Here is a 57,671-nt window from a genome sequence, read left to right on the forward strand (position 1 = left end):
ATATTGATCTGAAAGCGTCCGGCATTACGGGTTCGGGCCTCGATGTGGCGCAGCATCTGGTGCAGGATTGTGGCGTGGCCACCATACCTTTGCAGGTCTTCTGCCCGACGGGCCGCGACCTGGCTGTGCTGCGTCTGTGCTTCGCCAAGTCCTTGACCACGCTGGAAAAAGGCGTGGCTGGCTTGATGCGATACCGGGGTTAGGCGCGGCCGCTGAGCAGGCTTTGCAGGTTACGTAAAATTTCGGCGCGCAGGTGCGGATTGAGCGGCCCCAGACCGCCCTGATGGCCTTCAGGAATATGGGCCACCGGATCGCCGCCGGTCTGGAAGATATAGTGGTCGAACATGGCCTTCCAGTAGGTTTTCTCGTTGGGATTCGGGTCTTTCACGGACAAAAGAGCGGCCATAAAGGCACCCAGCGGGTTTTCCGAACCGCGCACCTGATGGCCCCACCAGTAATTGATCAGCACATTGAAAGGATCGAGCGACTGGACATGGTGCCACCAGTATTTAGGCACGTAAAGGGCGTCGCCCGGTTCCATTTCGGCGATTTGCGCATGTTTCAGGGCCTCGGCCAGACGCGGAAAGCGCTCGTAATCCGGTTCTTCCAGACTGGCCAGCGAAATGGCCCGGCCGGACGGCGTGTGCTCCATCGGGCCAATATAGAGATTGGCCAGTTGTTCGGGTGGGAACAGGGTGAAGCGGCGGTGACCGGCAGCCACGCAGGCCAGATTATCAGCCGTGTCATTGTGGATCTGGGCGCGGGTGGCATTGCTGATCCAGATGCGCGGCTGGATCGACGGTGGCAGGAGCGGGCAGGGGTTGTCCGCCAGGAAAGCTGGCAGAAACTGGTGAATCAGCGCCGACTGCACATAGATATAGGGCGCGTGTTCCTGATGGCGGGCTGCCAAAATGGCGTCAATGCCATCGGAAATCGTCTTGTTGCGCCGGATGAAGTTGAATTCATTCATGTCGGTGGCATAGGCGAAACGGCCAGAGGTTTTGTTATTGGCCTCCAGCACGGCGGTCAACTGGCCGTTATCCATGCCCTTCAGATAGGCCGACATGGCGTCGATGCCGGTTTCCGCCCTGGCGACCGCAGGCCACATCTTGACCAGTCCCTTGAACAGAACTGGACGCCCCGCCGGAAAAATCTCTTCGCCAAATGATCGGAGCGTCACATCGGTGACGATCCGCACGGGCGGGATGTCGGCAAAGACGGAGGATGATGGCATGAAGGCGGCAACTCATGGAAAATGCGCTGGCGGCGGCACAGGTGATGTACTCGTCAACGTGGTAGAATATGTTGCATGGCTTGACAAGGTGCGGGCGGGTCGGGAGCAAGACGTGACATTTATATCGAACCGGAACCGCCATAAAGGACGGCATAAAGGGTTAATAGCGTAAAAAAACTATAGGCGGCTGAGCGACTCAGTGACGCTTTCGGACGGAGAAGCGATTTCAATAAAAGCCGTAAATCGGACGCTTGAGTCTAAAATTTATGGAAAACACCTAAATATCAAGCAATTGTCTTACAAATGGCGCCGGTTCATTGTTGGTAGCGCTTTCACGCCTTTATTATAACCCTGTGGAAAATTCACTCCGCTTGCCAAGCCTTATGAAGCCTTGGTTTGGAGGGTCTGAACTGTGGCATTCATGCCATTGTTGGGCGGGATTGTGGCCGGTTTGTGATATTGCTTCTAGTCATTGTGGAACCGCTCCTATAACTAATAAAAATACGAAATAATAAATCAGGTCGAGAAGCGCACTACGTCACACAGCCCATTCACAATCCTTTGCCGTCGCTGCGTAAAATTGACCAAAGTGTCGAAACGTAGTGTCCCCAAGGGATGGGAGGTCGCGTGAAGTCCGGTTGTAATGGATTACAGGCTGATTTCCATGCTGCATGTCGGGTCGCTTTCTTTTTCGGATTGCTGTTTTGTAATGGGTCTCACCAGCGTCGACTCGGGCACGCTGTAAGGACAACTTAGGGAGAAGACATTATGAGAAGTATCAATGGCAAGGTTCGTTTCGGGCCGAACCTGCTGAAAGCCGGTGTTTCGGCTATGGCTCTGACGGCGATGGCCGCAGGTGCGGCTGTTCCGGCGTTCGCTCAGGACGGAGCGCCTGCCGCCGCCGCTCCGACCGGTGCCGCCACGGAAGTTGTGGTCGTCGGTGTCCGCCGTTCGCTGCAAAGCGCGCAGCAGATCAAGAAAAATGCCGACACCATCGTCGATTCGATCACTGCCACCGACATCGGCTCCTTCCCGGACAAGTCCGTGGCCGAAGCCTTGCAGCGCGTGGCCGGTATCACCGTGTCGCGCTTTGCCGCCACCACCGATACGGCCCACTTCTCGGCGGAACCGTCGGGCGTGCTGGTGCGTGGTCTGTCGCAGGTGCGTTCGGAATTCAATGGCCGCGACACCTTTTCGGCCAATTCGTCGCGCGGTCTTTCGTGGGGCGATGTTTCGCCTGAGCTGATGGCCGGCGTCGATGCCTACAAGAACGAAACCGCCGACATGATCGAAGGCGGCATTGCCGGCACGATCAATCTGCGCACGCGCCTGCCGTTCGACCAGAAGGGCCGCCTGCTCGCCTTCTCGGCCGACATGGCTTATAACGATCTGTCGAAAGCCACGACGCCGGACTTTTCCGGCATCTATGCCAATCGCTGGGATACCAGCATCGGCGAGTTCGGCGTGATGTTGAATGCTGCCTATTCAAAGGTCGAAACACGTTCGCAAGGTTCACAACTGTTCCGCGATGGCATCTTCTGCGCCCCCGGCGGCACAGCCACCATCGACCCCGCCAGCGGCAATGTTCCGGCCAATGCGGGCTGCAACACGCCTCTGTTCCCAGGCGCTTCGGGTTATGAATATATCCCGACCCGCGATACGCAGAACGATGCTACCTACAACCGGACGCGGCATGGTGTGGCGTTCGCAGCGCAATGGCAGAACCACTCGCACAGCCTGCTGGCCACCTTCCAGTATAATGACACGAATTACGACAATGAGATGACAGAGCATCGCCTGATGGCGCAGTTCTACAGCTCGTATAATTCGCCGGTCAGCACGGTCTTCGATAATACGACCGGCAATGCGCCGCTCCTCCTGCCTGCCACGGGGACGGATCCTTTCGTTTTCGACGACCAGGGTATCTTCCAGTCAGGCACGCCGAGCGGCCCTTACTACAACAGCTCGGGTAGCGGTCTGTTCTCTGACAATACCGGCAAGACTCTGCTGGCAGGCTGTTCCAACTGGAACGGTACCGGTTCGCCGACTCAGGCTGAATGCGGACGGATGGGCACGGTTCTGAACACCATCACGCGCTATTCTGACAATCAGGAAAAAACGCAGGACGCCTCGTTTAACCTGAAGTGGAATCCGAACGACAAGCTGCGCCTGAATTTCGATGTGCAGTACGTCAATTCGACCGTCAAAAACTACGACATGGAAGCCTCGTTGCAGACCTGGGCGAATACCACGCTTAATATGAACGGGCCTGGCGGCCATCCGACCATGTCTTTTGCATCGCCTGAAAACATCGCCTTTGCTGATGGTGGCGATCTGACGAACCCCGGTGATTACCATTATGACTATCTGATGGATCATTCGGAAGACAGCGCCGGGCATGAATTCGCCACGCGCCTGGACGCGGAATATCTCTTCGGTGGCGGATGGCTGAACAGCTTGCGCGTCGGGGTGCGTTACTCCGACCGTGAACAGGATATTCGCTGGTCAACCTATAACTGGAGCTCCATTTCCGATGGTATCTGGAGCAATGCTCCGACAGATCCGGTTCTTGACGGCAATGGTAATGTCCTGACGGCGGGTAGTGCGGGCAACAACCTGTACCATCAGTTGACGTCGAACTATGCTGTTACCAGCGCCATCTATCCGCAAAACATCTATAGTGTTCAAAGCTTCGGCACGAGCATTATGGGCAATAACCTGCTGAGTTCAAACAATTTTGTTTGGCTGAACACGAATATTGTCAAGAACCAGGCCGCTCTTGCCGCAGCCTTGGGGGCCCCAGCTCTCGGCTGGACGGATAAGGACTCACCGACCGGTTACGAAGGTTGGGTGCCGGTCTGCGAACGTATCAACGATCTTCCGGGCACCTGCTACACGCCGTCAGAAACTAACCATGTGGCTGAAAAGACGCAAGCGGTCTACGCCATGCTGAAATTCGGCGGCAATGACCAGACGATCGGCACTATGACGGTGGATGGCAATGTCGGTTTGCGCTGGGTTCAGACGGAAGACGATTCCCGGGGCTATCTGCAATTCCCCACCAGCCCCTCCATTGGCGCGTGTAAGGATCCGACAAACCCCGCCAACCCGCCAGCCTCCCAGCAGGTCGGTTGTCTGGCTGGTACGCCGGGTGCCACCAATATCAATGCGGCGGTGGCCTTCTCCAATAATGGCTATACGGCGACAAATACCGACAAGACCCACATCAACTTCCTGCCCAGCTTCAATCTGAGGCTTGGCCTGACGGATCAGTGGTTCCTGCGGTTTGCGGCGTCCAGGGCCATGTCGCGTCCCGATATGGGTTATCTGAAGAGCTATATTTCGCTCGGCAGCCCGTCCTGGGATCAGACCTGTAATGTGGCCGCCAACTGTATCAAAAACGGCAGTGGTCAGACGGTCGATATGATCCCGACCCTGACGGCAACAGGTGGCAATCCCAACCTGAAGCCGATCACGGCGGATCAGTTCGATATCTCGCTTGAAGATTACTTCGCTTCGGCGGGTTCGTTCACCTTCGACCTGTTCTACAAGAAGTTCTACGACTATATCCAGCTCGGCCAGCTCAACGAAACCTTCACCAATAATGGCGTGTCGGAAAATGTGAAGCTGCAAGCGCCGTTGAACTTCCCCGGTGCTACGGTCAAGGGCTTCGAAGTGGCTTACCAACGCTTCTTCGACTTCCTGCCGTCGCCCTGGAATGGTCTGGGCATTCAGGCGAACTACACGCACATCCATAATACGGGCGTGAACAACTCGACCCTGAACCCGACCAATGCCGGTTCTCCGATCCCGCAAAACAGCTCGAGCGGTGTGGGCAATTACGACTCGATCAATCCGCATTCGCTGGAAGGTCTGTCGGACGACGCCTACAACGTGATCGGCATGTATGAAAAGGGCCCCTGGGCTCTGCGTCTGGCCTACAACTGGCGCTCGAAGTACCTGGTCACCGCGCTTGATTGCTGCGTTGGCTTGCCGGTCTGGCAACGCGCTCAGGGCGTTCTCGACGGGTCGATCCGCTACAAGGTTAATGATAATATCGAAATCAACCTTGAAGGCAGCAACCTGACAAGCCCTGAAACGGTTATCCTGCAACAGGTGTCGGGTGACTTCACCGGTGATAATCCGAATGCGAAGCGTGTTTTCGCACCGGATGGCTGGTTCAAGTCGGACCGCCGCATCGAACTCGGCGTGCGCTTTAAGTACTAAAAGCGTCATGCCAAAAAGTGGATATCGCTTTTTGGAACAACATGATGCGTTAACAAAAGCGTAAACATCTGAATCGGGCGCGCCGTGATCCTTCGCGGCGCGCCTTTTTCATGTGAAGGCGGAATATTCAGGCGGGGCTTTGAAACGCTGACGATTATGTGATTTGTTGCGATGGCCCGGATGCGCAGACTATCCGGGCAACAGAGTAAGGCCATAAAGGGCGACCGGGGAAGATGCAGTCTCGTTTGAAAGTGGTAATTGTGGGTGGCGGCACATCGGGCTGGATGTGTGCGGCGGCCTTGAGCAAAACCCTGCGTTCCGATCCGGGGCGGGCCCTGTGCGATGTGTTACTGATCGAATCGGAAGAGATCGGCACGGTCGGGGTAGGTGAGGCCACCTTGCCGCAGATCAAGGATTTCAACAGCCATCTCGGCCTCAACGAGGCCGACTTCATGCGCCGCACGCGCGCCACCTTTAAGCTCGGCATCGAGTTCAGGGATTGGGGGCGCAAAGGCAATAGCTATGTCCATCCGTTCGGTGATTTTGGCCAGCCGGTGGCCGGGGCCGACTTCGTGCACGCCTGGAGCCGCGGGCAGGCACTGGGGGAAACGGCTCCGGTGGAGGCCTGGTCCTATGCGGTTCAGGCGGCGCGGCGCGGCCGCTTCGATTTCCCTTCGGAAGATGTAAAGTCGATCAAATCGACCTATAATTACGCCTATCATTTCGATGCCGGGCTCTATGCGGCTTATCTGCGTGAGTTCGCGGAAAAGCATGGCCTCAAACGCATTGAAGGCAGGGTGACAGATGTGCGTCGGGTGGCTGATAATGGCGATATTGCCGCCGTGGTGCTGGCGTCTGGCGAGGTGGTGGAGGGCGATCTGTTCATCGATTGCTCCGGCTTTCGCGGTCTGCTGATCGATCAGGTGATGCAGGCGCCGTGGCAGGACTGGTCGGGCTGGTTGCCGTGTGATCGCGCCGTGGCCATGCCGTGCGAAGCCTCAGGCTCGTCCCTGCCGTTGACGCAATCGGTAGCGCTGGAGGCCGGCTGGCGCTGGCGCATTCCCTTGCAGCACCGCACGGGAAATGGCTATGTTTTTTCCAGTCAGTATCTCAGCGATGACGAGGCCACGATGCGCCTGTCGGGTCTGCTGGAGGGTGCGCCGACCGCCGATGCTAAGATCCTGCGTTTTAAAACGGGCCGCCGTCTCGGTTCGTGGAGCGGCAACTGCATCGCCATCGGTCTGGCCTCCGGCTTTCTGGAGCCGCTCGAATCGACCAGCATCTATCTGAGCCAGATCGCTATCACCAGCCTGCTGCAACTGTTTCCGTCACCGGATCAGCCGTTCCGGGTCGATGCGCGGCTGCGCAATGAATTTAACCGCCGCGTCGATCTCGAATATGACCGGGTGCGCGATTTTCTGATCCTGCATTACCGCGCCAACAGCCGCGACGATGGCGAATTGTGGCGCTATGTCCGCCATATGCCGGTGCCGGACAGCCTCCATGACAAGATCGCGCAGTTCCGCCGCCGTGGCTATATCCACCATTATCGTGAGGGGCTGTTTTCACCGGCAAGCTGGCTAGCCGTCTTCACCGGTCAGGACATCGTGCCGCAGGGCCATGACCGCCTGATCGACGCCATGCCGGACGAAAAGCTGGTCGAGACGCTGCACGACCTCAAGCGGCGCATCGATCTCAATGTCGATGACATGCCCAGGCATGACGACTTTATCCGCAATTACTGCGCGGCTCCCGGCCTGGATACGCACAACCTGCAAGGAGCCTCGCTTTGAGCCCGGATATGCCTGTGAAAAAGCTGGTGATCGCGGGCTGCGATGCGGCGGCCTGGCTGTCGGCCTGCGCCCTGATGCGCGCCTTTGGCCCCAGCGGACTGAATATCGAGGTGGTGGAGTTACCCAGCCTGTTGCGCCCGCAGGATGTGGTAGCCAGCCTGCCGCCGCTCGAAGCCTTTCACCGGCTGCTCGGTATCGATGAGCATACTTTGCTGAAAGCGACGGGCGGCGCCTATAGTCTGGGGCAGGGTTTCGCCAATTTTTCCGGTACGGCGGCACCCTTTTTCCATCCTTATGGCGATCATGGCATAGGGTTTGAAAATATCTCTTTTGCGCAACTGTGGTTCCAGGCGCGCCGCGGCGGCTTGCCGGTCAGTTTCGAGGATTTTTCGCTGACGGCGGTGGCGGCAAAAAACGGTCGCTTCTTTATCGGCGACAGCCAGACTCAGGCCTTTGGCCGCAATGATTATGCCTATCATATGGTGGCGTCGGCCTATGTGCGTTTTCTGAAAAACCACGCGCTCGGCATGGGCGTCAGCGCCACAACGGCGCGCGGTTTCGATGTGGTGCTGGAAGAGGATGGCGCCATCAAGGCCCTGCATCTGGCCGATGGGCGCATGGTCGCGGGCGATCTGTTCATCGACGCGACCGGCGCGGACAGCCTGCTGCTCGGACAGGCGCTTGGGGTCGGGTTCGAAAGCTGGTCATCATGGCTGCCTTTTAACCGCATCCTGTCGGCGGGCGGCGAAGGCTTGCGCAGCCTGCCCCCCTGTTCGCAGGTGCGCGCGCTGGAAGCTGGCTGCCTGCACATGACGGCGGTGCAGGGCATGACGGGTGTGATGCACGCCTATGACGGACAGTGGCTGAGCGACGAACAGGCCGCCGAGGCGCTCAATGTGACGGCGGGCCTGCCGATCCGCAGCAGCCTGACCCTGAGCGAGCGCCATCCCGGCCAGCGCAGCGTGGCCTGGGCGCGCAACTGCATCGCCATCGGCGAAGCGGCCTGCGTGTTCGATCCGATTGATAATCCCGATCTCCACGCCCTGCAACTGGGACTGGCCCACCTGATCACCCTGTTTCCGCTGTCAACCGATTGCGCGGTGGAGGCGGCTGAATATAACCGCATCATCCGCAACGGCCATGAGCGAATCCGCGATTACCAGATTACGCACTACAGGCTGAACCGGTTGCATGATCGTCCGTTCTGGGATGGGCTGCGTGACATGGATGTGCCCGACACGCTCAGGGAAAAGCTGGCCCTGTTCGAGGCGCGCGGTCTGGTGGCGCTGGGCGAGGACGAAACCTTCACGAGCGACGACTGGCTATCGATCTTCATCGGCCACGGCCTGATGCCGAAAACCTATGATCCTGTTGTCGATCTGGTTTCGCAGGACGCGGCCATCCGCCATGTGCAGGGCTTGCTCGGCTTTATCCGCGAACGGGTGCAGGATATGGATTCGCACGATGCCTATCTCGAACTGTTCGTTGCGCACAATTTTGCCTGAAACCATGATCCGAAATCGATGGAACGGCTCTGACGGAAAGACGAAAATATGACGACCAGACCCTTGCGTAAAATTGTGATTGTTGGCGGCGGTACGGCGGGCTGGATGTCGGCGGCCCTGCTGTCGAAAACGCTCGGTACACAGAATTACGACATTACCCTGATCGAATCCGAGGAGATCGGCACGGTCGGGGTGGGCGAGGCTACCGTGCCGCCCATGACCTTCTTCAATGAGGTGCTGGGCGTCAATGAAGACGAATTCGTGCGCGAAACCAATGCCACCTTCAAGCTGGGCATCGAATTCGTGGACTGGCAACGGCCCGGCACACGTTATTTCCATCCGTTCGGCGTCTATGGCAGCGATATGGACGGTGTGAGCTTTAATGCCTTCTGGCTGCGCATGGCCAAGATGGGCGGCCATCCCGATTTCGGGCGTTTCAACGCCGAAACTGTGGCGGCGCGCGACATGCGTTTCGACCGTGTGGCCAAGGGGGGACGCCTGCCCGACATCCATTACGCCTATCATTTTGACGCCACACTCTATGCCGCCTTCCTGCGCAGATACAGCGAAAAGCGCGGTCTGGTGCGTGTCGAGGGCAAGGTGGTCAAGGTGCATCAGAATGCCGAAAACGGCTATGTCACCTCGGTTGAGCTGGAAGGCGGCCGGGTGATCGCGGGCGATCTGTTCCTTGATTGCACAGGCTTTCGCGGCCTGTTGATCGAACAGACTCTGAAGACCGGCTATGAAGACTGGACGCACTGGCTGCCGTGCGACCGGGCGGCGGCGGTGCCGTGCGAAACGCCGGCAGGCGGGCTCACCCCCTATGTTACCTGCACCTCGGTCGAGGCAGGCTGGCAGTGGCGTATTCCGCTGCAACATCGCACCGGCAATGGCTATGTCTATTGCAGCGACTATATCAGCGATGACGAGGCCTGCGCCAAACTCCTGTCGCGTCTGCCCGGCAAGGCGCTGAAAGATCCGAAAATCCTGCGCTTCGTCACCGGCTACCGCAAGAAGGGCTGGAACAAGAATGTTGTGGCGATTGGACTGGCTTCCGGCTTTCTTGAGCCGCTCGAATCGACCAGCATCCATTTCATCCAGACCAATCTGTCACGACTGGTATCGCTGATGCCGCGCACCGAGATCAATGAGGCGGTGATCGACGAATATAACCGCCTGACTCTCGGCATTTATGAAAACACCAAGGATTTCCTGGTAGCCCATTATAAGGTGACCGAGCGCGAGGACACGCCCTTCTGGAAGCATTGCAAATATATGGATATTCCCGACAGCCTGAAGGCGCGGCTTGAAATTTTCCGCAGTCAGGGCCATGCCAGCGTCGGCTTGCAGGAATTTTTCAAGGAGCCGAGCTGGTTTGCTGTTTTAATCGGCCAAGGATTGATTCCGCATGATTATAATCCGGTGGCCGACGCCATTTCCTCGGATGAGCTGAAGCTGCGGCTATCGCGAATCCGCACCAATATTCAGGATCGTGTCAAGGATATGCCGAAGCACGACGCCTTTATCGCCAGGCACTGCGCCGCCGCCATTACAGTTTAGATTGTAACAGAATCCGGGTGAAACTTCGTTTAGAGCGGTTTGCATGCCTTTGACCGATTCAATCAGAATGCAAACCGCTCTAAAGGCTGAGCGCGGTTTCGAGCTTCGCCATGCCCTCTTCGAGGATGGCGTCAGAAGCCGTCAGCGGGCACAGGATGCGGATGGTGTTGGCGTAAACCCCACACGACAGCAAGATCAGCCCATTCGCCTGCGCCTTGGCCGTGACGGCCTTGGTGGTGGCCGCATCGGGGGCGTGGCCGCCGTGTTCGCTGACAATATCGAAAGCGATCATGGCACCAAGACCGCGAATGGCGCTGATCGGCACCACATCATTGCGCCGTGACAGGGCTTCGAGCCTTGCCTTCAGCCTGTCGCCCTGCCTTTGCGCCGCTTCGCACAGGTTTTCTTCTTTGATCACGTCGAGTACGGCCAATGCGGCGGCGCAGGCCACCGGATTGCCGCCATAGGTACCGCCCAAACCGCCTACTACAGGCGCGTCCATCACCTCGGCGCGCCCCGTCACGCCCGACAGCGGATAACCGCCCGCCAGCGACTTGGCCATGGTCATCAGATCGGGTTTGACATCGTAATGTTCCATGGCGAACAGCTTGCCGGTGCGGGCAAAACCGGTCTGCACCTCGTCGGCGATCAGCAGGATGCCGTGTTCGTCGCAAATGCCGCGTAAGGCGTGCATCAGTTCAGGCGGGGTGATCAAAAAGCCGCCTTCGCCCTGCACCGGTTCGATGATGATGGCGGCCACCGAATCGGGCGCGACATCGGCCCTGAACAGATGGTCGAGCATTTTCAGCGTGTCGGCCACATCGTTGCCGGAGACGGGAAACGGCAGGTGGTAGATGCCCGCCAGAGCCGGGCCGAGATCCTTTTTGTAGGGCGACACCTTGCCGGTCAGGGCCGAGGTCAGGGCTGTGCGGCCATGAAAGCCGCCGGTAAAGGCGATGACATTGTCGCGCTTCGTATAGGCGCGGGCGATCTTGACGGCATTTTCGACCGCTTCGGCGCCGGTGGTCAGGAAGACGGTCTTGGCCGGTTTCGCCACCGGAGCCAGTGCGTTCAGGCGTTCGGCCAGGGCGATATAGCTCTCATAGGGCACCACCTGAAAGGCCGTGTGGGTGAAGGCGTTCATCTGGGCCAAAGCCGCAGCCTGCACCTTCGGATGGCGGTGGCCGGTATTGAGGACGGCAATGCCACCGGCGAAATCAATGAAGCGGTTGCCGTCAGCGTCCCACAACTCGGCATTTTCGGCATGACCGGCATAGAGGGTGGTGGCATGGCCAACCCCGCGTGGCACGGCGGCGGCGCGGCGGGCAGCGAGATCGGCATTGTGGCTCATTGATGGGCTCCTGATCGACACGCCTTAATAGCACATTGTGATCACAATATGCCAGATCGGGAGCAGGATGAAAGGATAGATTTTTAGCCACGAAAGACAGTTCGGCAAGGCTAAGGCTATGAAAAAATTTAAACCACGGAAAACACGGATCGCCGCTTCGCGGCGTCACGGATGAACAGTGCAAACTGGAATGACAGTCGAGGCGCAAGCCTCCTTATCCGTGTCATGGCCAAAGGCCATGATCCGTGTTTTCCGTGGTTAAATTTTCTTTCTCGTTTTGGCTTCGCCGTGTCTTTCGTGGTTTTAAAAAACCGCGTTCAGCAAGTAGGTGACAGCGCCAAAAAAAGAGGCGGCTCCGAGGGGGAAACGGAACCGCCTTAAAGCGCAATTATTCTAGATTTTCCGAACCGCTTGCGGTGAGGCAAGGGCAAGTGCCCGGCCGAGCTTTTGCGAGGAAAAGCCTCAGTGGCGTTTGAACGTAAAAGAGAAACTGATGACGCTTCGCGTCATCAGTGCACGCTCGACAGATCGACCGGCCCGCTGGGCTTGGGCAGGGTCCAGGCCAGGAAGGCGCAAAAGACGAAGACGATGGCCGCGCCCATGAATATCTGGTTGGTGGCGATCATCACCGACTGGGTTTGCAGCAACTGATCGACCGAGGCCAGGGCCGAGGCGCTGCCGTTTTGCAAGGCGGCGGGCAGGTTGGACAGGTCAATCAGCGGGGCCAGCTTGGTATGGGTGGCGTTGGAGGCGTTCGACCAGGCGGTGGTGACGAAGGAGGTGGCCACTGCGCCCGCCATGCTGCGGATGAAGTTTTGCAGACCCGATGCCGAGGCGGTTTCCTCAGGTTTGACCGCCCCCATCGAAATGGCGATCAAAGGCATGAAGAAGAAGGGCATACCGGCCCCGGCCAGGAAGATCCAGATGGCGATTTCGCTATAGGACATGCCGGTATCGGCATGGCTGCGCATGAAGGTGATGAGGGCCAGCCACATGACGCCGAAGAAGATCAGGCGGCGCGGATCGACCTTGGCCGTCAGTTGCGAGGCAATCGGCGCGGCGACGATGGCGAGAATACCGATCAGGCCGGTAGCATTGCCCGCCGAGGTGGCGGTCCAGCCGAGATTGGTCTGCATCCATAGCGGTGCAATCACATTGATGGCGAAGAAAGAACCGATCATCAGGGCCAGACACACCATCGCCAGGGTAAAGCCGCGATAGCGGAAGATGCGCAGATCGACGATCGGGTTGGAATCGGTCAATTCCCAGATGACGAAGGCAATGAAGCCCAAAAGCGCGGTGATGGCCAGACCGACGATCAGCGGCGAGGCGAACCAGTCGCGGTCCTTGCCGAGGTCGAGCATGATTTGCAGCGCGCCCACCCACAGGACGAGCAGGCCCAGACCCACCGTATCGACGCGCGCCTTGACGGTCTTGGTTTCCTGGCTGAACAGGACGCGCCAGACCAGAAAGCCCGCCCCGATGGCGATGGGCACATTGACAAGGAAGATCGACCCCCAGCCGAGATTATCGCACAGGGTGCCGCCCAGAACCGGCCCGGCGATGGGGCCGAGCAGGGTGGTGATGGCCCAGATGGCCATAGCGGCGGGCTGGAGCTTCTTCGGAAAGATGGTCAGCAGCAGGGTTTGCGACAAAGGCATCAGGGGCCCGCCGCAGAAGCCCTGAATGATACGGGCGAAGACCAGAATATGGAAGTTGGGCGACAGACCGCACATCAGCGAGGAAATGCCGAAGCCGATCAGGGCCACCGAAAAGGTGCGCACCGTGCCGAAACGCGCCGCCAGCCAGCCGGTGAGCGGCACGGCAATGGCCTCGGCCACGGCATAGGAGGTGATGACCCATGTGCCCTGTGAGGTCGAAACCCCCAGCGCCCCGGCGATATTGGGTACGGACACATTGGCGATGGAGGTATCGAGGATGGCGACAAAATTGGCGAGGGCCAGCAGGATTCCGCACATCCACAGGGTCAGGCCCTGTAACTGCACATTACCCGTTGAGGTCAAAGCCGGGGCGTCAGGGTTCGTAGCACCAGACATGGGTCCAGTCCTTCTGAAAAAAGCGGGCTGCAAATCGGAAAAGCGATAAACGAAACCGGAACGCCGCGCGGGCGACATTCCGGCAGGCAGGCTTACTTAACGCCGGAGACGTCGATCTTGGCGTTCATGCTCATGCCGACGCGCAAAGGATGCTGTTGCAGTTCCTTCGGATCGAGCGAGATGCGCACCGGCAGGCGTTGCACGACCTTGATCCAGTTGCCCGTGGCATTCTGAGCCGGAATGACCGAGAAGGCCGAACCGGTGCCGCCCGACAGGCCGATCACCTTGCCGTGGAACTTGACCGAGCCGCCATAGACATCGGCGGTCATGACCACGGGCTGGCCGATCTGCACCTTCTTGAGCTGCACTTCCTTGAAGTTGGCGTTGACATAGGCGTTCTGGATCGGCACCACCTCCATCAGGGGCGACCCGGCCTCGACGCGCTGGCCAACCTCGACCGTGTTCTTGGCGATCACGCCATCAATCGGCGCGCGGATGACGGTGCGGTCGAGATCGACCTGCGCCTGTTGCACCTTGACCTCGGCGGCCACGACCTGCGGGTTCTGGCCGACGCTGACATTGGAGATCAGGGCGTCATTGGAGGCGCGGCTGCCTTGCGCGGCGGCGGCCTGCGCCCTGGCACTGTTGAGCGCGGCGGTGGCCTGACCAAGCGCGGCCTTGGCCGAGGCCAGGTCTTCGCCGGTGACAGCGCCGATGGAGACGAGCGTCTTGCGGTCATCATAGGCCTTCTGCGCCTTGACGAGGGCCGCCTGGGCGGCGGCTACCTGCGCATTGGCGGCGTTGGCCTGGGCCTGCAAGGTGGCGTCATTGGCGTAATAGGTCGAAACCTGGCGCGTCACCTGATCGAGCTGGGCCTGCGCCTGGGCGAGGGCCAGCTTGGTGTCGGTATTGTCAAGCACCACCAGCACATCGCCCTTTTTCACCGGCTTGGTGTCGTAGATATTGGCGGTGATGACAGGGGCGGTGATCTGGGCCGTAACATTGGCCGACGAGGCATTGACATAGGCATTGTCGGTGGACACCGTCTTGCCGCCGAAGAGCAGCTCATAGCCGCCCCACAGCAGAACCGCCACGACGATGATGGCGCCGAAGATCATGAACAGCGGGCCGCGCGATTTGGAGGCGGCGGCAGGCGCAGGGGCGGGGGCGGGAGACGAATCGGGGGAGGTTTGATCGGTCATGTGCTTGAACTTTGTGTGTAAACTTGGCTTATAAACGGGGCGTATAAACGAAACGTGTCAATTATTCAGGCTGGAAACCGCCGCCAAGCGCGGCGATGAAGCGGATGCGGTCATTATAGGCCTGGGCCTGAAGATCGGCATAGGCGCTGTCGGCGGAAGCCAGATTGATGCGGGCGGTATCCAGATCCATCTTCGTGGCCAGACCGTGCTGGAAGCGCGCCTGCACCAGATCGAGGGTCTGGCGGGCTCCGTCACGGCGGATTTGCGCGGCGGCAATCTGGTCGCGCGTCGAATCGGTGGATGAAGCGGCGTCGGCCACCTGCTGGAAGGCCTTGGTCAGGGTCTGGTCGTAAGACGCTACAGCCGCATCGTAATCGGCCTCATAGCCCCGGTATTCGGCCTTGAGGCGGCTTTGATGGAACAGGGGCAGGCTGAAGGCCGGCCCAATGCCGCCGATGTCGGAGCCATCCTGGAACAACTGGTCGAAACCGCCGCGCGACAGGGCCTGCACACCCCAGTAGGCCGACAGTTTGACATTGGGATAGAAGTCGGCGCGGGCATATTTGATACCGGCGCTCTGGGCCTCGACACGCAGGCGTGCCGCCACCACATCGGCGCGACGACCGAGCAGATCAAGCGTCACGTTTTCCGGCAGGGTATTGACATCCACAGGTGCCAGATGCGGGCGCGTGATCGACAGGCCGCGGTCGGGGCCTGCGCCCACCAGAGCGGCGAGCAGGTTTTTCTGGCCACGTATCGCGCCATCGGTGGCGGCAATGCGGCCCGTCAGTTGCGCCTGCTGATCCTGAACGGCCAGGACGGCGTCTTTGGTGATGAGCTGGTGATCGGCCAGGGCCTGATTGAGGCTGAGCTTGTCGTCGGCCGCCTGTTTCATGGCGCTGAGCTGGTCTTGGGCCGCATAGAGGCGGTCAAGCTCGACATAGGCCTGGGCGATGGTGGCAGCCAGGGTCTGGCGGGCGGCTGTGGCATCAACCTGCGCGGCTTCGGCGGCGCGGCCCGCCCCCTTAATGGCGGCGCGGCTCTTGCCCCAGAAGTCGAGATCGTAATTGGCATCGAGCGAGACGCGCGTCAGGTTCTGGTAGCCCTGCGGCAGGATTTCGCGCGGATCGAACGAGGCGCTGCCGAAGCTGACCGATGACGGCGTACCCATATTGATGGATTGTTTGGTGACCGAGTCGGTGATGTTAAAGCTGGCATCGGCCTGGGTGGCGGCCTTGATCTGGGCGCTCTGGGCCTCGGCCTTTTCGATGCGCGCCTGCGCCGCCTGAAGATCGGGCGAATGGGCGAAGGCTTCCTGCATCAGGGCGTCGATCTGCGGGTCGTTAAAGCCCGTCCACCAGTTTTGTGCGGGCCATTGCGCCCCGGCCTGACCAGCCAGGCTCTGGCTGGCGGCGAGGTCGGAAGCCTTGAGCGGCGTCATCGTCGTGGACTGCGGCACACTGGCGCAGGCGCTGAGCAGGGCCAGGACGCTGACCGCCGCGAAAGCCTTGATATTTAAGGGCTTGACGGACAGGGACGTGATAGGGGAGGACATGGGGGAGATAGCCCTGATATACACAAAAAGGTGAACCGTACTGTACAGTTCGGAATATCTGCGCTAGGATGGTTTTCAAGTCAAGCACTAACTGTACAGTATGGTACAAATTTTTATGGAAATGCTCAACACAGCCTCTCGTGATACAGCCAGCTTTAAAGACCAGCGGCGCGAGCGGATTATTCAGGTCGCCCGAAGCGTTTTTTTCGAGGTTGGCTATGCCGGCGCCAGCATGTCGATGATCTCCAGCCGCCTCGGTGGCTCGAAGGCGACACTGTACGCCTATTTCAACAGCAAGGAAGAGCTGTTTTCGGCGATTATCCGCGAAGGCTGCCAGGATATGGCGGCCATCTTTCAGGCCCATATCGGCACCAATGACCTGCGCCAGTCCCTGACCACTATGGGGCAGGAGATGATGAGCCTGATCCTGTCGGACTGGGGCAACCGCACCATGCAGCTCATCATCGAGGAAAGCCCGCGCAATCCCGACCTGCCGAAGCTGTTCCACGACGCCATCGAGACGAGCGGCAAGAAAACGCTCAGGCAGCTTCTGCAAACCGCCCATGACAGGGGGCAGATCGAAGCGCCCGATGTTGACGAGGCCGCCGGTATTCTGAAAAGTCTGCTGTTCGGCGACATCCACTTCAAGCGTCTGCTCAATCTGTGTCCGGCACCCGAAGCGCAAACCCTGCACCACCATATTGACCGGGCCATCGATGTTTTCATGACCTATTATGGTCGTGCGGCGGAACCTGCGCGTTCATAATCTTTACCAAAATGTAAATCTTTTTGGTTAACGTCTTGCGAATCAAGCCGGTAATCGAGACGATCCGCCATGACCCAGTCCCCCGACGATTCCAAGCTGGCCGCCTCCGTCTGCCAGTTGGCCATGGCCATTTTCGACCTGCCCGGCGCGGTGCTCAAACTGTATGAGGGCGAGCGCCTAATCACCATCGGCGCGGCAGGCATGGCGGCGGGCCTGCCCGATCATCTGGCCTTTAGCGACGACCGCAATCTGTCCGAAGGCTTATGCGTGGCCGATGCCGCGCGCGACAGCCGCTTCTTTCTCGAACCCGTGGTGCTCAAAGCGCAGGGCGTGCGCTTTTATGCCGATGCGCCATTGCTGAATGAAGGTCATGTCATCGGCCTGTTGTCGGTGTTTGGCGATGCGCCGCGTCACGATTTCGATGCGCGCCGTCAGGCCCTGCTGTCCGCCGTGGCCGATATTGCCGCCGTCCTGATGACCGCCGCCGAGAGCGCGCGCGACCGCGAGATGTTGCAGGCGGCGCTGGCGGCCCAGACCGCACGCCTCGACCGCGCCGCCACCCTGACCCATTTCGGTTACTGGACGATCGATCTGGCCAGCCGCCAGCTTCACTGGTCAGACGGGCTCTATGCGTTATATGGCCGTGACCGCGACAGCTTCATGCCCAGTCTGGCCAGCCATTTCGATATTTTCGGCGCGGCGGCGCAAGAAGTGGTTAACCATGTGCAGCGCGCCGTAGCCGACGGGGCCGATTTCGATTTCACGCTGGATGTTGGCGGCGAAAACCCGCGCCTTTTGCGCACACGCGGCGGCGTCGAATATGATGTGGCCGGTGGCCTGCCCGCCCGGATATGCGCCGTGGTCTGCGCGGCCGGTGAACAGGCGGACGCCCCGGCGGTTCAGGACAAGGCTTCCCTGCCGCACGACGAACCGCTGATGCGCTTTACCCAGGAACTGCGCCATCCGCTGAAAGGGATTCTTGAAGCGGCTCAGGCCGAGCATCCGGATGTGGCCGCCTATAGCGAAGGCTTGCGCGCTTCGGCAGAGGCTTTACAGGATCTGATCGGTGAAAGCGTCGAAGCCGGTGATCCGGGCGAACCACCTGTGCATGTGGCCGAGGTGATCCAGGCGGCGGTCGAGCCGTTTGTCGCCCGCGCCCGCGCTTTTGACACCCGCCTCAACCTGCATTTTGTCGATTTCAACCGGACACAGGCGCGGCTCGACGTGATGCGGCTGGAACAGGTGCTGCAAAATCTGATCGGCAATGCCTGCCAGTTCACGCGCGGCGGGGTGATCAGCGTGACGGCCAGCCAGGTACAGGCCGAAAACCCTGTCAATGGCGCGATGGAAACGCGCTTGCATGTGTCGGTGCGCGATTCCGGGCCGGGCATGAGCGAAACCGAGGCGCAAAGTCGGCTCAATGGCCACATGGCCGGGGCCGGATTAGGCCTGTCGGTGGCGCGCACGATTGTGGAACTGCTCGACGGCCATATTGGCATCCATGCCCAGCCGGGTGAAGGCACCCATGTCTGGTTTGAAATTCCGCTCATCTGGGCCGATACGAAACCTGCCCGTCCGCGTCATCTCGCGCCTGATCCCGTTCTGACGGAGCCAAAACACGCTCAAGCGGAAGCGCCGCTGATGCGCGGCCCGGCCTATCTGCCGCGCCAGGCTGCGGCACAGGCTGCGGCACCCATCATCCGGTCGGCACCCGTCGATGCAGACCGGATCAACCGTGAATATCTGCGCGCCCTGTTGCAGGATATGAAGCTTGGTCTGAGCTAAGGCGTACCGCCGCATTTCGCCAATTCTTAAGACCTTGGCTGTATTGTGATGGTCAATGTCCAAAGAGACTGCCGGGGAAAACCTGTCTTGACCGAAGACCTGAAACATCAGCGTGACCGCTATATTGCCTTTTCTCTGGCGGCGGCGGATCTGCTGATCGAGGTGGATAGGAATTTCCGCATTGTTCGCACCATCGGCGCGACCCAGGCCCTGTTGAGCGGTGTCGCTGCCGAGGTGGTGGGGCGCGATGTCTGTCAGGTTTTCACCATCGCTGACCGCCATTTTGCCCGCCGCTTGCTGGAGCGCGTCATCACCGCGGGTCGCATCGAGCCCTGCGCCCTGCACCTCGATCAGAAAGACCAGCCGCCGCTGCTGGTGAATCTGGGGGCCTGCCATCTGTCGGGACAGGACGGCCATTCCTTTCTCAGCCTGACGGTTTTGTCGGACGCGGTTGTCATCAACAGCGACGGCCGCGATCCGGTATCGGGCCTGTTCGACAGCGCCACCTTCGAAGCCTTTGCTGAAAAGACCCTGCAACGCGGTGGCCCGGCCATGCCGGGAAGCATGAAGATGGTGCGCGTCAGCGGTCTGTCACGCGCCATCCGCGAAATGCCCGCCGCCAAAGCCTCCATGCTGGTATCTGAAATCGGCGCGGTGTTGCGGGCGCAATCCTTGAGCGGCATGGCGGCGGCCCGCCTGTCGGAAGAGGACTTCAGCTATCTGCCATCGCCCGCCGGGGCCGCTGCCAGCCCCGAAGTCCTGTCGCACGACATCGATGCCGCTGCGCGCGCCGCCGGCCTGCCCGCCGGCAGCCTGAAGACCTCGGTGATGAATCTCGAACTGTCGGTCGGCAATCTCGATCCTGACAGCATCGCGCGGGCGCTGAATTACGTCTTGAGCGATTTCTGCCGCCCCGAACGCAGCCCGATCAGCGATCTCGAAGGCGGCTTGCAGGCGGCGATGGCGGCCACGGTCGGCCAGTTCGATTCGATCAAGTCCCTGATCGATTCCGGCACCTATACGCTTTACTATCAGCCGGTGGTGCAACTCTGTGATCGCAGCGTGCATCATTACGAAGGTCTGCTGCGCTTTGCCGACGGGCGTTCGCCTTTCGATACGATCCGCATGAGCGAACAGCTTGGCCTTGTGCAGGATTTCGATCTGGCCGTGGCGAAAAAAGCCGTCGATATGCTCAATCTGCGCAGCGACATCAAGGTGGCGATCAACCTGTCGGGCCAGTCGGTGCAGAACGATCTGTTCCGTGAAAATCTGCGCCTGTTGCTGCTGCCGTTTCCGCAGCTTTCCACGCGGCTTCTGTTTGAGCTGACCGAGTCCTCGGCCATCGACGATATGGAAACGGCGGGCAATTTCCTGCGCTGGCTGCGCCGAACGGGCTATCAGGTCTGTCTCGACGATTTCGGTTCGGGCGCGGCCACCTATGCTTACCTGCGCCGTTTCGATGTCGATTTCGTTAAGATCGACGGCCCGTTTCTGATGGAGGCGCGTGATAATCCGCGCCAGCGCGCCCTGATCCGCTCGGTCGTTTCGCTGGCGCGTGAGCTGCGCTCGGAAACCGTGGCCGAAATGGTCGAGGACGAAGACATGGCCAGGCTGTGCCAGGATATGGGCATCACCTTCGGCCAGGGCTATCATTTCGGCAAGCCCAAGCCCCAGATCGAGGCGCCGAAAGAACTGATCGTCGGCAAGCGCAAGGGCTTCAGCGAAAGCTGGGGCTGATTGCCCACTATTTAAGATTAACCACGGAAAACACGGATCGCCGCTTCGCGGCGTCACGGATGGATAGCATAAGCCCTTTTTATCCATGTCATGTTATCCGTGTCATGGCCGAAGGCCAGGATCAGTGTTTTCCGTGGTTTTAATCCTTTTCGTGTCTTTCGTGTTGGAAAGGCTGCTAGGGCACGGTTTTCAGAATATCGGCCTCGACCACGCTTAGACGCCAGCCCGCCGCCACCTTGTCGGCCCCAACGCTGGCGGCTTCTTTATTATCCTTCAGCTCAACGATCTTGCCGAAGGCATCGCGGTCTTCGGTCGGGCCGGTCAGTGTGATACGCAGATGCTGGCCGGTGGCGGGGGTCAGCGGCAGATTGACATAGCCGAGCGATTTCGGCGTGACGCCCTCAAACACCACCTTGCCATCGAGCGTGACGCGGATCGGATAGGAGCGTAAGCGCCAGCCGGTCAGTTTCAGCGACAGAAGCGACACGGCCTCAGGTCTGGCGAAATCATATTCGATCCAGGCATTGGCGGGCGTGCCATCGCTCGACCAGGCGGTTCTTTCATTATCGTCATGGCTGTCGCCCGCATCGCTCTGATTGGAACCGGCGATGATGGCCGCCACAGGCACAGTCCATTGAAAGGGCTGGTAAGAGGGCGTCAGCGGCGTCGGCCCGCGCGACAGATCGGACGGCTGATAGTCTCCGGCAAAGACGGTCGAAAGCCCATCGCTCACCGTGCCGAAGTCGGTGAGCGCGTGACTTTGCGTGTCGAGCGCCGCCGGTTTCAGCCCGTCGGCGGTGGCGGTCAGATGGACATGGCCCGCCTTCGTGGTGGCGCGGATCAGGACGCGGTTGACGCCCAGTTCCACCGGTAAGGTGGTGGCCAGCACATCGTTTGTGGCGTCCTTTTTGGCCGGATCGTACGGCCCTTCGCTCTGGGCGATGCCGCCTTTCCAGATGGCGGCGCCGGTCAGGTGAAAATGGATCGGCGTAAAGGCGGTCGGCACGCGCTGGCCGTTCTTGTCGATCACCTCGACATCGACCAGCATCAGGTCGTCGCCATCGGCCACCAGACCACGCGGGCCATCATGCGGCGTCAGGCGGATGGCGGCGGGCGCGCCTGCGGTTTTTAAGCTATATTCGGAGTTTTTTCCATCCTTATAGGTGGTGACGGCCTTCAGCTCGCCCGGCGCATAATGCACCTCAGGGAAGGTGAACAAAAAGCCTGAGCTGCGTTCACCCTTGCCGAGCGATTTTCCATTGAGGAACAGTTCGACACTCTCGCCATTCGCCACGACATAGACCGGCTTGACCGTGCCCGCCGCATAGGTCCAGTGGCCGATAATGTAGGTGGCGGGCTCATCCGAATTGACCCAGCCGCCCCACATGACGCGGTCGGCGTACCAGGCGTCTTTCGGCAGGCGCACGGCGTCGAGTACGCCGGAGCGGCGGTAATTATTATCGCCACGAAAGTGCGAATTGCTGTCGGTAAAGCCGATCTTGACGCCACCCGCATTGACGCGATCACCTGAGCCGGGGCGCTGCTGGTAATAGTCCCACCAGCGTTTAACGTCCTCGACCGCCATCGAATCGTTATTGCGGTTATAGTCGGGCGCATCTTTATGGAAGGGCGGCGTCCAGTCGTCCTCATAGGCGCGCGCCGCTTCATCGCGTGAATATTCATGCGCCCACAGGGGCTTACCCGCGCTTTTGTTGATATAGAGCATTTCGCCGCCATATTCGGCGATTTTGGAATCAAGCATTTCGCGCGCCCCAATGGCGCGGCCACCGTGCGGATCATAGAGGTCGCGTACCGCCTTCATCTGCGCCATATGGTCTTCGGTAATCGTCTTATTGCCGCTCTCATAAAAGATGATCGACGGGTCGTTGCGGTTATAGATGATGGCGTCGCGCATCAGCTCAACGCGCTGCTGCCAGCGGCGATCCTTGGGGTCGCCTTCGGAATCACCCGCCGGCATATTGGTCAGAAGCCCCAGACGGTCGGCCGATTCGACCTGTTGCTTCGAGGGCGTAACGTGCATCCAGCGCACCAGATTGCCATTATCGTGGGTGATCAGGCTGTCGGAAAAATCGCTGATCCACGGCGGCACCGAAATGCCGACGGCGGGCCATTCGTCGGTGGTGCGCTGGGCATAGCCTTTCAGGTGCAAAACGCGGTCATTGAGCGAAAACATGCCGTGCGCGAAGGTGGTTTTGCGGAAGCCGGTTTTTGTGTCCACGGCGTCGATGACGTGGCCGGACTCGTCCTTCAGCACGGTGGTGACGGTATAGAGATAGCCGTAACCCCAGCTCCAGAAATGGAGGCCGCCGATCTTCGCTTCGGCGCTTAAGGTCGTCGTTTCGCCCGCCTTCAGCGCTGCGCCGCCGCCGTCGATCGTGGCCACCAGCTTGCCGTCAAGATCGCGCACCATCGCCTGATAGGTCACATTCATCGCCTGATCGGCATGGACCTCCGTCTCGGCATGAATAGTGGCGCTTGCGCCCGCAATATCGAAGCCATCGGCCCAGATATAGGCGCCGGTCGTGCCGAGATTGGAATAGAGCGGCAGGGTCTGGTACACATCACCGGTCAGATGCAGACGCGCCGGCTTATTAATGCCGCCATAATTGGCGTAGAAGTTCATGTCGCTCCACTGGAACGGCGTGTGGGTGGCACGCTCGCGGTATTTCCAGTTGCTGTCAACGCGCACGGCCACGACATTGTCGCCCGGTTTCAGGGCTTTCGTGATGTCGAAACCAAAGGCCATGACGCCATTTTCGCTTAAACCCACTTCAACGCCATTGACCCAGACCTCGGCGGCCTGACGCACGCCCTGAAATTCGAGAAAAGCATGGTCGGCGTGCGTGCCTTTCGGCAGGCGGAAGGTTTTGCGATACCAGGTGATGCCGGTCGACAGCTTGTGGATGTCGCGCGCGAACGCTTCTTCTTCATTGAAGGCGTGCGGCAGGGTGACGGCCTGCCAGCCCTTATCGTCATAGGTCGTGCCGGACGCCGCCGGATCATCGCCGGTGTGCATCTTCCAGTTCTGATCGAAATCGAACGACTGACGCGGCGAGGCGACCACGGTGGAGGCGCGCTCGGCATGGGCGGCTGTGGCCATGCCCGTGCAGAGGAGGATGGCGGCGATGGGCAGGCGGGATAAAAGCTTCAAGACAGGCTCCACGCACTAAGGTCATACCAAAAAAGACGATGGGTATGATCAATAATGCGTGGAGTTGCGCATATGCAAGCAAAATTTGCGCGTTTCAATCAGAAACGATCTTGCGACAAGAGATTAGAATTCGAGAGGCGTTATATTTATAAGAAAAATCATAAAATTCAAAAAGCGCGGCTTCGGAAATGACCGCTTGCGTCTCGACGCGCTTCGCTTGCTCGCCACCTCCCCGTCTTCGCTTTGCTTGACAGGGAGGAGGGATGTGCCGCATGTCACCCTCCTCCCTGTGCCAAAGGCATGGGGAGGTGTCGGCGAAAGCCGACGGAGGGGTATCTTTTGTTTCCTAGTCGGCCAGATTGCCCCAGAGCTTATGCAGGGCCGGGCCGCGTCCGCAGCCTTGGTAATAGGCCTCATAATGGGCGGCGTGGGTCTTCCAGAAATGCTGGTGATAGTCAGAGGCCGGATAGAAGGGCAGACCGGTCGCCGTCGATTTGACGATCAATGTGGCGATAGGCTTGTTCAGTTGCTGGCCCACGGCGGCTTTGGAAGCGACGGCCTGTTTGTACTGGTCATTATTATAGGTGAAGATGGCCGTACGATAGCTGGAGCCGAAATCACAGATGACGCCATCGGGGTTGGTCGGGTCGGTATGGTGCCAGAAGGTATCGAGCAATTGCTGATAGGTCACCTTATCGGGATCGTAAGTCACTTCCACCGCCTCGACATGGCCGGTGGTTTCCGTCACCACCTCTTCATAGGTCGGATTTTTAACGTGGCCGCCCATGAAGCCCGCGCGCGTATTGGTGACGCCGGCCACATGGTCGAAGGCCTTTTGCATACTCCAGAAACAGCCGCCGGCGAAGACGGCCACCTGGCTGGCGGCCTGGGCGGTCAGGGCCGTTGTGCTGAGCATCAAGGCCGCAGCGGCGGCGAAAATCGATTTTTTGAACATGGCAGATTCCTTATCTCCAGATGCGATGATTCTGTGCATTGCATCTGGCAAGGCCGACTGGCCGTCGCCGCTTATGCGGCGAGCCATGCGGCGTCTGAGCTATCAAGCAGGGTGGAATTGCAGGGCCGCGCCATTATTGCAGTAGCGCTTGCCGGTGGGGGGCGGGCCGTCATCGAACAGATGGCCCTGATGGCCGCCGCAGCGTGCGCAGTGATATTCGGTGCGCTCGACCACGATCTTGAAATCGGCCTTCATGTTCAGATGGCCGGGTATGGCGCGGAAAAAGCTGGGCCAGCCGGTGCCGGAATCATATTTGGTATCGGAATTGAACAGGGGCAGGTCGCAGCCGAGGCAGGCGAAGACGCCTTTGCGGTGTTCATTGAGCAGCGGGCTGGAAAAGGGCCGCTCGGTGGCCTCGTGGCGCAGCACCTCATAGCTGAGCGGGGATAAGCGCTTCTTCCATTCGGCGTCGGAAAGATTAAGCGGGGCGATGGTTTCGGCACTGGCGGAGGTGCCGCCGCCGCTTCCGGCAATGGCGGTGCCGAGAACCCCCAGGCTGATCATCGAAAGAAAATCACGGCGTATCATGTGACGGGCTCCTTATTGGCTGTCTGCTTCTTATACGCCGCTGCCGCTGATCGGGTTACATCGGCGCTTATATAGGCGGCATAAAAGTCGGACGGGTCGGGCTCAGCCTGCTTCCGCAGCGTCAAGGGGTGTGCCTTTTTTAACGCACCTGTTATCGCCCGGACACGAATAGGGCTCTGGTGGGGCCGCTGTCACACAACTGTCGTCGAACCTACACGCAAGCGTCATGCGCCGACCCTATAGCGCCTGACGTGGCCTTCGCTGTTCGAGGCCAGACTATTTCCAGACGTCCAAACAAGGGTCTCTCCATGAAAACCTCCCTCATCCTCGGCACCGCAATAGGCGCCCTCATGATGACCGCCGCCGCCGGTGCCAATGCTCAGAGCTGGGCTGACAACACCACGGTTTCCGGCCGCATCTATGCCGACGTGACCGACCTGTCCGTCAAGACCAACGATGTCAAGCAGCCGGCCAGCGGTTTCGGCACGGACGTGAAGCGCTTCTACATCGGCATCGACCACAAGTTCGACAATATCTGGGCCGTCAACGTCACCACCGATTTCACGACCGTCAACACCAATAGCGGCAATCTCGATTCGGTCTATATCAAGAAGGCCTATGTCGAAGGCAAGTTCTCACCGGCCCTGGATGTGCGCATCGGCTCGACCGACATGCCGTGGATCCCCTATGCCGAAGGCATTTACGGCTACCGCTATATTGAAAACACCCTGTCCGACAAGGCGCATGTCGGCACCTCGGCCGACTGGGGCGTCCACGCGAACGGCAAGCTCGGCCCGATCTTCTCCTACGCCATCTCGGCTGTGAACGGCAATGGCTACAAGAACACGGCCCGCGCCAAGAGCGTGGATGTTGAAGGCCGTCTGAGCGCCAAGCTGCCCCAGTGGGATTTCGCCATCGGTGGTTATACCGGCAAGCTCGGCACGGTTTATGGGGTGGCGACGCCGAACACGGCTAATCGCTTCAATGCCATCGGTGCCTGGCATAATGATGTCGCCCGTGTGGGCGTCGAATATTTCTCGGCCAATGACTATTCCGCCGCCATCATCAAGGGCGCGCCGGAAGACAAGGCCGACGGCTGGTCGGTGTTCGGCAATTATCAGTTGAACCCGGTTTATGGCCTGGTCGCCCGCTATGACGACGTGAAGCCGAACAAGACGACCGTGTCGTCGCGCGAAGACAAGTATTACAATGTCGGCGTCACCTATGCCGCCTTCAAGAATGTCAGCTTCGCCCTGATGCTGAAGCACGACGAGCTGTCCTCGACGGGCGTCAAGACCGTGACCGACGAAGTCGGCATCTGGTCGCAAATGCAATACTAAAATCCGTCGCCTTCGGGCGAAGGATGTCGTCAAAGAAGGCCGTCGCGCATGTCGCGGCGGCCTTTTTCTGTGTCATTTATGATGAGAAATGGCGATTTTTTCTGAAAAAAATAGGTTTTTTCACGGTGTCACAATCTTTAACGGCGCTGTCATATAGGTGTTACAAAAGACAGGTAACCCCATTCTCAGGATCACACGGGGTCCGCAAAATTCCTAAGGAGATGGGGAATGTTCAAGTTTCTGACGGTTGCGGCGGTTGCCGCACTGATTATCGCTCCGGTCGCTTCGACCGCAACGGCTGCTGGCACGATTTCGGGTGCCGGCTCCACCTTCGCCGCGCCGCTCTACGCCAAGTGGGCGGAAGGCTATAAGGCGACCACGGGTTCCAACCTCAACTATCAGGCCATCGGTTCCGGCGGCGGCATCAAGCAGATCGAAGCCAATACGGTTGATTTCGGCGGCACCGACAAGCCGCTGACCGAAGATGTTCTCGCTCAGAACGGCCTCTATCAGTTCCCGACCGCCGTTGGCGGCGTGGTTCCGGCCATCAATGTTCCGGGCATTCCTTCCGGCAAGCTGAAGCTGTCGGGCCAGACCCTGGCCGACATCTATCAGGGCAAGATCACCAAGTGGAATGACCCGGCCATCGCCAGGTTCAATGCCGGTCTGGCCCTGCCGAACCTGCCGATCACCGTTGTTCACCGTTCGGATGGTTCCGGCACGACCTTCATCTTCACCACCTATCTGTCGGTTGCCTCGGCGGACTGGAAAGCCAAGGTTGGCGCGAACGACTCGGTTGAATGGCCGGTGGGCGTTGGCGGCAAGGGTTCCGACGGTGTTGCGGCGCTCGTGCGTGGTACGGTTGGCTCGATCGGTTTCGTCGAATATTCCTACGTCCAGCAAACCCACATCAACTTCGCTCTGGTTGCTTCGCATGACGCTACCTGGCCGCAGCCGACCGCTGAGAATTTCAAGGCCGCTACCGCCGGTGCCGACTGGGCGCACGCTCCGGGCAATTATCTGATGATCGTCAATCAACCGGGCAAAAATGCCTGGCCGATCTCCGGTGCTACCTTCGCCCTGGTGCACAAGGCCCCGAACGCTGCTGATGCTGCCAAGGTGGCCGGTGTGCTGAAGTTCTTCGATTACGGCTTCAAGAACGGCGACACGAACGCCAATGACCTGTTCTATGTGCCGCTGCCGGCCTCGGTGAAGACGCTGATCCGCAAGCAATGGGCTTCGCAAATCCAGTCGGGCGGCAAGCCGGTTTACGTGTCTCCCAACAAGTAAGCCTGCGCTGATACGCTGAAAACGCGGGGCGAGGTCGGTTTTTTGGCCTCGCCCTGTCTGCATGTCCAGAGACAATGACCACCACCAAGCTTGTATCCGTCCTGTGCGGTGGGTATAGGCTGAAAGCCGCAAGACCAACCGGGAACAGACACGCTCATGTCCGCTGAAACACCCGCCACCGCATCCGCCACGTCCCAGGCATCAGGCCCGCGCCTCGACCCCACTGATCCCATCTTCCGCTGGGTGTCTTTCGGGGCGGCCACCCTGTTGCTGGCCGTGCTGGCGGGCATTATCGGCTCGCTGCTCGTCGGCGGCTGGCCGGCCCTGTCAAAATTCGGTTTCGGCTTTTTCATCCATTCGACCTGGAATCCGGTTACTGAGCAATATGGCGCTGCCGGGCCGATTGTCGGCACAATCATCTCCTCAGCCCTGGCGCTGGTGTTTGCCTTGCCGATTGCGGTCGGGGTTGCGGTGTACCTGACCCAGTTCTGCCCGCGTGCCCTGGCTCAACCTCTGTCCACGGCGGTGGAACTGCTGGCGGGCATTCCCTCCATTGTTTACGGCATGTGGGGCCTGTTCGTCTTCGCCCCCTTCTTCGCCAATCATGTGCAGGTGCCGCTGATGATGGCGGCCAAGCCCGGCTCGCTGCTCGATAAGCTGACCACCGGCATTCCCAATGGCGCCAATGTCCTGACCGCCTCGATCATCCTGGCCATCATGATCCTGCCCTATATGGCGGCTGTGTTTCGTGAGCTGTTCCGCTCGATCCCGCCGCAGGTGCGCGAAGCCGCCTTCGGGGTGGGGGCCACGCCGTTTGAGGTGACCACCTCGGTCATCATCCCCTATGTGCAAAAGGGCATGATCGGCGTGATCATGCTGGGACTTGGCCGGGCACTTGGCGAAACCATGGCCGTCACCTTCATCATCGGCAATTCGCACCGCTTCCCGAAATCGCTGTTCGATTCGAGCGCCACGCTCGCCTCGACCATTGCCAATGAATTCGCCGAAGCCACCACCGAAATGCACACTTCGGCGCTGATGGCGCTGGGCTTCGTGCTGTTTCTCATCACCTTCGCGGTTCTGGCGGCGGCGCGCGCGCTGTTGTCGAACCAGCGTTATTAGGAGCGCTGACCATGAACCGCGCTTTTCGCCGCAAGGCCGCCAACACCGTCTTCGTCAGCCTGTGCGTGATCGCCACCCTGATCTCGCTGGCGGCCCTGGGCCTGATCCTGTACTCCCTGTTCAAGGAGGGGCTGGGCGGCATGAACCTGCAAATCTTCACGATGGATACGCCCGCGCCGGGCTCGGAGGGGGGCTTACGCAACGCCATCTATGGCTCGATCCTGATGTGCGGCGTCGGCATGATCATCGCCCTGGTCGTCGGCGTGCTGGCCGGGACATGGCTGGCCGAAATCGGCGGCGACACCCCTTACGGCCACGCTGTGCGCTTTCTCAACGATGTTTTGCTGTCAGCGCCTTCGATCCTGATCGGCCTGTTCGTCTATGAGCTGATGGTCAAGCCGCTGCATGGCTTTTCCGGTTGGGCGGGGGCTGTGGCCCTGTCGATCCTGGCCACGCCGATCGTGACGCGCACCACCGAAGACATTCTCAACCTGCAACCCAATGCGTTGCGCGAAGCCGGCATGGCGCTCGGTTCCTCGCAATTCACCACGATCCGCAAGATCATCTGGAAGGCGGCGGGCGCTGGCCTGCTGACCGGCGGCCTGCTCGGCTTTGCGCGCATTTCCGGCGAAACGGCACCGCTTCTGTTTACCGCGCTGAACAACCAGTTCTTTGAAGGCAATATGGCGCATCCGATGTCGTCTCTGCCGGTGGTGATGTTCAATATGGCGCTCAGCCCCTATTCCGACTGGAACAGGCTGGCCTGGGCCGCTGCCCTGCTGGTGGCCGTGGCCGTGCTGGTCGTCAACATCATCGGGCGCTGGCTCGCCCGCGAAAAGCAATCTCACTAATCTCACTCCATCTGGCTCCTGACCGAGAAAACGCATGACCGACACGACATCCCCCGATTTCAAGAGTGTGATCGTTCCGCCGCCGGCCGACAGCCTCGTGCTCGAAACCAGGAAGCTCGACTTCTTTTACGGCGCGCATCAGGCCCTGTTCGGTGTCGATCTGCCGGTGAAGCGCAACGCCATCACCGCCCTGATCGGGCCTTCGGGCTGCGGCAAGTCCACGCTTCTGCGCACGATCAACCGCATCTATGATCTCTATCCCGGCCAGCGCGCCGAGGGCGAAATCCTGTTCGATGGCGAAAACATCCTGTCGCCCAAGATGGATGTGCCGGCCTTGCGCGCCCGCGTCGGCATGGTGTTCCAGAAGCCGACGCCGTTCCCGATGTCGATCTATGACAATGTGGCTTTCGGCGTACGCCTGCACCAGTCGAAATCCAAGTCCGAGATGGACGAACTGGTTGAAACCTCCTTACGCAAGGCCGCCCTGTGGGATGAGGTCAAGGACAAGCTGCACAAGTCGGGCCTTGGCCTGTCCGGCGGCCAGCAACAGCGCCTGTGCGTGGCGCGCGGCATTGCGGTCAATCCCGAAATCCTGCTGCTCGACGAACCGGCCTCGGCGCTCGATCCGATCTCGACCGCCAAGCTGGAAGATACGCTCGAAGAACTGAAGCACGATTACACCATCGTCATCGTCACCCACAATCTGCAACAGGCGGCGCGCCTGTCCGACTATACGGGCTTCATGTTCTTAGGCAAGATGATCGAATTCGGCCCGACCGAAGAACTGTTCGTCAAGCCCAAGGTCGATAAGACGGGTGAGTATATTGGGGGCCGTTTCGGCTAAATTTGCGGCAGATTCGCGTGAGGGCGGCCTGCGAATGGCCGCTTTTTGCGCTTCCGGTGCTCACGTACTTGAGTACGCTGCGCTCCGGTTCTCAAAAACAGCCATTCTCGACTCACCCTGACGCGAATCTTTCCGCAAATTTCAACAATTTCATTCACTCCACGTACAGCACGCGCGGATCGGCCTCAAAGGTGGTGCCGTCTGAGCGGGTGGCGCGGGCTGAAAGCGTGTGGGTGCCGACCTTCAATGAGCCTTTCGGGAAGCTGTAGGTATATTGCAGCCGGGGCCAGTTCGGGTCATATTTCAGCAGGTTCGGCGCGGGATGGCTCTTTTCGTCGATGCCGTAATGGGCGTGGGCCACCACCTTGCCATCAAGCAATATATCAACGGCGGTCACACCCTTCGGATCGGCGGCCATGCCGTAAAGCTGGCTTGTATTATCATGTGAGATGAAATCGCCCCGCGTTGGGTGGGCGATATAGAGCTGCGGCACCAGCGGGCAGGGCTTGCTATCGACCTCGGCATCACTGAGCGGGGAGGTGCGCACACGGGCGGTGAAGAAATCGATGGCCGTGCGATAGGGCGGTAGCGCCGTGATACCTTCCGGCTCGATGGCGTCGAAATCCTTGCAGAGCTGAGTATAGAGCGCCGTCTGTTCGGGTTCGTGATAGATGTAGGATGGCTCCAGCAGAGCCAGCACCACGCCGCCGCCAGCATGATCGGTCATCAGGGCCTGACGGTCGAGGTGCCAGTCGTGGCGCGCCACCGAAAACATGCTGACATCATCATAGGGGTCGCCGAGCGTATAGACGCGACGGCCTTTTTGATGATCGGCTGGAAATTCGAGGTGGACGGCGGCAATATGGCCATTGGTGGCGATGACGGGTGTGCCGCCAAAGCGAACCCTGGTCCGCACCAGTGCCTTATGCAGGGCAGGTTCGAGCAGGGTCCAGTCTTCGTTTTTGAGAATGTTGAAAGCGCGCCACTGCGACGTGAGTTTGGCCGAATTGTCGTAGAGGATCTGATAGCCAGTGGCGGCCACGCCGATCAACAGGGCCAGCAGAGGGCCGGTGGCGATCAGAACCGCGCGCAGGCGGCGGCCATTTAGTGTTCGGGCCTTGTCGGTGAAACGGATCAGAACACCGGGCACCATAGGCAGCATGGGGATGGCGGCCATGAAGGGCCAGTGCGGCATCACCTTTTTATTGACCGTGGCTTGCAGGGCGTAAAACAGGAAGATCACCACCACCTGCCAGGCCAGCAGGGCTTCCGGGCCGGAGGGCCGACGCGGTAGTTTTTCGCCCTTGTCGTCCCGTTCGGGCTTCGGCCACAGCGCGTGTTTGACCGCGCCCCAGATGGCGATGAAAAAGAGCGGCGTCCAGATGGCAAACTGGGTTTCGATCAGGCTTAAGACATGTTTCGGATCAGGATCATAGTGAGGACGGCGGATGACGTGGAACTCAATGGCCGGCCAGCCTTCCTGAGCATTGTAAATAAAGGCGGGCAGCAGGCCCAGAAGCCCGATGGCAGCGGTAATCCACACGCCCTTATGTGTCCACAGGGTGCGGCCGTGCCGATCAGCCAGCATATAGACCACGACGGCCAGACCCGGCACCAGAAAGCGAAAATGAACGAGCTGGCCAATGCCTGCGCAGACACCGGCCCATATCCACCATTTGAGGCCGTCTCCCTTCATGCCGCGCAGGATGCAGCCCAGCATCAGGGCCAGCAGCAATTGCAAGGCGCCTTCTGGATAGAAGATGGTGCCATTGAGGCTGATGGCGGGGATCAGCATCGAAATGATCGCCGCCCACAGGGCGTTGCGCTGGCTGGTGACGGGTGTGGCCATGAACCAAACCGCCCACGGAATCGCCATGGCGATGGCCAGCCCCACCAGCCGTAAGGGCCAGATGTGCCAGCCGAAAATTGTGGTGATCAGCCGGGCCAGCCACGGAAAACCGGCGGGAATATCGGGATAGCCGAGCGCCAGATACTGGCCCGACATGACGAAATGGCTCTCTTCCCAGATGACATGGCTGATCAGGCCGACCGAGAATTTCCAGACCAGCAAGACGAGCCATAGCGCGATGGCGACGCGCAAGAGCTGGCGCTCATCGCCGAACAACGGCTTTTGTGGCCCCAGCGTAGCCGGCGTGGCATTGAGATCGTGCAGTTTGTCTAGCTCAGGCATGGTTCGCTCCCGGTTATACCGTTTATAAACAGCCACGGGGAGCGAGGTAAAGGGCTGGCTTTATTTCGCCGGAGTTGTCGTGGCGGCGGGGGTCAGCCAGCCCATGTCGCTCAGCCAGTCGGCCAGGCGTTGCGGCCAGTCGCGCACCGTCTTGTGGTCGGAGCGGTCGCCCATATTGAAGGCGTGCGGGATGCCCGCCATGACGTGACGCTCGAAAGGTACGGCCGGCCAGGCGTCATACAGCCGCTCGATGGCGTCGGTGTCGGCCATCGCCATGCGGTCGGCCGAGCCATTGAGCAGGAAGACGGGCGGCGGCGCGTGATCGACGAAGGGCGGCAGGCCGAGCGGCCCCGGATAGATTTCGATGAGGAAATCGGGGCGCGCGTCGATACGGTCGATGGGATCGGGGGCCTTGGGATCGGCAGCGGGTGGGTTGAAGGCCGCCATCGAGGTCAGTTCGCCGCCCGCTGAAAAGCCCATAATGCCGATGCGGTGCGGGTTGATGCCATATTGGGCGGCGTGGGCGCGCACATAGCGGATGGCCCTGACCAGATCGGCCTTGGCGTCGCCCTCAATCGAATAGGGCGAGCCCTTTTCGCGCGCCAGCACATATTTCAGCGCGAAGGCGGTGACGCCGAGATTTTGCAGATATTGCGCCGGCTGTTCACCTTCGGCATGGAAGACGAGATTTTCATGGCCGCCACCGGGCGCGATAATGATCGCCGTGCCGCTATTCTTATCGGGCGCAGGCGCATAGACGGTGAGGGAGGGGTTATTGATCGAACGCCACCACCAGTCGGCATGTTGTTCGGGAATGTCGCGGCGCGATTCAAAGCCGGGCTGACCCTTGGCCCACAGCGGGATGACGGTTTGGGCGCCAGCCGTGGAGGCGGCCAAAATAAGCGCGGCCAGCGCTGATGTTTTCCAGATGTGACGCATGATCTTCTCCCGTTATATTTATGGAGAAGAAGCTAGCCCAGCTTTCAGCCCTTGACCAGTTGCCGTGTGGCGTTTTCGATCGTGTAATCAGCGGCCATGCGCACATTGCGCAAATGGCGCACCTGACGGATCGATTCTTCGTAGAGCGGATGGGCCTTGTAGGCGCGGAAATCTTCCAGCGTGTCGAACTCACCATAGACGACGATGTCGATCTCATTGGCGATCTGGTCGATCTTTTCGTTAAACGCCACTTCCAGAATTCGCGCCTGCGGGATCTGGGTCAGCACCGACAGGCCGCGATAAATGCTGTCGCGGTTCGCCGGATTCGTGCTGTTGAACATAACGATGTGACGGATCATGCGCGCTCTATTCGGATTGGGTCAGATTGGGCCAGATTGGGCCAGATTGGGGGAGTTTGCGCCTCACTTAAAGCCTGAGGCGCGGGCGTCAAGTGCCTATTCAGGATCGCAGTTATCCGGCCCGCAGACCCGGCCTTCCGCCACGGGTTGCACGCGGCGGAAAACGTCGGCGAAGGCGGCGGGCGGCTGGGCGCCCGACAGGGCATACTGGCCATCAATCACAAAGAAGGGTACGCCGCGTACGCCATTGGCGCGCGCTAAGGCTTCATCATCGCTGACGCGCGCCGCTATCTCGGCGGAGGTCAGCGCCGCCTGTATATCGTCTGGGGTCAGACCGGCCTCTGCGCCAATGGCCAGCAGGGTTTCGCGGTCGAAGATATTTTGATGATCGGTGAAATAGGCGCGGTAAAGTGCGCTCAAAAGCCTGTCCTGAACGCCTTTTTCTGCGCTCAGAACGAGCAGTTTATGGGCATCGAGCGTGTCACCGATCAGGGTGTCGGCCAGACGGAAATCGAGGCCGAACTGCGCCGCCATATCGGTGACGCGCTGTTGCTGAGCCTCTGCCGCCGCCCCCGTCAGGCCGTATTTGCGGGCCAGCATGTCGTCAACCGGCTGCGGCACCTCACCCGGTTGCAGGCGAAAGGCGCGATGGACGATCTCGGCCTTTACGCCCGCCTCACTCAGCGCCTGTTCGAGCGAAGCCTTGCCGATATAGCAAAACGGACAGACGACGTCAGACCAGATATCGATGCGCATGATGAGGCTCCTTTGTCATCCGTATATAGTCCGGTTACGGTTTGGCTCAAGCCGATGAAGGCCGGGCCAGCCTTTTTTTGCCTGTTATTGTATATCTTGTCTTGCAAAAAGTTACTGTATAACATATGTGGTCATCATGCTTCGCAAAACCGACACCCCGTCCAAAACGTCCGCCCTTTCCGAACACAGCCGGACAAGTGAAAGCGCGATGACCACCGTACCCAAGAAAAGCAAATGGCTGGATTTCGCCTCGGTCGGCCTGTCGGGCCTCTGTGTCGTGCATTGTCTGGCCCTGCCGCTTCTGGCCGCCGTCCTGCCGCTGGCCGGGGCTTTGGCGCATGATCCGTGGGTGCATCCTTTGCTGGTGCTGATCGCCGCGCCGCTCAGCCTGAGCGCCATCCACACATCAAGAGCGTGGCGCAAACTGCCTGTGGTGGGCCTGATCCTGGCGGGCCTGACCCTGCTGGCTCTGGCGGCCTTCGTGCCGGCGCTGGAAAATGTTGAAACCCTGCTGAGCGTCACGGGTGCCCTGGCCATTGCGGGCGCCCACTGGGTCAATTACCGCAGTCAGCACCGCCATGCCTCTACAGGACACGGGCACACGCCGGATTGCGCCTGCGAACCGGCGGCCGAGTAATTTTCCGCAATCGCCTGAGATTTTACCGCACATATGTTTGGCGATAGCTGAGGGTGCGCCTATATAGGGGCACATCCTTAAGCGTTTTCCCGGACATATGCCGTAATGAGTGCCACGCCCGCACAGCCGCCTTCCCGATTCAAGCCATCCGTCATGACCCAGCCTATGCCGAAGCCCAAGGCGAAGGCGTCGGAAACCCTGACCTTCCTGATGCCCTATCTGTGGCCGGAAGGCCGGATGGATCTCAAGCTTCAGGTGATGTGGGCGTTGCTGGCTATGGTGGTGGGCAAGCTTTTGACCGTGGCCACGCCGTTTGCCTATAAGTGGGCGGTCAATGCCTTTGGGGCGCACGGTGCGCATCCGGTGGGCTGGTGGCAACTCGTCATGATGTCGCCGATCATCCTGGTGCTGGCTTACGGCGTCGCGCGGATGTTCTCGCAGATTTTCAACAATATCCGCGACGGCATGTTCGCTGCGGTGGGTCAGCACGCCGTGCGGGGCCTGGCCAACCGCGCCTTTGTCCATCTGCATAATCTTTCGCTGCGCTTTCATTTGCAGCGCCGCACCGGCGGGCTGTCACGGGTGATCGAACGCGGCAAGTCGGGCATTGAAACCATTATCCGCCTGACCATGATGGTCGGCATCCCGACCGTGCTTGAATTTGTCCTGACCGCCATCAGCCTGTGGGCGCAGTTCGACCTGATCTATGTCGTGGTGGTGGCGGTGACCGTGGTGGTCTATGTCTGGTTCTCGATTATCGCTTCGAACATGCGCATCTCGATCCGCAAGGAGATGAATGAGGCTGATTCCGACGCCATGTCGAAGGCGGTCGATTCGCTGCTCAATTTCGAAACGGTCAAATATTTCAGCAATGAGGCGCTGGAGCGCGGCCGCTATGACCGCGCCACCGGCATGTATGAACAGGCGGCGATCAAGACCTATACCTCGCTGGCCTGGCTCAATATCGGTCAGGCGATCATCTTTTCCATCGGCATGGCCGTGGTGATGCTGATGTCGGCCTATGAGGTCGTGCATGGCACCAAGACCATCGGCCATTTCGTGCTGGCCAATGCCTTCATGATGCAATTGGCCATTCCGCTCAACTTCATCGGCACGCTGTACCGCGAAATCTCGACCGGCCTGATCGACATGGAAGCCATGTTCAACCTGCTCGACGAGCCCGAAGAGGTGGTCGATGCGGCGGATGCGAAGGATCTGATCGTCACCGATGGCGCGGTGAAGTTCAGGGATGTGGTGTTTTCCTATGATCCCGACCGCGAAATTCTGAAAGGCGTGTCGTTTGAGGTGCCGGCGGGCAAGACGGTGGCGATTGTCGGGCCTTCGGGGGCCGGTAAATCGACCATTTCACGGCTGCTGTTTCGCTTTTACGACGTCAAGGGCGGCTCCATCGAGATCGACGGTCAGGATATTCGCGGCGTCTCTCAGGCGTCTTTACGCAAGACCATCGGCATGGTGCCGCAGGATACGGTGCTGTTCAACGACACGATCAGCTACAATATCGCCTATGGTCGCTATGGGGCCTCAAGGGCTGAGGTCGAGGACGCCGCCGACCGCGCCCAGATTTCCGGCTTTATCGCCACCCTGCCCAAGGGCTATGATACCGAGGTCGGCGAGCGCGGCCTGAAGCTGTCGGGGGGCGAAAAGCAGCGCGTGGCCATTGCCCGGACGCTTCTGAAATCACCGCCGATCCTCATACTCGATGAGGCGACTTCGGCGCTTGATACCCATACGGAGCGCGAGATTCAGGCCTCGCTCGATGATGTGTCGAAGAACCGCACCACATTGGTGATTGCCCACCGCCTGTCCACCGTGGTGGCGGCGGATGAGATTCTGGTGCTGAAGGACGGGGTGATTTCCGAGCGTGGCCGCCATCATGATCTGATGCGGCAGAACGGGCTCTATGCCTCAATGTGGGAACGCCAGCGCGCCGCCGACGAGGCCAAGCAGGCCCTGGCCAAGGTGACCTCTGACGTCGAATAGCGGGCATGAAAAATCCCTCTCACCGGGGCAGGAGAGAGGGATGACAGCCGAAGCTGAATAAGCCTTTTAGAGCGCCATCTGATTCTATCAGATCGGCGCTCTAATACCAAGTTGCGATGACTTTGACTCATCGCAACTTGGCAAGGCCGACTGGCCGTCCGAGCTTATGCGAGGAGCCATGCGGCGCTTGAGCTGCGAATAATGCTTATACCAACTTGCACCTGCAAAGGTTCTGGTCTGCGCAAGTTGGTATAAGGGTTTACATTGACGAGGACGAAGTGGTCGTCGTGGTCGTGGTGGTGGCTGACATGCCGGTATCCGAAGACATGGCCGTATCGGACGCAGCCATGCCGGTATCGGCGGGGGCCATTTCCGACGTGGTGGTTTCGGTGGTGGTGGAGGTGTCGCTGGTCTTCGAGCAGGCGGAGGCGCCCAGGCAAAGAACGGCGGCAGCGACGGGCAGCAGCATTTTGGCGGAAATCTTGATCATGGTAGTCCCTCTCCTATGTTCACAAACAGGTGAACTGACTATGGCCATTGCGAAATAGATAAGCTTTGCGGATAGGTCGCCGTGTTCATAAAAAACCTGTAAGGATTTTACTTTGGGGCCAGCAGATAATGGCCTATGCCCCATTCGCGGCTCTGATCATGGCCAAATAAGCCCGCCGTGGCGAGATAAAAGAGCCGCCAGCGCCTGTGCCACAATCCGGCGTCGCGGCCATAGACGGAGCGCAGGATAGGCGTGATGGCGGCGTGCTCCGTATCGAAGCGCTCCAGCCAGTCGAGCGCCGTGCGCTGATAATGCTGACCCGACCAGCGCCACTCGGCCTCGACCGCATAGAGATCGCCGAAGCGATGCGGCAGGTCGTGGGCGGGCATGATGCCGCCGGTGAAGAAATAGCGCCCGATCCAGTCGGCGGGATCATCGTGGTGAAAGCGGTAGGAATGGCTGCGGTGCGTAAAGACGTGCAGGAACAGGCGTCCGTCGGGTTTCAGCCAGCCGCGCGTGCGCTGCAAAAGCGCCCGCCAGTTCGACATATGCTCGAACATCTCCACCGACACAACACGGTCAAAACGCAGATCGACGTTAAAATCGTTCATGTCGGCGGTGATGACGGTCAGGTTGTTCAGGCCGCGCTGCTTCGCCTGTTCGACAATATAGCCGCGCTGCGAATGCGAGTTGGAGACCGATACGATGCGCGATTGCGGAAAATTTTCGGCCATGTGCAGCGACAAAGATCCCCAGCCGCAGCCCAGTTCGAGTATGTCCTGACCATCATTGAGGCCCGCATGTTCGCAGGTTTCATCAAGCGCCAGGGTTTCGGCCTCATCAAGCGTGGTGGAATCGTCGGGATAGAGGCAGCACGAATATTTGCGCTGGGTGCCCAGGGTGAGGGCGAAAAATTCGGGCGGCAGTTCGTAATGCTGGGCATTGGCGGCATCGGTGTGGGCGGCGATCGGATAATCGTCCATAGCGGCCACGAAGGCGGCTTCGGCCGCATCATCGCTCAGTTCAAGGCGGCGGCACGTGCGGCCCACCAGCCAGTCGATCCCGGCCAGGGTCAGGCCATCGGGCAGGGGCGCGCGTTCTGCGGCGCCGATGGCGCTGGCGAGCAGGTTCATCTTGTGACTCCTTTGGGGGCGGAATGCGGAGGCAGGGGAAAGAAGGGGCTGACGCGCGCCTGATAGGCGCGAAACGCATCGCCGCGGCTTTTCAGCATGTGGGCTTCGAGCGGCGGCACGCCTGAAACATGGACGAGCAGGCCGTACATCATGGCAGGTGCGGCCAGGGCCAGCCAGCCGAAGCCTGTGAAGGCGGGCACAATGGCGATCACCGCCCAGGCGCACCAGCCCAGCCATTCAAAGAAATAGTTGGGGTGGCGCGACCAGCTCCACAGGCCGGTGTCGCAGACAAGATGTTCGCCCTTGTGCGCATGGCGGAAACGCTCGATCTGGGCGTCGGCCACGGCTTCGCCCGCCACGGCGACGATCAGCAGGGCCAGACCCGCCGCGTCACCGATGGACGGGAAGGGGGCGGGGCTGGTGGCGGCCAGCCGGACGGCGAGCACCAGCACGAGGGCAGCCAGAGCCTGAATCTGTAAAAAGAGGAACAATTGCCAGCCGGCGGACTTGCCCCACTGGGCGATCAGGGCGGCGTAACGCGGATCATCGCCACCTTTTAAGGTGCGGTTGAGAATATGCAGGCCAAGCCGCAGCGACCACAAAAGGATCAGCAGGGCCACCATATAATGACGCGGCGCAGCACCTAAACCGGGCAGGAGCGCTGCCGCCAGCCCGCCCGCGCCGACGCCAAACGACCAGATCACGTCGATCCAGCCCGAATGGCTGGTCAGACGCTGCACGGCCCAGGCCACGAACATGGTCAGGCTGAGGCCAGCGGCGATCAGGAGCATGGGCCAGAACAGGGGCTGGGACTGTAAGAGTGCGGTCATGAAACTGGTACGGTGCCAAAGGCGCGGCGGTTCATGACGGACGGGGATTTTTCTCCGGGTCGCCACCATTGATCCGGTTCGGAGGCCCGCACGTAAAGACAGGTGGGAGCGGCACAGAAAAAGGATGCCCGAATGCCGACACAACCAGCCTGCCTGATGATCACCGCTGCCCTGATGCTGACCACGCCTCTGGCGGCCTATGCTCAGTCGTCATCCGAACGCGCGCCGCGCGCCGCCTCCATGCAAGGTGTGTGGAATCGCGGCGACGGCAAGGCGCGTGTGCGGGTGGGGCCGTGCGGCGACGGTCTGTGCGCCGTTAATCTGTGGATCAAGCCGGGTACGCACGGCGAAAAGGTCGGTGACCGGCTGGTGCTGGATGTGGCACCCGACAGCGACGGCCACTGGTCGGGCAAGGCCTATGATCCGCAACGCAATCTGCATATGAGCTTCGACGCCGATGTCGAGTCCGATCACATGACCACGACCGGCTGCGTGCTGAAAATCATGTGCAAGCATATGGGCTGGACGCGCGCTGCCGGTTGATGATCAGGGCTGCTTGCCCTTTTGCAGGGCATTGATCAGACCGGCTTCGAAATCCATCAATATGTCGGCGAATTCGATGTCGTGCAGCGGGCGGGCACCCTTGCGGGTTGTGCGCGCCATGCGGAAACGCCAGAAGGAGACGATATGGTTGAGCGTGCCGATCTTCTCACCCAGATCGACAAACAGGCTTGAGCCGTATTTGAGGAAGCGACGGAACGGTTCGGGATCACGCCTGACGGCCAGGGCGCGATACACATCATCATATTCGCCAAGCGTTATGCGCGCGTCGTTAAGCACGGCGGCAATGGCGCGCGCCACGCGCGGCACGGCCTTTTCGAGATAGAGGCTGGTGGCGTCATTATGGGCGGCGCGCGGCCGGATCGTGCCGAGGCCCGCCAGCACTTCGCGCACCCCCATTTGCAGTTCGCGGTGACACCATTTGTAATAGAGAAAGCCGCGCCAGCAGACGATGCCGTCCTGGAACGAGTCCTCATCCATTTGCAGGGTTTCGCGTAACGGATTGAGATCCTTGTGTAACTGATCGGACAGGATACGGCTGCCGAGCTTATAGGCTCCCTTGCTACCCTTTTGTCCGAAGGCGACGCTGACCAGGTTTTCAATCTCATCGGCGGTAAAGGCGCTCATCGATTTGAGATCGGCAGCCGAGATCTGGAAATAGACTCCCGATGGAAAATAGCCGGCCTTGGCCAGGTGTTCGCGCAGCAGGAAGGGATCGAGCGAGGGCAGGTTGTCGAGGCAGAGCAAAACCTTGGCGTCGCGGTTTTTAGCGGCGTCCTCGATGCCGAGATAGCTGCGCATCAATTCTTCAAAGCGCGTCTGGCGGAAGAAGAAGGAGCGCCCGCCAAGGCGCAGATCATAGGTATCGTAAGGCAGGATGATCTTGGTGACGGTCTGGCGGCCGCCGGGAAACAGGTGGCGTTCGTCAAGACGCAGGGTGTGCTTGACGATCAGGGCGTGGTTGAGCGCTGAATTCTCGAACATCGGCTTGGCCAGATAGTCGGGATTTTCGCGGTAGGTGGTAAACAGCTTGGCCAGATTGAGCACGCGGCATGTTGACCAGGTGCGGTTGAGATGGGCCAGGTTGCGGATTTCACGAACCGAGATGAAATCGCTGTCATTGGCGGGATGCGAAAACGGCAGGACGGGCTGGGCGTGCTTCATCCTATGTCTCGCTGTAGTGTGACACCAGCGACAGGGAATCCTCAAAGTCCATCAGGATGTCGCCATATTCGAGCGGGGTCAGGCTGTGGGTCAGCAGGCTCTGGTTCATGCGGTAGGCCCAGAAGGAACCGATATGGCTGAGAATGCCGATACTCTCGCCCAGTTCGAAGAACATTTCCGGCCCGTCGAGCAGGAAGCGGCGGAAGGGGCCCGCATTTTCTCCCTCGACCAGAGCGTGGTAAGCCTGATCATAGACGATCAGGATGCGCCCGACATGGCGGATGGCGGCGACGATGCTCTGGGCCAGACGCGGGCGGGCGATTTTCAGATATTCGCGCAAGGCGTCGTCGCAGGCGCCGATCGGCTGATAGCTGGCCAGGCCTTCCAGCACCTTGCGCAATTCTTCGCGCAATTCGATATGCCGCCATTTGAAATAAAGAAAGCCGCGCCATGAGAAAATGCCGTCGGAAAATTCGGCGTCCGTCATGCGCAGTGTGGTTTTCAGCGGGGCCAGTTCCGTGTCGAGTTCATTGGACAGGATCTTGTCGGCCAGTTTGACCGCCGCGCCGGCGCTCAGCACATCGGCGAATGCCGTGCGCACCAGTCGCTCGATCTCTTCATTGGTGAAGCTGATCATGCGCTGCACATCATAGGGCGCAATTTTCAGATAGCAGGCCGCCGGACGAAAATTATTGCGCGCCAGGTGCTCGCGCACCAGAAACGGATCGAGCGACGGCAGGGTGTCGAGCAGGCGCAGGGTCTGGACATCCTGATGGGCATTGAGGTCGTCGGTGTTGAAATAGCCACGGCAGAACGAATCGAAGCCGGTCTGGCCGACGAGGATGGAGCGTCCGCCCAGTTTGAGGTCATTCGGATCGAAGGGCAGGATGATCTTGGTGGCGGTGCGGCGCGGACGGGCGAACAGATCGCGTTCATTGGCGCGCAGCGTATGCTTGACGATGATCGCCTTGTTCATCTGAGCGTTGCGAAAGAACGGCTTGTTGCGGTATTCGGGCTCATGGGCCGATGACAGATAGATCCGCGACAGGTTGAGCACGCGCGAGGTCGAGGCGGTTTCGCCCAGATTGACGAGGTTGCGCGCGTCGCGGCTGGAGCTGGCCATGCCGCCTTTGGAATCGACATGGGCATAGGCGTTCATGAGGCCACCTTGCGATGCTGGCGGCGGTGGGTCACCAGAGTGTCGAGATGGGTCACGATGGCGAGCGCTTCGTCATGATCGGCGGGCGGTTCGCCATTGAGGCGGATCAAGGCATCGAGATGGACATCGAGCACATCGGTCTCGGCCCGGTCGCCGAACAGGCGGACATAGGTGTTGAGTGAGGCGGCGGCGTGTTCGATCAGGCGCATACGTGCATCATGGGCGGCGGTCTGGGTATCGATCAGGCGCGTCACCACCATATTGAGCGCCTTTGGGTTGATCGTGCCGCTGGTCTGCATCAACTGGCGCAGGCTGCTCATCTCTTCGAGCGCCTGCATTTTCAGCGCTTCGGATTTCAGGCGTCTGGCGGAGGGTGGCTTTTGTGGCTTGCGACCGGACGGCGGCGCGGCGGCCATGTCGCCCGTACGCTGACCCAGTCCGGGGAAAAGCGCAGCCTTGCGGCGTGTGCCGGCGGTCATTGGGGTGATGTTGCGCGCTTTACGCAACAGGGCCTTGGAGATGGCGCGCAGCAGAGAATTGGCCGAGAAGGGCTTGACGACGAATTCCGTCACCCCCGCCCGGTGTGCCTGATCGACATCGCGCACGCGCTGGCGGGCGGTCAGCATGATGATCGGCATGTGCGGATTGGCAAAGCGCGTGTCGCCATTCAGGGCGGCGTGGCGCACCTCGGTCACGAGATCAATGCCCGACATGCCGGGCAGGCCCCAATCGACGATCAAAAGATCAGGGGCATGGGCCTGCATCATCACCACGGCCTCTTCGGCGTGGCGGGCGAAGTAGAGATTGACAAAGCCGGAGGCACGCAGCAACTCCATGACCAGACGCCGCGTGGCGTCGTGATCCTCGACCACGAGCACCGTCACCCCCACGGGGTTGAGCCTGCGCATCAGGCGCGAGGTAGGGTTTGACTGTTCGATCATCACGAGGAGGTGCGCCGCGTCCTTGATTGCAATCTCGACAGGCTAGGGCAAATCCCTTAATTCCGCGTTGATCAAGTTGCTGTTTTTAAAGTTAATTTTTACTTTACCCTGTTTAAACTGCTTTTAACGAAACCATGAGAAGGTAAAGGTCATGATCAAGCGTCGTCATCTTCTGCTCCTGCCCGTTCTGGCGTCTGCGCCTGCCCTCCTGTCCGCCGCGCCCGTTTTCGCGGAGACGAAGAAGAAGGGTGGCGGCGATGGCTATACCCAGTTTCCGACCATCAACGTCTTCACCGATGCCGACCGTTTGCGTCACGGCACAATGAGCGTCGATCTTGGCCTGTATAGCGATGATCCCAAGCTGGTGGCGCAGATCAAGCTCTATATGCCGCGCCTTCAGGACGCCTATGTCACCGTGCTTCAGGGCTATGGCGGCACTCTGAACCGCACCTCCGTGGTCGATACCAACTATATCAGTATGCAATTACAGGCCGTCACCGACCGGATTTTACAGGTGCATGGCGCCAAGGTGCTGCTGGGTTCGATTTTGCTGAATTAGGCCTTATCGGCCATTTTGCATTGCACATATCGACAATAGGCCATAGTTTTGCCGGGCTTGCGGTATAGAGCCGTAAGCCTCATGGAGGCTTGCCATGACGACCCGATTTTCACCCTTCACCCAGTCCTCGTTTGAAGCCGGTCTGAAGCTGATGGAGGCGCAGAGCCAGCTTGCGGCGCGCAGCCTGATCAATCTGATCGAGATGATCTCCACCAGCACGCACCGCTACAGCGAAGACACCGACCATTTTACGCAGGAAGCTATGCGCCTGATGAATGCGGCGGCCAGCGCGCCCGATGCCGCCGCCCTGGCCGAGGTGCAGAAGCGCTGGGCCGAAACCTGCCTGACCTATGGCAAGGATCGCACCCAGGCCACGCTGAACTTCGTCGAGCAGTGCGGACAGCAGGCGCTCAATATCGCGGCGCGGCATGGTCAGGGTGGCGCTGACCAGAACAGCTCTGAAGCCCCGAAAACCTAAATCTGATCCTGAAACCTCCTCCCCTCCCCAATAGGATGATATACATGACTCTGGCTAACAAAACCGCTCTGATCACCGGTTCGACAAGTGGCATAGGTTTAGGGATCGCCAAGACGCTGGCAGCGCAAGGTGCCCATATCATGCTCAATGGTTTCGGCGAGGCTGACGCCATCGAGGCCGAGCGCGCCGGGCTGGAAAAGGATTATGGTATCAAGGCGCGCTTCAATGGTGCCGACCTGACCAAGCCCGACGCCATTGCCGGGCTGGTCAAGGCCTGCGATGAGCTGGGCGGGGTCGATATATTGGTCAATAATGCCGGCATTCAGCACGTGGCACCGATCGAGGATTTCCCGCCGGAAAAATGGGACGCCATCATCGCGCTCAACCTGACCGCCAGCTTCCACACCACGCGCCTGACCTTTGCGGCAATGAAGGCGAAAAAATGGGGTCGCATCGTCAATATCGCCTCGGCCCATGCGCTGGTGGCTTCGCCGTTCAAATCGGCCTATGTGTCGGCCAAGCACGGGCTTTTGGGCCTGACCCGAACCATCGCTCTGGAAGGCGCTGAATTCGGCATTACCTGCAATGCCATCTGTCCCGGCTATGTCCATACGCCGCTGGTCGAAAAGCAGATTCCCGACACGATGAAGGCGCGGGGCATGACGCGCGAACAGGTGATCCGCGATGTGATTCTGGCAGCCCAGCCCACCAAGGAATTCGTGGCCGTCGAGGATATTGCGGCGCTCGCCGTCTTCCTTTGTTCGGATGCGGGCAAGTCGATCAATGGCGCGCCTCTGTCCATCGATGGCGGCTGGGTGGCGGCCTGATCGGCATTCAACGCTTTAGGCTCTATGGAATGGGCGGCGACGGCCATAAGGCAAGAACCCCCACCACCAACGCGCAGGCGCGTCGGTCCCCCTCCCCAGTAAACTGGGGAGGTATATAGAAAGCCGCTCTTTTTTATACCTCCCCACCTCTGGTGGGGAGGGGGACCGCACGAAGACGCGAAGCGGCTGAGATGGGGTGGTGGGGGTTCTTACTTTAATTATGCGCCGTCAGTGCCCAGACCCTTAAACCGTCATCTCCAAAGCCTTGGCGAAGGCGCGGGCCATCGGCTTGGGCCTGCCCAGCCGGTCAAACAGCAACGGCTCGTCGGGCAGTTTCAGGCCCGGCTGGCGGTTGATCCACGAATCGCTGTCGCGCAGGCCCCAGATGGTAACGCCGTAGCGCTGCGCCGAAGGCAGGGCGTCATAGGTGTCCAGCAGCGTATTGATCAGGCGAATCTGATCGAGGCGCGGTTCGGCCATATTGGTGATGCGGTCTTCGTGCAGCGAAATATCAACCTCGGACATGTGCAGCATCAGGCCGGTTGAGGCCAGATCGCGGATGGCGGTCTTCAGGGCCTGCGGCGGCAGATCGGCCTGAATATGGGTCTGGCTGCCGATACCGTGTAGCGGCGCGCCCGATTTCAGCACGCGCTCGACCATAGTGAGGAAGGTCTTGCGTTTGGCGGGCGTCAGTTCGAGATTATAGTCATTGATAAACAGCTTCGCTGCCGGATCGGCCTGATGGGCAGCGGTCAGGGCCAGACCGATATAGTCATCGCCCAGAACCTGACGCCACAGACACGGACGCAGGTCGTGGCCGTCATTCCAGACCGGTTCATTGACCACGTCCCAGCCGCCGATGCGCCCCTTATAGCGGCCAACAACGGCCTGAATATAGTCGGCATAGGCCGCGAGAAAGGCATCGGGCCTGTTCCCCAGTTTTGCAAAGCTGGGGCCGCCCGGCTGATCGTACCAGATGAGGGTGTGGCCGTGGAAAGCCATGCCATGCGCCTCAGCAAAGGCCACCAGCCGGTCGGCGCGATCAAAGCGCAGAGTGCCGTCGTCGCCCAGCACATATTCCATCTTCATTTCCCATTCGGGGGTCAGACGTGAATATTGCTGCGCCGCCAGCTTCGCCCAGTCAGGCTCAACGATCTGGCTGGCCGTGGCGGCGACGCCGAGCGGGTAGGGGGCCAGGCTTTTCAGTGGCGGTGGATCGGGCAGGGTCTGGGCGGTGCAGCCGGTGGTGACAGCCAGGCCGGACAGGGCTGCGACGCCCGCCAGCCAGTCTCGCCTTGTTGCCTTCATGGATGGGCCTGCATGGATTAAGCCGGACGCGCCATGCGCAGCGCTACTTCGTCAAGAGCGGCGTTTTCCGCCTTCTTTTCGGCGGCGAGGCGGCGCAGATGGCTGAGTTCGGCGACGTGCTCGAACTTTTTCAGGTCTTCGAAAGCGTGAGCCAACTGATCGCGCACACCTTCTTCTTCATGGCTGACCAGATCGAGTTCGGTCTGGATCGTGTCGCGGCGCATTTTATAACCGCGCTTATAGGCAGTCAGGCTGTGGCCGAGCGCCGGATCGGCGGCTGAGCGCACGCATTCCAGCTCATATTCGGCGGCCAGTGTGGCGATCTTCATTTCGGCGTGGGTGCGGCGGGTGACCACTTCGGCCAGTCGTTTTTGCAGGGTTTCCACCTCATAGGTGGACAGGCGGATCAGCGACTGGGCCCATTTGGTCATGGCGTTACTCTCCATTACTTTTTTTGCGTTCAAGCGCCACGAACGCTATCGCGTCCGGAAAACCAGCTTAAAAGACGGTTTGATTCCGTTAAGCCTTGGCAAGAATTTCGGCCAAAAGTGTAAAGGAGTCGTCAAGACTTGTGTATTCTTCCTTATCCTGACGCAGGAAGTGTTCGATCTCCGGATTGAGGATAATGGCGCGGTCAACATCGGGATCCGAACCCTGACGATAGGCGCCGATGCGGATCAGTTCTTCCATATTGCTATAGGCCGACATGACCTTGCGCGCTTGGCGCACCACCTCGCGTTCGGGGATGGTCTGGCATTCGGGCATGGTGCGGCTGATCGATTTCAGCACATCAATGGCCGGAAAACGTCCGCGTTCGGCAATGGTGCGGCTCATGACGATATGGCCGTCGAGAATCCCGCGCACGGCGTCTGCGATCGGCTCATTATGATCATCGCCATCGACCAGCACGGTGAAAAGCCCGGTGATCGGGCCCGCCTGAAACTGACCACCCGTGCCGTCTTCGAGTACGGGGCCGGGGCCGGCGCGCTCCAGCAATTTGGGCAGTTCGGCAAAACAGGTGGGGGTATAGCCCTTGGTGGTGGGTGGCTCGCCGGTGGCCAGTCCGATCTCGCGCTGGGCCATCGCAAAGCGCGTCACCGAATCCATCAGGCACAGAACCTCCAGTCCCTGATCGCGCAGATATTCCGACAAGGCCATCGTCATATAGGCGGCCTGGCGGCGTTTCAGCGCCGGTTCGTCCGAGGTGGCGACCACGACGATGGCGCGCTTCAATCCCTCCGGGCCAAGCGTTTCCTCGATAAATTCACGCACCTCGCGGCCACGTTCGCCGATCAGCCCCACCACGACGGCGTCGCAGGTGGCTTCACGCGCCAGCATCGACAAAAGCACTGACTTGCCGACACCGGAACCGGCGAAAACGCCGAGGCGCTGGCCACGGCAGCAGGTGGTGAAGACATCCATCGCGCGCACACCGAGATTCAGGCGCTCACCGACGCGGGCGCGTTTGTGCGCCGAAGGGGGGGCGGCTTTCAGCAGATAGCCTTCCGGCCCCTGCGGCAAGGGGCCGTGGCCATCGACCGGATTGCCGAACGAATCGACGATGCGGCCCAGCCAGGCCGAAGTGGGGAACACTTTCGCGCCTTCGGAGGAAATGCGGATTTCGGCGCCGGGCGTGACGCCTTCGACCGGGCCAAACGGCATCATCAGGGCGCGGTCTTCGCGGAAACCGACCACCTCGACCGGCAAGGGGGCATCATGGCGGCGGATGATTTCGCAGCGCGCGCCCACCTGCATATAGGATAGTCCGCCCTTGGCCTCGATCAGCAGACCGCTGACCGCCGCCACGCGCCCGAAGACGCGCACACTTTCGACATTTTTAACGAGATCAATCAGGCCCTGCATGGTGCACAGTATGGTGAATCACGGCTTAAGAAAGGTTAATGCGCGCTTTTATCCGCCAGGTTTTAGGCCAGTTTGATTTCGCGCAGGCGCTGCAACAGGAAATCATGGGCGGTGATCGCTTCGGGAAACTGATCGGGGCGGGCGTCCGATATGCAGCCGGGCAGGGTTTCGATCAGGTAAGGTGGCTCGAAATGCAGGAAGAAGGGCGTCGAATAGCGCGCGATACCATTACGTGCCTCGGTCAGGTTGATCACCCGGTGCAGGGTGGACGGCAGGACACCATTGGTCAGGCGCGACAGCATGTCGCCGATATTGCAGACGATGCAATCAGCCGGCGGGGTGATCGGCAGCCATTGGCCGTCGCGGTCGAGGATTTGCAGGCCCGGTTCCTCGGCACCGAGTAACAGCGTGATGACATTGATGTCGCCATGCGCCCCGGCGCGCACGCTCATCCCCGGTTCATGAACGGGTGGATAGTGCAACAGACGCAAGACGCTGTTGCCATCACGCACGAGCGGGGTGAAAAACTCGCGCTCAAGGCCGAGCCAGGCGGCGAGGGCACCCAGAACCTGTTTGCCGAGCGCATCGAGCGCTTCATAGAGGGCATAGGTGCTGGCGTGAAAATCGGTGATTTCCTGCGGCCAGATATTGGCGGCCATATAGTCGCGGTAAGGGTGACTGACGGGCAGTTCGCGGCCGATATGCCAGAAGGCTTTCAGGTCGTGGGCCTGCGCGTCCCTGGCGGTTTCGACACCGAACGGTGTATAGCCGCGCGCCCCGCCGCCACCGGGCTGGTGGTATTTGAGCTTGATCGATTCGGGCAGGGCAAAGAAGGCCTTCGTGGCCGCCGAGCACGGCGAAACCATAGCGCTCGAAAGCCGCGCCCTGTTGTGCTGAAAAGGCTTTGAAATCGTCGTTATACAGGGCCAGGGGCACGGGCGGGATGGCGGAATCGGGCATGACGGGGTCACAAACGGCAGGATTCGGGGCGGTTGAGGAGCCATTTGGTGTAACGCGCCGCGCTAAAATATCACAGACCTTTTTAAGCTTGGCGCGGGGGATGATTTTTGTCGTAAACTCCGCTATGAACCGGCAAAGCTGTTGGGGAATAGTTTTTTCAAAGGAATATAGATTCAGTGTCAGGGGCGGGCGGGCGTATCGGGGGCATGAAGACGGCGCTTTTCGGAGCGGCGGGCCTCATTGTGTGCCTTGTGCTGGCCTGGCTGATACTGGCCATGCCCGGCCATGCGCAGGCGCAGGACGGCGATGCCGGTTCGACTGCCAGTGCCGGTTCTGGCGGTTCGCTTGGCGACATGGTCGGTTCCGACCTGCAACCGATCAATTCCACCAAGGCCCTGACGGTCGCCGAACAGTCGGTGGTGCGGGTTCTGGTCGTGTATCGCGGCTATGGCGGCCAGCCGCTCGATACGGTGGGCATGGGCTCAGGCTTTGTGGTGGCGCCCGGCTATATCGTCACCAATTATCATGTGGTCGAAGTGCCGCCTGAGGCGTCATCGGCTGATATTTACATCGTGCCGCACAAGGATTCCGGCGCCACCTACCAGCAGGTGCAACTGGTCAAGCCGTGGGTGGAGGGCGATCTGGCCCTGCTGGCCGCGCCCAATCTGAAAATCGCCCCGCTCAAGCTTTATCTGACGCCCTATAAGAATGAGCGCGTGGTGGCGATGGGCTATCCTGATGTCACCGATCACCTGCTCAACCGTTCGGGCACGGCCCTGCTCGAACCGGGCGACGCCTATGTGACGCAGGGCTCGATCGCCCTGTTTGCCTCCTCAAATCCCGATGGGTCGCGCGTCGATACCCTGTTTCATACCGCGCCGATCAATCACGGCAATTCGGGCGGGCCGCTGCTCAATGAATGCGGTCAGGTGGTGGGGGTCAATACCTGGACCGCACCGTCCACCCTGTCGGCGGGCGGTGATCTGGATGTAGCTGCCGGTCAATTCGTGGCCACCCATGTGTCGGCGCTCAACACCTTTCTGGCCTCGGCGGGCGTGACGCCGCAGATCGTATCTACGCCCTGCTATGCCCGCACCGAGGATGAGATCGTCAAGGACGACGCCCTGACCAAGGCGCTGGCCGCCGCCGCCGCCGCCCAGGCGCAGCGCCTTGATGAACAGAAGAAGGCCGAGGCCGACCGCGCCGTGATGGAGCGACTGCAACTGGGGGCGATGGTCATTCTGTCGCTGCTCGTTCTGGTGCTGATCGCCCTGATCGTGCGACGTGAAATGCGCCACCGCGCCGAGATCCACGCCAGCCGCGAACCGGAGGCGCCGACGGCCTTTTCGGGCGATACGCCGGAAAAGCCGCGTCCCGAAAAGACGAAGCCGGTCAAGGCGGAAAAGGTAAAACCGGAAAAAACGGCCCCGGAAAAAACGGCTCTTGAGCGTATCCGACGCGCGCCCTTGCGCCATCCTGTGCCCTGGGGCTGGATCATTCTCGGCCTGATCATTGTGGTGGCCGTGGCCGCCTTCCTGATCAAGGACCGCGACATCTATAACCACCTGCCCAAAGCCAAGCCCGCTGTAGCCGTGGCGAAGGACACCGCCGTGCATATGGTGTGCGCTGTCGATAAGGCGGCCTCGCCCAATGCGCTGCCCGGAGCAGGCCCGATCGAATTCGAGTTCGATGCTGCCCATGCCTGCGTCAATGACCGCACCCCCTATGAGCGCCAGCCCGACGGCACGCTGGTGCGCTTTACCCTGGCTGACAGTGATCCGGTGGCGGCGCGTATGGAGCTGTCGGCCGATGGCACGGTGTTCCGCCGCTTCGATTACCGGCTGGATCCTGCTGCCTACAAGACCTTTCTTGATCAGCGCACGGCGCTCGGTTCGCTGCGCTGCTCAGCGCATGACGATCCGGGCGCTCTGGTGGCGCTCAGCGAGAATCTGGCCAAGGTGCGCGCCCTGTCGCAGAGCTACCTGACCATGCCGCCGGAAACCTCGACCGTCTGGAGCTGCCACAAGGTGGCCAACGGGGGTTAAGCCTTCATCCTGCGTTCAGCCAGGTGCCTGTAAATCGTCTTTGCACCACCGGGATCCGGGACGCCTCGCAGGACAGTTTTACCGGTTTCTAACAGGCTGCGCTTACATTTCCGTCCCGTTTCTTATGGCAACCATGCCAGGATGGGCACCGCTATCTGAGGAGTTTTTGAAATATGCACACATTGATGACAGGGTGTAAAAATCCGGGCCGTAAGCTTCTGCTCGGCCTGACGGGCGTGGCCTTCCTGCTGGCCGGTTGCGAAACCACCGACACCTCCAATGGCCTGAAGACACATTCCAACACTCAGACCGGGGCGCTGATCGGTGCCCTGGCCGGGGCAGGCCTTGGCGCGCTCAGCAACAAGAAGGGCGATCAGGCGCGCAAGAATGCCGTTCTGGGCGCGGGGATCGGCGCGCTGGCGGGCGCAGGCGTTGGTGCCTATATGGATCGCCAGAACAAGGACTTGCGCGCCAAGCTGGAAGGTCATGGCGTCTATATCACGCGCTCCGGCGACAATATCATTCTGAACATGCCGGGCGATGTCACCTTCTCGTCGGGCAGCGCCGATCTCAATGCCGGTTTCATGCCGGTGCTGAACGATGTGGCCACCATTCTGAACCAGTATCCGTCCACCTATATCGATGTGGTCGGCTATGCCGACAGTCAGGGCGCGGAAGCCTATAATCTCGATCTCAGCGAGCGCCGCGCCAATGCCGTGGCCGGTTATCTGGTCGGGCAGAAGGTCAAATCGCAACGCATCTATGTGGCCGGCATGGGTGAGGCCGATCCGATTGCCAGCAATGACACGCCGGAAGGCCGCGCTCAGAATCGCCGCGTCGAAATCACCCTGCGCCCGGTGGAATAGTTAAGCGCCGGTTTACCCTCTCTCTTGAGGGAATATCAAACGGACGGCCTTAGGATGGCGGCATGGAAACAGCATGTCGTCATTTGGGGCGTTCTTTGGGCCGTCTTTCGCTTCTGGGAGCCGAGGTCGATGTCATCACCCCGGCCCATGTGCTCGATTTCGTGGCCATGCGCGCCACATCGGGGCAGGGCGGCATCGTGGCCAATCACAATCTGCACAGCCTTTACCTGTATCAGAAAAGCGCCGCTATGCGCGCCTTCTATGCCCTGGCCGATCTGATCGAGATCGATTCGACGCCGATGATCGCCTGGGCCAGGCTGCTCGGCCATCAGGTATCGCGCGATCACCGCTGCACCTATCTCGATTTCCGCGAAGATTTCTGGGCGCGGGCGCAAGGCCATGACTGGTGCATCTATCATATTGGCGGGGCTTCCGAACATAATGCTGCCTCGCGCGATGCTATCCTGCGCCGCTATCCGGGCGTTCGCCTGCACCTGCATACCGGTTATTTCGATATGAACGGCCCGGACAATGACGCGCTGCTGGCCGATATTGCGATGCACCGCCCGCAGGTTCTGCTGGTCGGCATGGGGATGCCGCGTCAGGAAATGTGGATACTGGCCAATCATGACCGCCTGCCGCCGTGCGTTATCCTGCCGGTCGGCGCTGCCTTCGATTACGAGGCGGGCGTGATGTACACACCGCCGCGCTGGACAGGACGGATCGGCCTTGAATGGCTGGTGCGCTTCGTGCATGAGCCGCGCCGCCTGTTTGAACGTTATTTCGTCGAGCCGTGGCACCTGATTCCGCAGGCTCTGAAAGATGTGGCATCGCGCCGCATCGGATCTGCAACTTAATCTCCGTTAACGGCGCATTAAGCGCAGCATCGCAAAACTGGTGGCTCATCAGCCTCGCAGTCAGGTCGTCATGTCGCCCTCATCCCCGCTCTATCGTGATTTTTCGCCGACCACCGATCCTGTTCAGGGCAAGGTGGTGCTGATCACCGGCGGCACCGGTTCGTTCGGGCGGCGCATGGTGCAGACACTTCTTGAAAATCACGCGCCGCGCAAGGTGATCATCCTGTCGCGCGACGAACTGAAGCAGTATGAGATGCGCTGCGATCTCGAAGACCGTTTCGATGCCCAGCAAATGGCGAAGATGCGTTTCTTCCTTGGCGATGTTCGCGACCGCCAGCGCCTGCAACTGGCCTTTCGCGGTGTCGATATTGTGATCCACGCCGCGGCCTTAAAGCAGGTGCCTGCGGCGGAATATAATCCTTCTGAATGTATCGCCACCAATATCAATGGCGCGGAAAACGTCGTCTGGGCCTGTCTGCAAAACCGGGTCAGCCGCGTCGTGGCCCTGTCCACCGACAAGGCGTGCTCGCCGGTTAATCTGTATGGCGCTACCAAGCTGGCTTCTGATAAGATTTTCGTGGCCGCCAATAATCTGGCCGGTGACATCGGCACGCGCTTTTGCGTGGTGCGTTATGGTAATGTCGTCGGGTCGCGCGGCTCGGTGGTGCCCTATTTCAAACGACTGCTCGATCAGGGCGCGGCGGAATTGCCGATCACCGATGCGCGCATGACGCGCTTCTGGATTTCACTCGATCAGGGCGTGGCCTTTGTGTTGTCGTGCATGGAACTGACGCAGGGCGGGGAGATCTTCGTGCCGAAGATTCCGGCCACCCTGGTCAGCGATCTGGCTCTGGCGATGGCGCCGGACGCCGGTCATAAAATGATCGGCATCCGTCCAGGCGAAAAACTGCACGAGATGATGATCTCGGCGGACGATGCGCGCTCGACCTTTGAGCTGGACGACCGCTATGTGATCGAGCCGGAATTCGTCGAATATCAGCGCAAGAGCTTCAGTAAGGTGCGCGGTGCGCGGCGGGTGGACGAAGGTTTTTATTACGCCTCCGATAATAATGCCGAACGCCTTGATGCACAGGGTATCCGGGCGATGATGGACGCTTACCTGATATGAGCTTCCTGCCCTATGGCCGCCAGTCGATTGACGATACCGACATCGCGGCGGTGGTGGCGGCGCTGCAATCCGATTTCCTGACCACCGGCCCGCTGGTTGATCAGTTTGAGCAGGCGCTGGCGCAAACCGTGGGGGCGCAGGAAGCCGTGGTGGTGTCTAACGGCACAGCCGCCCTGCATCTGGCGGTGATGAGCGAAAATTTAAGCCCAAAGGATGTGGTGATCGTGCCCGCCATCACCTTTGCCGCCACGGCCAATGCGGTGGCCTATTGCGGGGCGCAGGTGGTCTTCGGCGATGTCGATCCGCTGACCGGGCTGATGAGCGATGAGGGCTTTGACGCGGCGCTTGAGCTGATCGCGCGCGACTATGCCGATCACCGCTTTGCCGGGGTGATTCCGGTGCATTATGCCGGGCGGACGGTCGATCTGACGCACATCGCCGAGGTGGCCGGAATGCACGGCGCTTTTGTGATCGAGGACGCCTGCCATGCGCTCGGCTCGGTGGGGCCGCAAGGCCGGGTGGGATCATGCGCGGCGTCCGACATGGCCTGTTTTTCGTTTCATCCGGTCAAGACCCTGACGACGGGCGAGGGTGGGGCGATCACGCTCAATGATCCGGTGCGAGCACGCCGTCTGAGAGCCCTGCGTTCGCATGGCATCGAGCGCGATCCGGCGCATTTCGTGGCTGAGGAGCGCGGTCCGTGGGTCTATGAGATGCAGGCACTGGGCTATAATTACCGCCTGCCTGATCTGAATTGCGCGCTGGGCCTGTCGCAGTTGCAGCGCCTTGCCCACTTTGCCGAACGGCGCGCAAAGCTGGTGGGGCAATATCAGAAGGCGCTGGGCGCGTCCAACCTGCCGGTGCGCTGGGCAGCGCCCTTGCCGGGTGAGACGCCGGTGTTTCACCTGTTTGCCGTATCGATTGATTTTGCCGGTCTGGGCATGACGCGCGAAGCCGTGATGGAGGCCTTGCGGGCGCGCGGTATCGGCACGCAGGTGCATTATATCCCCGTGCCGGACATGCCCTATTGGCAGCATAATGCGCTCGGCAAACGTGATCTTCCGGGTACGGAGCAATTTTACACCACCACCCTGTCCCTGCCTTTGTTCGCCGATATGAGCGATGATGATCCGGCGCGCGTGGTGGCGGCCTTAAGCGAGGTTTTGCATGGCTCTTGAAGTCACGATAGCGGGCCGCAAAATCGGTGCCGGTCACGAGCCCTATATTATCTGCGAATTGTCGGGCAATCATAATGGCTCGCTGGAGCGCGCCCTGGCCCTGGTCGATGCCGCCGCCGCCACGGGCTGCGATGCCATCAAGCTGCAAACCTATACGGCCGACACCATCACCATGACATCTGACCGGCCGGAATTCTTCATTCATGGCGGGCCGTGGGATGGCCGCGCCCTGCATGATCTTTATAATGAGGCCCATACGCCGTGGGACTGGCATGAGGCTCTGTTTGCGCGCGCTCGCCAGCACGGCGTCACCATGTTTTCATCGCCGTTTGATGAAACCGCTATCGACCTGCTCGAAAGCTTAAACGCGCCCGCCTATAAGATCGCCTCGTTTGAGCTGGTTGATCTGCCGCTCGTCGCCTGCGCGGCCTCGAAAGGCAAGCCGCTCATCATGTCCACCGGCATGGCCAATGCCGCCGAGATCGACGCTGCCGTCCAGACGGCGCGCAAATTCGGTTCGGGGGAGATCATCCTGTTGCACTGTGTGTCCAACTATCCGTCCGATATTGCCGACGCCAATGTGCGCACCGTACCTGATCTGGGCGCAAAGTTTGGCTGCGTGTCGGGACTGTCGGATCACACCCACGGCGTCGCGGCGTCGGTGGCGGCGATTGCGCTCGGCGGAGCGGTGATTGAAAAGCATTTCACCCTGGCCAGATCGGATGGCGGGCCGGATGCGTCGTTTTCACTCGAACCGGCGGAATTTACCGCTCTGGTACGCGATTGCAAGGATGCGTGGAAGGCGCTGGGCCACGTCCATTACGATACTCTGGGTACGGAACAAGGCTCGAAAACCTTCCGCCGTTCGCTGTATGTGGTCAGGGATGTCAAGGCTGGCGAGGTGCTGACCAAGGACAATATCCGCTCGATCCGTCCGGGTTTGGGTCTTTCACCTGCCCGCCTGTGGAATGTACTGGGCAAGGTAGCCACGCGCGATCTGGTGCGCGGGGAACCTCTGGCGATGGATATGGTAGGTTAGACATCAATTTGCTGAATAATTGGGGCAATTTGTCGATAATGATGTCCAGAGTTGATCGAGGGTGGCCCGTGATTTGGTGCGTTCTATGTCTTTGGCATCGGCATTGCTGATAAAATTGCTCTCTTCACGCATCAGCTTAAAATCATCATTTTCAGATTTTTGGTAAAATACAAGATAACCACATTCACGATCAATATTTGCAAACTTGCCTGCAATGTCGACAGCGACATAGATACCTGGAAAGGGCGCGTCGGCAGGGTCTTTGGTCCAAGTTATTTTCAATACGGTTCTTTGCTTGGTGGAGCCCGCCTGCTCAAGGAAATTACGATTGTTTTTTGCAAACTCATCGTAAGTTTGATTTTGCTGATCGATTGGTGCCATCATGTCATAAGCTTGCTTATATTCGCCATTGTCTATGGCTGCAAAATAGCGCTGCACCGCAAATGTAACGGATTTGAATTCCGCTT

Annotated in this window: 47 protein-coding genes and 1 pseudogene (2 of these 48 running past the window's edge); 25 read left to right on the plus strand and 23 right to left on the minus strand. The window is 60.0% G+C overall.

Translation table 11 applies throughout. From position 1 onward, the window contains the following. A protein-coding gene (locus QB905_RS12135; RefSeq protein WP_282975282.1) for an aminotransferase crosses the window boundary here: on the plus strand, positions 1-203 show its end. The gene continues 943 nt to the left of window position 1, outside the view; the window shows 203 of its 1,146 coding nt (coding positions 944-1,146); the start codon falls outside the window, past its left edge; it ends in the stop codon at positions 201-203. Here the strand turns inward: QB905_RS12135 and QB905_RS12140 are convergent. After that, entirely contained in the window at positions 200-1,234 is a 1,035-nt protein-coding gene (locus QB905_RS12140; RefSeq protein WP_282975283.1) for a cupin-like domain-containing protein, read from the minus strand. The two genes, QB905_RS12135 and QB905_RS12140, sit on opposite strands and share 4 nt — an antisense overlap. A 768-nt stretch (positions 1,235-2,002) precedes the next feature. On the opposite strand from QB905_RS12140, the gene QB905_RS12145 reads away from it, so the two are divergent. The 4 genes from QB905_RS12145 to QB905_RS12160 all read left to right on the plus strand — a co-directional run bounded on the left by QB905_RS12145 (position 2,003) and on the right by QB905_RS12160 (position 10,319). Next, the gene (locus QB905_RS12145; protein ID WP_282975284.1) at positions 2,003-5,461 is read left to right on the plus strand and encodes a TonB-dependent receptor; all 3,459 of its coding nucleotides are present in this window, start codon (positions 2,003-2,005) and stop codon (positions 5,459-5,461) included. A gap of 251 nt (positions 5,462-5,712) precedes the next feature. Then, positions 5,713-7,254 (plus strand): tryptophan halogenase family protein, encoded by a 1,542-nt coding sequence (locus tag QB905_RS12150; protein WP_349252581.1) that lies wholly within the window; start codon positions 5,713-5,715, stop codon positions 7,252-7,254. Then, positions 7,251-8,759, plus strand: coding sequence for a tryptophan halogenase family protein (locus QB905_RS12155; RefSeq protein ID WP_282975286.1), 1,509 nt, complete (start codon positions 7,251-7,253; stop codon positions 8,757-8,759). The genes QB905_RS12150 and QB905_RS12155 overlap by 4 nt, the downstream gene beginning before the upstream one ends. 48 nt (positions 8,760-8,807) lie before the next feature. Continuing rightward, a complete protein-coding gene (locus QB905_RS12160; protein WP_282975287.1) occupies positions 8,808-10,319 on the plus strand; it encodes a tryptophan halogenase family protein in 1,512 nt (503 codons plus the stop codon). A gap of 79 nt (positions 10,320-10,398) precedes the next feature. Here QB905_RS12160 and gabT read toward each other — a convergent pair whose 3' ends face one another. The 4 genes from gabT to QB905_RS12180 form a co-directional block, all read right to left on the minus strand. After that, on the minus strand, positions 10,399-11,670 hold the full coding sequence (gene gabT, locus QB905_RS12165) for a 4-aminobutyrate--2-oxoglutarate transaminase (protein ID WP_282975288.1): 1,272 nt from the start codon (positions 11,668-11,670) through the stop codon (positions 10,399-10,401). A 509-nt stretch (positions 11,671-12,179) separates the two neighbouring features. Next, positions 12,180-13,727: a DHA2 family efflux MFS transporter permease subunit gene (locus QB905_RS12170; protein WP_282975289.1), complete on the minus strand. Its 1,548-nt coding sequence runs from the start codon at positions 13,725-13,727 to the stop codon at positions 12,180-12,182. 92 nt (positions 13,728-13,819) lie between these two features. Then, on the minus strand, positions 13,820-14,929 hold the full coding sequence (locus QB905_RS12175; protein ID WP_282975290.1) for an HlyD family secretion protein: 1,110 nt from the start codon (positions 14,927-14,929) through the stop codon (positions 13,820-13,822). 61 nt (positions 14,930-14,990) lie between these two features. Further along, positions 14,991-16,484 carry an efflux transporter outer membrane subunit gene (locus QB905_RS12180; RefSeq protein WP_282975291.1) on the minus strand — a complete coding sequence of 498 codons (1,494 nt, stop codon included), beginning with the start codon at positions 16,482-16,484 and terminating at the stop codon, positions 14,991-14,993. Positions 16,485-16,605: 121 nt separating this feature from the next. Between QB905_RS12180 and QB905_RS12185 the strand changes: the two genes are divergently transcribed. The 3 genes from QB905_RS12185 to QB905_RS12195 all read left to right on the plus strand — a co-directional run bounded on the left by QB905_RS12185 (position 16,606) and on the right by QB905_RS12195 (position 20,772). Further along, positions 16,606-17,250 carry a TetR/AcrR family transcriptional regulator gene (locus QB905_RS12185; protein ID WP_282975635.1) on the plus strand — a complete coding sequence of 215 codons (645 nt, stop codon included), beginning with the start codon at positions 16,606-16,608 and terminating at the stop codon, positions 17,248-17,250. Positions 17,251-17,319: 69 nt separating this feature from the next. After that, positions 17,320-19,035 carry a sensor histidine kinase gene (locus tag QB905_RS12190; RefSeq protein WP_282975292.1) on the plus strand — a complete coding sequence of 572 codons (1,716 nt, stop codon included), beginning with the start codon at positions 17,320-17,322 and terminating at the stop codon, positions 19,033-19,035. A gap of 87 nt (positions 19,036-19,122) precedes the next feature. After that, entirely contained in the window at positions 19,123-20,772 is a 1,650-nt protein-coding gene (locus QB905_RS12195; RefSeq protein ID WP_282975293.1) for an EAL domain-containing protein, read from the plus strand. 175 nt (positions 20,773-20,947) lie between these two features. Here the strand turns inward: QB905_RS12195 and QB905_RS12200 are convergent, their stop codons facing one another. From QB905_RS12200 to msrB, 3 genes are all read right to left on the minus strand, one after another. Beyond that, positions 20,948-23,944 carry a sugar-binding domain-containing protein gene (locus QB905_RS12200; protein ID WP_282975294.1) on the minus strand — a complete coding sequence of 999 codons (2,997 nt, stop codon included), beginning with the start codon at positions 23,942-23,944 and terminating at the stop codon, positions 20,948-20,950. Positions 23,945-24,290: 346 nt separating this feature from the next. Further along, a complete protein-coding gene (gene msrA / locus QB905_RS12205) occupies positions 24,291-24,899 on the minus strand; it encodes a peptide-methionine (S)-S-oxide reductase MsrA (protein WP_282975295.1) in 609 nt (202 codons plus the stop codon). Between the two features lie 102 nt (positions 24,900-25,001). Then, on the minus strand, positions 25,002-25,487 hold the full coding sequence (msrB, locus tag QB905_RS12210) for a peptide-methionine (R)-S-oxide reductase MsrB (protein ID WP_282975296.1): 486 nt from the start codon (positions 25,485-25,487) through the stop codon (positions 25,002-25,004). A gap of 308 nt (positions 25,488-25,795) precedes the next feature. Here msrB and QB905_RS12215 point away from each other — a divergent pair, with 308 nt between their 5' ends. The 5 genes from QB905_RS12215 (at position 25,796) to pstB (ending at position 30,934) form a co-directional block, all read left to right on the plus strand. After that, positions 25,796-26,827: a porin gene (locus QB905_RS12215; protein WP_282975297.1), complete on the plus strand. Its 1,032-nt coding sequence runs from the start codon at positions 25,796-25,798 to the stop codon at positions 26,825-26,827. 228 nt (positions 26,828-27,055) lie between these two features. Continuing rightward, a complete protein-coding gene (gene pstS / locus QB905_RS12220; protein WP_282975298.1) occupies positions 27,056-28,117 on the plus strand; it encodes a phosphate ABC transporter substrate-binding protein PstS in 1,062 nt (353 codons plus the stop codon). A gap of 156 nt (positions 28,118-28,273) precedes the next feature. Further along, positions 28,274-29,239 carry a phosphate ABC transporter permease subunit PstC gene (gene pstC / locus QB905_RS12225; RefSeq protein WP_282975299.1) on the plus strand — a complete coding sequence of 322 codons (966 nt, stop codon included), beginning with the start codon at positions 28,274-28,276 and terminating at the stop codon, positions 29,237-29,239. Between the two features lie 11 nt (positions 29,240-29,250). After that, on the plus strand, positions 29,251-30,090 hold the full coding sequence (pstA, locus tag QB905_RS12230) for a phosphate ABC transporter permease PstA (protein WP_282975300.1): 840 nt from the start codon (positions 29,251-29,253) through the stop codon (positions 30,088-30,090). Positions 30,091-30,124: 34 nt separating this feature from the next. Next, positions 30,125-30,934, plus strand: coding sequence for a phosphate ABC transporter ATP-binding protein PstB (gene pstB, locus QB905_RS12235; RefSeq protein ID WP_282975301.1), 810 nt, complete (start codon positions 30,125-30,127; stop codon positions 30,932-30,934). Between the two features lie 154 nt (positions 30,935-31,088). On the opposite strand, the gene QB905_RS12240 is transcribed toward pstB, so the two are convergent. The 4 genes from QB905_RS12240 to QB905_RS12255 all read right to left on the minus strand — a co-directional run bounded on the left by QB905_RS12240 (position 31,089) and on the right by QB905_RS12255 (position 35,179). After that, entirely contained in the window at positions 31,089-33,125 is a 2,037-nt protein-coding gene (locus tag QB905_RS12240; RefSeq protein WP_282975302.1) for an ArnT family glycosyltransferase, read from the minus strand. Between the two features lie 60 nt (positions 33,126-33,185). Then, positions 33,186-34,064, minus strand: coding sequence for an alpha/beta hydrolase (locus QB905_RS12245; RefSeq protein WP_282975303.1), 879 nt, complete (start codon positions 34,062-34,064; stop codon positions 33,186-33,188). A gap of 44 nt (positions 34,065-34,108) precedes the next feature. Continuing rightward, positions 34,109-34,423, minus strand: a complete 315-nt coding sequence (locus QB905_RS12250; protein WP_282975304.1) for a Dabb family protein — start codon at positions 34,421-34,423, stop codon at positions 34,109-34,111. A 96-nt stretch (positions 34,424-34,519) separates the two neighbouring features. Next, entirely contained in the window at positions 34,520-35,179 is a 660-nt protein-coding gene (locus QB905_RS12255; protein ID WP_282975305.1) for a DsbA family oxidoreductase, read from the minus strand. A 208-nt stretch (positions 35,180-35,387) separates the two neighbouring features. Between QB905_RS12255 and QB905_RS12260 the strand changes: the two genes are divergently transcribed. Together QB905_RS12260 and QB905_RS12265 are read left to right on the plus strand one after the other, a co-directional pair. After that, complete coding sequence (locus tag QB905_RS12260) at positions 35,388-35,816, plus strand: MerC domain-containing protein (protein ID WP_282975306.1); 429 nt, start codon at positions 35,388-35,390, stop codon at positions 35,814-35,816. Between the two features lie 153 nt (positions 35,817-35,969). Then, positions 35,970-37,817 (plus strand): ABCB family ABC transporter ATP-binding protein/permease, encoded by a 1,848-nt coding sequence (locus QB905_RS12265; RefSeq protein WP_282975307.1) that lies wholly within the window; start codon positions 35,970-35,972, stop codon positions 37,815-37,817. Positions 37,818-38,076: 259 nt separating this feature from the next. Here QB905_RS12265 and QB905_RS12270 read toward each other — a convergent pair whose 3' ends face one another. The 3 genes from QB905_RS12270 to QB905_RS12280 form a co-directional block, all read right to left on the minus strand. After that, positions 38,077-38,307, minus strand: coding sequence for a hypothetical protein (locus QB905_RS12270; protein ID WP_282975308.1), 231 nt, complete (start codon positions 38,305-38,307; stop codon positions 38,077-38,079). A gap of 107 nt (positions 38,308-38,414) precedes the next feature. Then, positions 38,415-39,440, minus strand: coding sequence for an SAM-dependent methyltransferase (locus QB905_RS12275; RefSeq protein ID WP_282975309.1), 1,026 nt, complete (start codon positions 39,438-39,440; stop codon positions 38,415-38,417). Then, positions 39,437-40,270 carry a DUF1295 domain-containing protein gene (locus tag QB905_RS12280; RefSeq protein ID WP_282975310.1) on the minus strand — a complete coding sequence of 278 codons (834 nt, stop codon included), beginning with the start codon at positions 40,268-40,270 and terminating at the stop codon, positions 39,437-39,439. Before QB905_RS12280 ends, QB905_RS12275 begins: the two co-directional genes overlap by 4 nt. A 132-nt stretch (positions 40,271-40,402) precedes the next feature. Between QB905_RS12280 and QB905_RS12285 the strand changes: the two genes are divergently transcribed. Beyond that, the gene (locus QB905_RS12285; protein ID WP_282975311.1) at positions 40,403-40,813 is read left to right on the plus strand and encodes a DUF2147 domain-containing protein; all 411 of its coding nucleotides are present in this window, start codon (positions 40,403-40,405) and stop codon (positions 40,811-40,813) included. A 3-nt stretch (positions 40,814-40,816) separates the two neighbouring features. On the opposite strand, the gene QB905_RS12290 is transcribed toward QB905_RS12285, so the two are convergent. From QB905_RS12290 to QB905_RS12300, 3 genes are read right to left on the minus strand one after another with little or no spacing between them, the layout of a single operon-like run. Continuing rightward, positions 40,817-41,995, minus strand: a complete 1,179-nt coding sequence (locus tag QB905_RS12290; protein WP_282975312.1) for a hypothetical protein — start codon at positions 41,993-41,995, stop codon at positions 40,817-40,819. A gap of 1 nt (position 41,996) precedes the next feature. Continuing rightward, on the minus strand, positions 41,997-43,154 hold the full coding sequence (locus QB905_RS12295; RefSeq protein WP_282975313.1) for a hypothetical protein: 1,158 nt from the start codon (positions 43,152-43,154) through the stop codon (positions 41,997-41,999). Beyond that, entirely contained in the window at positions 43,151-44,095 is a 945-nt protein-coding gene (locus QB905_RS12300; protein ID WP_282975314.1) for a response regulator, read from the minus strand. The genes QB905_RS12295 and QB905_RS12300 overlap by 4 nt, the downstream gene beginning before the upstream one ends. Positions 44,096-44,246: 151 nt before the next feature. Between QB905_RS12300 and QB905_RS12305 the strand changes: the two genes are divergently transcribed. The 3 genes from QB905_RS12305 to QB905_RS12315 all read left to right on the plus strand — a co-directional run bounded on the left by QB905_RS12305 (position 44,247) and on the right by QB905_RS12315 (position 45,959). Then, complete coding sequence (locus tag QB905_RS12305; protein WP_282975315.1) at positions 44,247-44,654, plus strand: Tat pathway signal protein; 408 nt, start codon at positions 44,247-44,249, stop codon at positions 44,652-44,654. A gap of 94 nt (positions 44,655-44,748) precedes the next feature. After that, positions 44,749-45,132 carry a phasin gene (locus QB905_RS12310; protein ID WP_282975316.1) on the plus strand — a complete coding sequence of 128 codons (384 nt, stop codon included), beginning with the start codon at positions 44,749-44,751 and terminating at the stop codon, positions 45,130-45,132. Between the two features lie 44 nt (positions 45,133-45,176). Continuing rightward, positions 45,177-45,959 (plus strand): 3-hydroxybutyrate dehydrogenase, encoded by a 783-nt coding sequence (locus QB905_RS12315; RefSeq protein ID WP_282975317.1) that lies wholly within the window; start codon positions 45,177-45,179, stop codon positions 45,957-45,959. A 243-nt stretch (positions 45,960-46,202) separates the two neighbouring features. On the opposite strand, the gene QB905_RS12320 is transcribed toward QB905_RS12315, so the two are convergent. From QB905_RS12320 to QB905_RS12335, 4 genes and pseudogenes are all read right to left on the minus strand, one after another. Then, positions 46,203-47,267 (minus strand): endo-1,4-beta-xylanase, encoded by a 1,065-nt coding sequence (locus QB905_RS12320; protein ID WP_282975318.1) that lies wholly within the window; start codon positions 47,265-47,267, stop codon positions 46,203-46,205. A gap of 17 nt (positions 47,268-47,284) precedes the next feature. Then, complete coding sequence (locus tag QB905_RS12325; protein WP_282975319.1) at positions 47,285-47,698, minus strand: flagellar FliJ family protein; 414 nt, start codon at positions 47,696-47,698, stop codon at positions 47,285-47,287. A gap of 88 nt (positions 47,699-47,786) precedes the next feature. After that, positions 47,787-49,130, minus strand: coding sequence for a flagellar protein export ATPase FliI (fliI, locus tag QB905_RS12330; RefSeq protein ID WP_282975320.1), 1,344 nt, complete (start codon positions 49,128-49,130; stop codon positions 47,787-47,789). A 62-nt stretch (positions 49,131-49,192) separates the two neighbouring features. Then, positions 49,193-50,090, minus strand: a pseudogene (locus QB905_RS12335) (isopenicillin N synthase family dioxygenase). 206 nt (positions 50,091-50,296) lie between these two features. Here QB905_RS12335 and QB905_RS12340 point away from each other — a divergent pair. From QB905_RS12340 to pseI, 6 genes are all read left to right on the plus strand, one after another. Continuing rightward, positions 50,297-52,135 carry a S1C family serine protease gene (locus QB905_RS12340; RefSeq protein ID WP_282975321.1) on the plus strand — a complete coding sequence of 613 codons (1,839 nt, stop codon included), beginning with the start codon at positions 50,297-50,299 and terminating at the stop codon, positions 52,133-52,135. Positions 52,136-52,308: 173 nt separating this feature from the next. Next, a complete protein-coding gene (locus QB905_RS12345; RefSeq protein WP_282975322.1) occupies positions 52,309-53,001 on the plus strand; it encodes an OmpA family protein in 693 nt (230 codons plus the stop codon). A gap of 62 nt (positions 53,002-53,063) precedes the next feature. Then, positions 53,064-53,858 carry a WecB/TagA/CpsF family glycosyltransferase gene (locus tag QB905_RS12350; RefSeq protein WP_282975323.1) on the plus strand — a complete coding sequence of 265 codons (795 nt, stop codon included), beginning with the start codon at positions 53,064-53,066 and terminating at the stop codon, positions 53,856-53,858. Between the two features lie 70 nt (positions 53,859-53,928). Then, positions 53,929-54,987 (plus strand): UDP-N-acetylglucosamine 4,6-dehydratase (inverting), encoded by a 1,059-nt coding sequence (gene pseB, locus QB905_RS12355; protein ID WP_282975324.1) that lies wholly within the window; start codon positions 53,929-53,931, stop codon positions 54,985-54,987. Beyond that, a complete protein-coding gene (gene pseC, locus QB905_RS12360; RefSeq protein ID WP_282975325.1) occupies positions 54,984-56,165 on the plus strand; it encodes a UDP-4-amino-4,6-dideoxy-N-acetyl-beta-L-altrosamine transaminase in 1,182 nt (393 codons plus the stop codon). Before pseB ends, pseC begins: the two co-directional genes overlap by 4 nt. Next, positions 56,155-57,204, plus strand: coding sequence for a pseudaminic acid synthase (gene pseI / locus QB905_RS12365; RefSeq protein ID WP_282975326.1), 1,050 nt, complete (start codon positions 56,155-56,157; stop codon positions 57,202-57,204). The genes pseC and pseI overlap by 11 nt, the downstream gene beginning before the upstream one ends. 3 nt (positions 57,205-57,207) lie before the next feature. Here pseI and QB905_RS12370 read toward each other — a convergent pair whose 3' ends face one another. Then, on the minus strand, positions 57,208-57,671 hold the 3' portion of the coding sequence (locus QB905_RS12370) for a DUF4019 domain-containing protein (protein WP_282975327.1). The gene runs 142 nt beyond the window's last position; the window shows 464 of its 606 coding nt (coding positions 143-606); its start codon lies beyond the right edge, outside the window; its stop codon occupies positions 57,208-57,210.

The sequence above is a fragment of the Asticcacaulis sp. EMRT-3 genome, assembly GCF_030027245.1.
In the GTDB taxonomy this organism is placed as follows: domain Bacteria; phylum Pseudomonadota; class Alphaproteobacteria; order Caulobacterales; family Caulobacteraceae; genus Asticcacaulis.

Excerpts from the sequence above, each read along its gene's own strand:
- QB905_RS12140 (WP_282975283.1), bottom strand. The coding sequence starts at position 1,234 with ATGCCATCATCCTCCGTCTTTGCCGACATCCCGCCCGTGCGGATCGTC.
- QB905_RS12145 (WP_282975284.1), top strand. The coding sequence starts at position 2,003 with ATGAGAAGTATCAATGGCAAGGTTCGTTTCGGGCCGAACCTGCTGAAA.
- QB905_RS12160 (WP_282975287.1), top strand. The coding sequence starts at position 8,808 with ATGACGACCAGACCCTTGCGTAAAATTGTGATTGTTGGCGGCGGTACG.
- gabT (WP_282975288.1), bottom strand. The coding sequence starts at position 11,670 with ATGAGCCACAATGCCGATCTCGCTGCCCGCCGCGCCGCCGCCGTGCCA.
- QB905_RS12170 (WP_282975289.1), bottom strand. The coding sequence starts at position 13,727 with ATGTCTGGTGCTACGAACCCTGACGCCCCGGCTTTGACCTCAACGGGT.
- QB905_RS12175 (WP_282975290.1), bottom strand. The coding sequence starts at position 14,929 with ATGACCGATCAAACCTCCCCCGATTCGTCTCCCGCCCCCGCCCCTGCG.
- QB905_RS12180 (WP_282975291.1), bottom strand. The coding sequence starts at position 16,484 with ATGTCCTCCCCTATCACGTCCCTGTCCGTCAAGCCCTTAAATATCAAG.
- QB905_RS12185 (WP_282975635.1), top strand. The coding sequence starts at position 16,606 with ATGCTCAACACAGCCTCTCGTGATACAGCCAGCTTTAAAGACCAGCGG.
- QB905_RS12190 (WP_282975292.1), top strand. The coding sequence starts at position 17,320 with ATGACCCAGTCCCCCGACGATTCCAAGCTGGCCGCCTCCGTCTGCCAG.
- msrA (WP_282975295.1), bottom strand. The coding sequence starts at position 24,899 with ATGTTCAAAAAATCGATTTTCGCCGCCGCTGCGGCCTTGATGCTCAGC.
- msrB (WP_282975296.1), bottom strand. The coding sequence starts at position 25,487 with ATGATACGCCGTGATTTTCTTTCGATGATCAGCCTGGGGGTTCTCGGC.
- QB905_RS12215 (WP_282975297.1), top strand. The coding sequence starts at position 25,796 with ATGAAAACCTCCCTCATCCTCGGCACCGCAATAGGCGCCCTCATGATG.
- pstS (WP_282975298.1), top strand. The coding sequence starts at position 27,056 with ATGTTCAAGTTTCTGACGGTTGCGGCGGTTGCCGCACTGATTATCGCT.
- pstC (WP_282975299.1), top strand. The coding sequence starts at position 28,274 with ATGTCCGCTGAAACACCCGCCACCGCATCCGCCACGTCCCAGGCATCA.
- pstA (WP_282975300.1), top strand. The coding sequence starts at position 29,251 with ATGAACCGCGCTTTTCGCCGCAAGGCCGCCAACACCGTCTTCGTCAGC.
- pstB (WP_282975301.1), top strand. The coding sequence starts at position 30,125 with ATGACCGACACGACATCCCCCGATTTCAAGAGTGTGATCGTTCCGCCG.
- QB905_RS12240 (WP_282975302.1), bottom strand. The coding sequence starts at position 33,125 with ATGCCTGAGCTAGACAAACTGCACGATCTCAATGCCACGCCGGCTACG.
- QB905_RS12245 (WP_282975303.1), bottom strand. The coding sequence starts at position 34,064 with ATGCGTCACATCTGGAAAACATCAGCGCTGGCCGCGCTTATTTTGGCC.
- QB905_RS12250 (WP_282975304.1), bottom strand. The coding sequence starts at position 34,423 with ATGATCCGTCACATCGTTATGTTCAACAGCACGAATCCGGCGAACCGC.
- QB905_RS12255 (WP_282975305.1), bottom strand. The coding sequence starts at position 35,179 with ATGCGCATCGATATCTGGTCTGACGTCGTCTGTCCGTTTTGCTATATC.
- QB905_RS12260 (WP_282975306.1), top strand. The coding sequence starts at position 35,388 with ATGACCACCGTACCCAAGAAAAGCAAATGGCTGGATTTCGCCTCGGTC.
- QB905_RS12265 (WP_282975307.1), top strand. The coding sequence starts at position 35,970 with ATGACCCAGCCTATGCCGAAGCCCAAGGCGAAGGCGTCGGAAACCCTG.
- QB905_RS12270 (WP_282975308.1), bottom strand. The coding sequence starts at position 38,307 with ATGATCAAGATTTCCGCCAAAATGCTGCTGCCCGTCGCTGCCGCCGTT.
- QB905_RS12275 (WP_282975309.1), bottom strand. The coding sequence starts at position 39,440 with ATGAACCTGCTCGCCAGCGCCATCGGCGCCGCAGAACGCGCGCCCCTG.
- QB905_RS12280 (WP_282975310.1), bottom strand. The coding sequence starts at position 40,270 with ATGACCGCACTCTTACAGTCCCAGCCCCTGTTCTGGCCCATGCTCCTG.
- QB905_RS12285 (WP_282975311.1), top strand. The coding sequence starts at position 40,403 with ATGCCGACACAACCAGCCTGCCTGATGATCACCGCTGCCCTGATGCTG.
- QB905_RS12290 (WP_282975312.1), bottom strand. The coding sequence starts at position 41,995 with ATGAAGCACGCCCAGCCCGTCCTGCCGTTTTCGCATCCCGCCAATGAC.
- QB905_RS12295 (WP_282975313.1), bottom strand. The coding sequence starts at position 43,154 with ATGAACGCCTATGCCCATGTCGATTCCAAAGGCGGCATGGCCAGCTCC.
- QB905_RS12300 (WP_282975314.1), bottom strand. The coding sequence starts at position 44,095 with ATGATCGAACAGTCAAACCCTACCTCGCGCCTGATGCGCAGGCTCAAC.
- QB905_RS12305 (WP_282975315.1), top strand. The coding sequence starts at position 44,247 with ATGATCAAGCGTCGTCATCTTCTGCTCCTGCCCGTTCTGGCGTCTGCG.
- QB905_RS12310 (WP_282975316.1), top strand. The coding sequence starts at position 44,749 with ATGACGACCCGATTTTCACCCTTCACCCAGTCCTCGTTTGAAGCCGGT.
- QB905_RS12315 (WP_282975317.1), top strand. The coding sequence starts at position 45,177 with ATGACTCTGGCTAACAAAACCGCTCTGATCACCGGTTCGACAAGTGGC.
- QB905_RS12320 (WP_282975318.1), bottom strand. The coding sequence starts at position 47,267 with ATGAAGGCAACAAGGCGAGACTGGCTGGCGGGCGTCGCAGCCCTGTCC.
- QB905_RS12325 (WP_282975319.1), bottom strand. The coding sequence starts at position 47,698 with ATGACCAAATGGGCCCAGTCGCTGATCCGCCTGTCCACCTATGAGGTG.
- fliI (WP_282975320.1), bottom strand. The coding sequence starts at position 49,130 with ATGCAGGGCCTGATTGATCTCGTTAAAAATGTCGAAAGTGTGCGCGTC.
- QB905_RS12340 (WP_282975321.1), top strand. The coding sequence starts at position 50,297 with ATGAAGACGGCGCTTTTCGGAGCGGCGGGCCTCATTGTGTGCCTTGTG.
- QB905_RS12345 (WP_282975322.1), top strand. The coding sequence starts at position 52,309 with ATGCACACATTGATGACAGGGTGTAAAAATCCGGGCCGTAAGCTTCTG.
- QB905_RS12350 (WP_282975323.1), top strand. The coding sequence starts at position 53,064 with ATGGAAACAGCATGTCGTCATTTGGGGCGTTCTTTGGGCCGTCTTTCG.
- pseB (WP_282975324.1), top strand. The coding sequence starts at position 53,929 with ATGTCGCCCTCATCCCCGCTCTATCGTGATTTTTCGCCGACCACCGAT.
- pseC (WP_282975325.1), top strand. The coding sequence starts at position 54,984 with ATGAGCTTCCTGCCCTATGGCCGCCAGTCGATTGACGATACCGACATC.
- pseI (WP_282975326.1), top strand. The coding sequence starts at position 56,155 with ATGGCTCTTGAAGTCACGATAGCGGGCCGCAAAATCGGTGCCGGTCAC.